The organism is Planococcus donghaensis (assembly GCF_001687665.2).
Lineage (GTDB): Bacteria > Bacillota > Bacilli > Bacillales_A > Planococcaceae > Planococcus > Planococcus donghaensis.
Genome location: NZ_CP016543.2, coordinates 1,210,573 through 1,268,243 on the forward strand (window position 1 = coordinate 1,210,573; position 57,671 = coordinate 1,268,243).

Here is a 57,671-nt window from a genome sequence, read left to right on the forward strand (position 1 = left end):
CGGCTAGCTTTTTTGACAATATCAATATAGCGTTGATCATGCGCTAATAATAATTCTTCATCCGTTGCAATCCGTGCAGGGACTATAGCATCACTTGAAAGCGCGTTCATTTTTTTTAATAAATCAATCGTTAAAACAAGTCTTTTCTGGTTGAAAGGATGCGTTTCAGAAAATTTATACCCCAGTTGATCTTCTGAAAAGATAAATACAGCGTGCTTCATTCGTTCACTTGTGGCGTACTTGGCCATAATACATCAAAATTTTCTTTTCGTAGTTCATTGATGATGGCTAAAGGGTTCATCGTTTGAACACGAAAAACTAAAATTTTACTCGCCTTATTTTCTCTATCGGGGTATACAAGAACACTCAACACATTCACATTTTGGTGCTGAAAAACTTTTGAAACTTCATACAACACACCCGAACGATCTTGGACGCGTACTTCAATTTGAGAGCCTGGTTGGTGTGCCCCTGTTAATTCGATAAAAGTATATAGAAGGTCAGTTTCTGTTAGAAAGCCAACAAGTTGTTGATTGCTTACAACAGGAATGCAGCCAATTTTATGCTCATAGAAAATCATCGCAACTTCTTCGACAAAGTCAAGCGGGTGAGCAATAACAGGATTAGCCGTCATAATTTCAGCGACTTTCTTTTTATATGGCTCACCTTTAGGTGCTACGGTAAACCGTGAAGGAACTGCTTCTTTTAAGTCTCGATCTGTCACGATGCCGACTACTTTCCCATCGTCGACAACTGGTGCATGGCGAACTCGTTTATCTTTAAACAAATCCATCACATCTTGAACCGTTTGGTCCGAACTTAATATGTGCACATCGGTTTTCATAATTTCTTCAACTAACATAAAAGCACCCCTTTAAAAGTAAATCAATACATATAGCGATTCATAAACCGGAGTCGATCAAATTGTTGAATGGATTCATTATCGACTCGGCTGCCAATTTTGGCCATCAAGCAATTCGCTGGATGTGAGCTGATTTCAGGGTCGTCGGTGGCATAATATTCTAATCCGCCGGCCTGCATCATTTTTTCCATGACTTTTCGGTATTCCCATACATTTAATCCAGTTCCTTTTAAATCCCAATGCCAATAATACTCGGTTGTAATAACGATGAAATCTTCAAAAGCATCATCCAACATCGAAACTTTCAGTAAGGCTTTGCCGACACCGTTGCCTCTGTATTTTGGAATGATCTCAATTGCCCCAAGTTCGATTAAGTTGTCCATATTTCCTTCCGACCAACGTTCTAAAGGGTCTGGATAAAGGAAAGTGACATAGCCGACAATCATCTTGTCAGCCCGAACGATGAGAATACGTCCTTCTGGCAAATCCGCAATTTCGATAATGGCTTTATGCTGCTGAGCGGGAGGCCTAAAAGCCACTAAATCTTCGTGAAATTCAAGCTCACTTAGTTCTTTTCCCGCAATCGGACCTTCGATCATGATTGAGCCATGTTCAGTTTCTAATTCCATAGAGTTATAGGTTTTCTTGTGTTCCATCAATTCACCGCCTGTCAGATGCAATTAGGTTTATTATACATGAACAATAAATGTTTTGGAAAAAAGCCGACAGAATTAGCTGTTTTTTCTAAACAATTAAAATAGTTCGCATTCAATTGTGACATTGTTGTAGAATGTAAGTAATCAATACGAAAGGGTGAATGGAATGAAAGTAGAAGCATTACAAGCAAAACCAGGAGTACATCAATTACATAATTACGAAGAAATAGCAGCTAACTTCGATTGGACAGAAGTCGAGAAAGAATTTAGTTGGTACCAAAGCGGTAAAGTAAATATGGCTCACGAAGCCATTGACCGCCATGCAGATTCTGACCGGAAAAACAAAGTCGCTCTTTATTATAAAGATCAAAACCGAAATGAATCATACACGTTTTATGAAATGAAACGCATGACCAATCGTGCAGCGAATTTGTTGAAAGCGAATTCAAACCTAGAAAAAGGAGATCGTATTTTTATTTTCATGCCACGTTCTCCAGAATTGTATTTCTTAATGTTTGGCGCATTGAAAATGGGACTTATTGTTGGACCGTTATTTGAAGCGTTTATGGAAGGTGCTATTTACGACCGACTTGATGACAGCGAAGCCAAATCGATTATTACAACACCAGAATTATTAGAGCGTGTTCCGTATGATCGCTTGCCAAACTTAGAAACGATTTTCCTTGTTGGGGATGACGTCGAAGAAAAGGATGGCTATATTGATGTCATGAAACATTTATCAGTGAGCTCCGATAAATTTGAAGTTGAATGGTTAGATAAAGAAGATGGATTGGTACTTCATTATACTTCTGGATCTACTGGTAAGCCTAAAGGTGTACTGCATGCCCAATATGCAATGGTGCAGCAATACCAAACAGGTAAATGGGTGTTGGATTTCAACGAAACGGATATATACTGGTGTACAGCTGACCCAGGGTGGGTAACTGGTACTGCTTATGGTGTGTTTTCTCCTTGGTTAAACGGGGTTACTACGGTTATTCTTGGCGGAAGATTTTCACCAGAAGGTTGGTATAAGGCGATTGAAGACTTTGGTGTGACGGTTTGGTATAGTGCGCCTACGGCATTCCGTATGTTAATGGGAGCAGGAGATGCATTGGTAAAAGAATATGATTTATCTACACTTCGACACGTGTTGTCGGTAGGTGAACCGTTAAACCCAGAAGTGGTGAGATGGGGAGCACAAGTATTTGATAAACGCATTCATGATACATGGTGGATGACAGAAACAGGAGCGCAAACAATCTGTAACTTCCCGTCAATGGCCATTAAACCAGGATCTATGGGGAAACCCATTCCTGGACTCAATGTTGCTATTGTCGACGACCAAGGAAATGAATTGCCACCAAACCAAATGGGGAACTTGGCGATTGAAAAAGGGTGGCCATCAATGATGCGCCAAATTTGGAACAATCCTGCAAAATACGATTCGTATTTCTTGAAGGATAAATGGTATGTGTCGGGAGACTCGGCTTATATGGACGAAGAAGGCTATTTCTGGTTCCAAGGACGTGTAGATGATGTCATAATGACTTCAGGAGAACGCGTTGGACCGTTCGAAGTAGAAAGTAAATTGCTTGAACATCCAGCCGTTGCTGAAGCTGGCGTCATTGGTAAACCCGATCCGGTTCGTGGAGAAATCATCAAAGCATTCGTAGCGTTAGTTGATGGATACGAACCATCAGAAGAATTAGTACAAGAAATTCAACAGTTTGTTAAAAAAGGATTAGCTGCACACGCAGCACCGCGCGAAATCGAGTTTAAAGACAAACTGCCGAAAACACGTAGCGGGAAAATTATGCGCCGTGTCTTAAAAGCATGGGAATTGGATTTGCCAGCAGGTGACTTGTCTACAATGGAAGATTGATCATTCAAAGCAGCGGACAGTAATTTCTGTCCGCTGCTTTTTGAATTAAAAAAACCCGATTCGCTAGAAAAGCGAATCGGGTTCATGTTGTTAGGTTGCGTCACCTTCGGCTGGTTTATCGGGTTTAGAATCTGGTTTTTCTGGTTTTTCCGGTTTATCTGGTTTAGGATCTGGCTTTGGCTCAGGATCTGGCTTTGGCTCAGGATCCGGTTTTGGCTCAGGATCCGGTTTTGGCTCAGGATCCGGTTTTGGTTCAGGATCTGGTTTTGGTTCAGGATCTGGCTTTGGTTCAGGATCTGGTTTTGGTTCAGGATCTGGCTTCGGCTCAGGATCTGGTTTTGGTTCAGGATCCGGTTTTGGTTCTGGCTTCGGCTCCGGTTTTGGTGCGGCAATTGTGACACTGTTTGAAGCCGCTGATTGTTTACCTGTAATATCTACCGCTACAACTGTATAGCTTCCAGGAGAACTCGCCGTATAGGAATTGCTTTGAGCTTCTGAAATTGAAGCTATACGCGAACCACCTTTGTAAACTCTGTAACCCACAACATCATTTGATCCAGAGTTGGACCATGTAATGGTTTTCCCATTAATTGCTGCTTGAACACTACCAGGAGCAGCATCATCCGCTTTAAACTCAGCGCTTGCAACAATCGAAGAGAATTTTGAGTTGCCTGGGAATAGTTTGCTCGCATCTCCTCCAAACGGAGCCATCATGCGATCGATGTATTTTTGTGAAACACCAATTCCACCGCCTGAGATAAAGTCGCTTGGTGTATTAGACAACACGGCAAAACGTTTGCCATCAATTGTTGTGTACGAACCACTTGTAAAACTATCGTCTTTTTCTGTAGGCAACATAGCTTTAGCATTAAATAAATCTGAACGAACAAGTCCTGCGTTTTTGCAGGCCTCATCTGGAGCTAGTCCAGAAATACCGCAGAACGATTTAGTAACAACCCCATCAGGCTGTTTGAATTTCTCTGCAGTGCCAACAAGTTTTGGTTTTGCATCATAACTAGCGTTCATTAAGCGAGCCCATACTTGATTGACGCGCAATGAAGCGGGCAAATCACGGTTTTCAAATTTCGATAACTTGATTTTTTCTGTGTCGTAGCCAAGCCATAGTCCCATCGTTACGTTCGGGTTATAACCGACTAACCATACATCTGTAGTACTTTGAGTCGTACCAGTTTTACCTGCGAAATCAGCATCGAATTTCAACAAACGATTTGCGCGATTTGCAGTACCACGATCTGTTTTAAAAACATCGCGTAGCATATCTGTTAACACATAAGACGTAGCAGGGGTAAATATTTCTTTTGTTTCTGTTTTATGTTCGTAAATAACGTTGCCATCAGCGTCTTCGATTTTATCAATCATGGTTGGCGCTACATATTGACCGTTATTCGCAATCATTGCATAACCACTGGCAATTTCTTCAACAGAGGCTTCAATTCCGCCGCCTAAAGCAGAAGATGGATTATTATTCTCCGATTCTTCAACGCGTGTAAAGCCCGCATTCATCATATATTGAATCGGCAGTTGTTGTTGAATTTGAGCAAACAAGCGAATTGTCGGTAAGTTTTGAGATTGCGCTAACGCATCTCGTGCAGGCATAATTCCTTGCTCACTAGATGAAATAAAGTTGCTAGGACTCCATATGTCATTGCCATCCATATATTCGAATTTTACATCGACAAGAGGAGAACCTGCACCAATTTGACCCAATTCAATAGCAGGGCCATAAACCAATAAAGGTTTTACGGTAGATCCCATTGAACGATAAGCTGAAGTCGCATGGTTTAACTTTTCGATTTCATGGTTTCGGCCACCAACAAAACTGAGGATGCGTCCGGTGCCATTTTCAATCATAATACTACCAAGTTGAACAGGATACTCTTTGTCTATTACTTCTCCAACTTCGTTATAGCCTTTACCTAACGCAGTTGTACCAAAAGATTCATACGACTTTTGAGCTTCTTCTTGAGCTAGATAAATGTCTTTATCGATCGTCGAGTGAATTCGATAACCATTAGATCTAACAGCTCGATCCGCTAAAATTGCGTATTCCTCATAAAGTTTGTTGTTTTCTTTTAAGGTAACAGGATCGATACCATCTCGCTCTGCTAGTACATCCATAATAATACGAGACGCCCGTTTTTCGATTTCAACTGTGACATACGGGAACTCGGAGTATGAGCGTTTTTCACCTGTACGGAAATCCGCAACAATATCATATGCCATTGCTTCATCGTATTCTTTTTGTGTAATGTATTCCGTTTCTTTCATACGGAAAAGAACGGTTTTCATTCGATCCAAAGCTGGAGCTAATGCTTCTTCTTCTTTTACAACTCCGCCTTCAGCATAGGGCGTATAAGTGTAAGGAGCTTTTGGAATGCCGGCGATAAATGCCGACTGTGGCAAGTTTAAATCTTTAGCCGATACATTGAATATTCCTTTAGCGGCTGTTTCAATGCCGGCAATATGTGCACCTGAGGAAATTCGGCCATACGGAATGATATTCAAATAGGCTTCCATGATTTCGTCTTTATCCATAAATTTCTCTAAACGCATAGCAAGAAGAATTTCTTTTGCTTTTCGCTCGTAAGAAACTTCGTTGGTTAGTATTTGGTTTTTTATCAATTGTTGCGTCAAAGTAGAACCACCTGTTTGGGTGTCTGCATTTGACACATCTTGCATCAAACCACGGAAAATCGCTTTTGGAACGATTCCTTCGTGTTCATGGAAATATTCATCTTCTGTTGCTAGAACAGCGTTTATTGCATAATCTGATACATTGTCTAATGAAGTAACTCTTCGTTCTAAATCTGTTTGAAGTTTTCCGAGATAGACATCATTGTCGAAATACATTTCGGAAGTTTCTTCAAAACTATAAATTTCTTTGAGCATTTCTTCTTTAGGACGAAGTTTTTCCTCGTCTACCAGTGAAGCAAAATAACCTGCTCCAACAGAAGCGGCAAAAACTCCGACTGTAACTAGAACAATCGCCAGAATCAATGCTAAGTTCCAAATCACTCCTGTTGTTATGCTCATTCGCTTGAACCATTTTGTTGAAGTCAATCTATCGGTTGTTTCTTCTGCTTTACCTAGCCAATACTTAAATTTATCACGCACATTATCGCCCTCCTAAAATCTTTTATAGTATATCATATTCTTATAATTGCATCTAAGCATATTGACAAGTTGCAATAATAAAGTAAAATACTAGTATATTTCATATTTAAACAGTGAAGAATCCGAAGTAGATTGTGCAATTTTGTATAGAGAGCTGGTGGGTGGTGCAAACCGGTCAAAATGCATGAATCGAATTACAGGTTTGGAGTTTACGGAAGTGCCCCGTTCGGCACATGATGAGAGGGAGACAAAGTTCTCCAAGCTGGGTGGTACCGCGCAAATGCGTCCCTGCATGAACAATTCATGCAGGGACTTTTTTATGGGGATTTTTAACGCTCTCATCGATCAACCATTTAGAGGAGGAACAACAATGACGAACGAATTAATTCAAGATTTACAATGGCGCGGTTTGTTGTACCAACAAACCGATGAAGAAGGCATGGAGAAATTATTAAACGAACAGAAAATTTCATTATACTGCGGAGTCGATCCTACAGCAGACAGTATGCACATTGGACATATTGTTCCGTTACTCACATTACGTCGTTTTCAAATGCATGGTCATCAGCCAATTTTACTAGTGGGTGGAGCGACAGGAATGATTGGAGACCCTTCAGGACGCAATGAAGAACGTCAATTGCAAACGACTGAACAAATTGACCGCAACGTTGAAGGAATTAAAGTTCAAATGGAACAAATTTTTGATTTTAAATCTGAAAATGGGGCGAAAATGGTCAACAACCGTGATTGGATAGGAGCAATGAGTGTCATCGAGTTTTTACGTGATTACGGTAAATTGATTTCCGTAAATTACATGTTAGCCAAAGATTCGGTTGCTTCACGTCTTGAAACAGGAATTTCGTTTACTGAGTTTTCGTACACATTAATCCAAGCGATTGACTTTAATCACCTGTATAACGAACACAACTGCCGTATTCAAATCGGTGGATCTGATCAATGGGGCAATATTACTTCAGGCCTTGAAATGATTCGCAAAACACATGATGAAGAATCAAAAGCATTTGGTATTACCATTCCACTTGTGACAAAGGCAGATGGCACCAAATTCGGAAAATCAGCCGGTGGGGCTGTCTGGTTAGATCCGAAAAAGACTTCTCCATACGAGTTTTACCAGTTTTGGATTAACGCTGCAGATGCAGATGTGATCAAGTACTTGAAGATTTTCACGTTTATTGGCCGTGAAGACATCGAAACGTTAGAAAAAGCAGTAGAAACAGAACCGCACTTGCGCCAAGCACAAAAAACATTGGCTGAAGAAATGACCAAACTTATTCACGGAGAAGCAGCATTAGCTGACGCTCAGCGCATTACTAAAGCGTTGTTTAGTGGAGATTTGAAAGCTTTGTCATCTTCGGAGATGAAAGCTGCATTTAAAGATGTTCCTTCTATAGAAATGTCTAAAGAAGACAAGTCGATTGTAGATTTAATCGTAGAAGCAGGCATTTCTTCTTCAAAACGCCAAGCCCGCGAAGATGTTACAAATGGTGCAATTTCAGTAAATGGTGAAAAAGTAATGGATGTAGAATACATGGTTGACGAAAAAGATCGCTTAGATGATGCATTTGCCATTATTCGTCGCGGTAAAAAGAAATACCATATGGTTCAATTTCAATAATAATGATAAAAGGACGACCGAAATTTTCGGTCGTCCTTTTTAAGTTATAGTTGTTTTTCTTTGATAAAGCGAGGCAACTCCATGTCTTTAAATTCCTCAGGATGAATTAGTTTACCTAAACGGATTGCGCCTTCAATTAATCGTGGAGAAGGACGACAATACAACTCTTCTTCCATCACATGAATGTGATCGATAGCTTTCATATCCTTCCAGCCAGGCCGTTTTTTAATTAATTCTGGTTTTACTTTTGATGTTAATACACCAACCCAAGCAAGTAAAATGTAGTCGGGTTGACGTTCTAATACATCCGCCCAATCGGTTTGAATATTGGCAGATTCGGTGTCATCAAAAAGGTTGCGAGCACCGGTCATGCGGCTAATTTCAGTTAGCCAGTTGATGTTGCCAGGAGTGAACACAGGCTTTGGCCACCATTCCCAGTATAACGAAGGCCGGTTACTTGCTCGGTTTCCGCGCGACTTAATGTCTTCGATAACAGCCAAATATTCAGAGTGGATAGCCGTTGCATCAATCCCGCATGCATCAGCTACTTGCAATAAGTCTTGTCCGATTTCGTCAAGTGATTGCGGATCGAGGACAAGGTGTGGAATATTTCGTTTTACTAATTCATCCACGTTTTTTTCCATTCCTGGAACACTTAACGAAGCCAAAACTATATCAGGTTTTAATGCCTCGAGCTCATCCATACGAATGGATAAATCAGGTCCGAGTCGAGGCAAAGTCGTAATTTCTTTAGGCCAATCAGAATAATCATCAATCCCGACTAACAAATGTTCAGCGTTTAAAAATGCTAAAAGTTCCGTGTTACTTGGACATATTGAAATAATTCGCATCTAACTCCACCTCCATTTTTTCCAGTTTACCATGACTAACCAAAAAGTTTCTTCCTATTTGAAGAAACTGTGAAAACAAAGTATTATAAGGAAGAAAGAACACAAGTTGTAAAATACAGGAACACTTTTTTACATACTTCAACTATCTCTGAAAAAAGAGCTCTGGTTTAATTAGCTGAGTTTTGGGTAGATATACAGGTGTAGATAAAAACAGATTTAATAAAGTTTACTAAACAATTGATGTGAAATTAATAGCGAGAGCGGGGTGAAGCTATTGCCGAATCGATGCAAGTTTGAACATGTGTATGGACAATCGATTTGAAGCAATAGCTGTTAAATGTTGAAAGATCAAGACTTATATGAACACTTAAGCGCACGGACTTCAAAAATGACAGAGGACTGGTATAGTTCTTTAGACAAAAGTAAGGCTGGTGTTTACGGTTCGACGGATCCTGATAAAATAGCATTGCTTAAAAAACAGAATCACGAATTTCATCTACGCTTTTGCACCATGTTTCAAAAAGAAAACACGGATTTTGTAGAAAATTTTCAAGGATGGATCGAATCTATCGTAAAAGATGAAGCTCATCTTGAAACACCCATTGTAGAGGTGATTGGTGAGTTTTTCCGTACTCAAGAACAATATTTATGCGAACTTGCAAAGTATGCATTAGATCATAAAGAACAAGTTAGTCATGAGCAATTGATGGAGTGGACACAAGCAGTTGTCCGCATCATTAGCAAAGTCATTGTCGAATTTACGGACCAAAATTCGAAGGCTGCTGAAAAACGTATGAATTCACAGCAGCAGATGATTGTGGAAATGAGTGCACCGGTCATTTTATTAGCGAACAAAATTGGAATGCTGCCGCTAGTTGGCGAAATTACACCACACAGAGCTGAAATTATCTTTGAAAAAACATTAGCTCAAAGTTCTAAACACGATTTAGAAAAATTGTTTATTGATTTATCAGGTGTGCCCATGATCGATACGATGGTTGCACAACAAGTATTTCAGCTAATCAAAGGTTTGGAAATTATCGGCGTGAAGGTGGCGTTATCTGGTATTAGTCCAGTGATCGCTCAAACAGCTGTGCAGTTAGGTATTAAGTTTGTAGATATTGAAGTGTACAATACACTAGCCCAAGCACTAAAACAAAATAAAGTTGATTCGTTTTGATGTGAAAATCCCTAGAACCGTTACTGGTTCTAGGGATTTTTTGTGATTTATAATGAGGAACGCTGGTTTTGTTTGCGGGATGGAGTGTTTTGTTTGCGGATACGAGCTGTTTGTTTGCGCGATACCCAAGTTTGTTTGCGAAAGTCGCAAATATAAAGAAAAAACCTCCCAAAACCTTAAAAGGTTTTGAGAGGTTTTCGAAATCAAGTTGGAATTAACGTGAGTAGTACTCAACGATCAACTGTTCGTTGATTTCAGCAGACAATTCGCTACGCTCTGGAAGGCGTACGAAAGTTCCTGTTTTGCTATCAGTATCGATAGTAACGTATTCAGGAACAAAGTTGTTTACTTCGATTGCTTCGTTTACTACATCAAGGTTGCTTGATTTTTCACGGAAAGCAATTGTTTGTCCTGGTTTCACGCTGAATGACGGGATGTCAACGCGTTTGCCATCAACAAGGATGTGGCCGTGGTTTACGATTTGGCGAGCTTGGCGACGAGTGCGCGCAAGACCTAAACGGTAAACAACGTTATCAAGGCGAGCTTCAAGAAGGATCATGAAGTTTTCACCGTGCTTACCAGGCATTTTACCAGCTTTGTTGAACAAAGTTTTGAACTGACGTTCGTTAACTCCGTACATGAAGCGTAGTTTTTGTTTTTCTTGTAATTGCAAACCATATTCAGAAACTTTTCTGCGTTGGTTAGCACCGTGTTGACCTGGTGCGTAAGGGCGTTTTTCTAATTCTTTACCTGTGCCTGTAAGGGAAATTCCTAAGCGGCGTGACAGTTTCCATGATGGACCTGTATAACGAGACATATAAGTCTCCTCCTCTGTTTTTGGTTTTTAGAGTAAAATAAAAACCAGATGCATTCATGCTGCAAGCCATTTTATATTCTTGTACCTTCGCTCAGCAGCCAAAGAGTTACACGATACACCTGCTATGAGGAATAAAATGGACGAACACGCACATACAACTGCTGCGATTATTTTACACAAAGAATAGTATAACTGATTTTGTGAGCTCAAGTCAACAGCAAGCCGTAGAATAGTTGGAAGCACTAGCTTTCTTTTTTTTATTAGACGAGTTAGAATGGAAATGAGTATCAATGTAAGCGCTTTCTAAAAAGACTAAGGGGTGTATAGTTAATGAAAGAAAAAGCAATGAATATTGAAACGGCGGTTATCCATAAAGGCTATGACAGCACTAAGCATCATGATAGTTTGGTGACACCGCTTTATCAAACCTCGACCTACTCGTTTGCAAATGCAGAACAAGGGGAAGATCGCTTTGCAGGAAATTGCGAGGGGAATATTTATTCGCGCCTTGGCAATCCGACAGTAAGTGTACTCGAAGAGCGTATGGCGGAAATCGAAGGGGGTCAAGGTGCATTAGCTTTCGGGTCGGGGATGGCCTCGGTTAGTGCGATTTTGATTTATTTGACTAAAGCGGGAGATCACGTTCTTTGCTCAAGAGGCATTTATGGCTGTACGTTTGGGTTATTAGAAATCATGGAAGAAAAATATGGCATTACGCATAGCTTGGTTTCAATGACCACAGAAGCGGAAGTTGAAAAAGCGATTCGTCCAGAAACGGTTTGCATTTATGTCGAAACACCAATCAATCCAACAATGGAAATTGTGAATTTAGAAGCTGTAGTAGCGGTTGCAAAAAAACACAATATTCGTGTTGTAGTAGACAATACGTTCTGCTCTCCTTACTTGCAAAATCCGCTACGAATGGGTGCAGACTTTGTTTTGCATAGCGCAACAAAATACTTGAATGGCCATGGGGATGTGGTCGGCGGAGTATTAGTTGGTAGCGATGCAGATGAAATGCAACATATTCGAATGACAGTACAAAAAGACGTGGGTGGCATTATGTCTCCATTTGATGCATGGTTATTGCTTAGAGGGCTAAAAACCCTTCACGTTAGAATGGATCGCCATGTTAGCAATACAAAAGTTGTATTAAATTTCTTAAAACAACAAGAAATTGTGAAAAGTATCTATTATCCATTTGATGACAGTCATCCGCAAGTGGATATTGCGAAAAGGCAAATGCGAGAAGGTGGCGGATTGATTTCATTTGAAATCCAAGGTGGTAAAAAAGAAGCGCAAGCCTTCATAAATGCACTGTCACTTATCAAAATTGCAGTTAGTTTAGGCGATGCTGAAACTTTAATTCAACACCCGGCAACAATGACACATGCAGTAGTACCTCCTGAAAGCAGACAAGCAATGGGCATTAGCGATTCGTTGCTGCGTATATCGGTTGGACTTGAGCATACGGACGACTTGATAAACGATTTGAACAAAGCATTTGAGCAAGTAAAACCTAAACTTCAAGAAATTTAAAAAATACCCGAAACTCAGTAAATGAGTTTCGGGTATTTTCTTCTATTATAAATGCTTCATTAACACGTTAACGAATATTTCTAAGCCTTGTTGATCTTCTTTTGTGAAGCGATCTAGTTCAGGGCTATCGATGTCTAAAACGCCGATGACTTGATCTTCTTTCATTAAAGGAATAACGATTTCAGAACGCGAAGCTGCGTCACAGGCGATATGTCCAGGGAACGCCTGCACATCTTCAACTAACATGGTTTTTTTGTCAGCAACGGCTGTACCGCAAACGCCTTTTCCAACTGGAATTCGAACGCAAGCTGGAAGACCTTGGAAAGGACCGAGAACAAGCTCTCCTTCTTCCATTAAGTAAAACCCAACCCAGTTGATGCGCTCAAGAAATTGATTGAGTAAAGCAGAGGCGTTGCTCAAGTTGGCGATGCTGTTTTTCTCACCATCTAACAAAGCATCTAATTGCTTTGTTAGCATAGTGTATTGTTCGATACTGCTGCCGCTATAATTTGTTTGTGAAAACATAAAGAATTCCCTCATTTCAATTAGTGGTAGATTATATTGTGAATTAAATCTCGTTAACTTAAGTAAGTATAAATTTTCTCGTAGTGCTTATGCAAGCCATTGACACTGTGAGCGTCTGACCCAAAGACTAACGGTATGCCAAGTGTTTTAGCAAATTCAATATAAGAGAGCGGGGGGTATGCTTCCAAACAATCTGGTTTCGAGTAGCCTGCACCGTTCACATCTAGTTCAAATCCTGTTTTTTTCATAAGCTGAAGAATGCGTCGAATTTGCTTGTCATCATCAATTTTTTTACCATGGGCATTTTGGAATTTGTGAATCAGCGTAGGATGTCCAATTCGATTTGGTTTGAATTGGCCAAGATCTGCATTTATCGACTTTTCAAGTGTGTCATAGTAAAGCTGGTAAGCAGCTTCTACAGATCCACAAGCTGCTGCGAGCTCTGCAAATACTTCTTTACTGAAATCAGCACAAAAATACTGGTCGTTTACTTGCAGAAAATGAACCGATAAAATGGCATCGTCTAGAACAGGTCCAATATCATTTAAAAAGCGAGCTGTTTCTTTTTCAAAGCCTTGAATGTAATCAACTTCCAAACCTAAACGAATGCGAATGTCTTTTTCATATACGTGCTTAAGATGGGTAATTTCATCTATGTAGGCAGTTAGCTGATTTACACGCATGCCGCTGTCTTGTTCGGGTGTTGGATCGGTAAAATTGACCGGAAGCGGTGCATGTTCTGTAAATGATATATCCGTAAACCCGGACTTTATCGCTTTTTCAATATACAATTCGGTTGAGTCTTTTGTCCCGTGTGGACAAAAACGGGTATGAATGTGACCATCTCGTTTCATAAAGGCATCCTCTTTTCTACTTATTAAAAAATATAATCGCTTTTCTTCTAATTTGGCAAACAAAAGAGTAGAATACATGTTAAAATAGAAGAATCATGAATACATTTACGTATAACTGGTAATGTGATTTTGGAACAGGGGGCTATGTGACTTATGATGGAGTATATCATCATTGCGGTCATCATTCTATTAGCGGTAACAATCATTGGTTTTATGTTTCGCAAAAAACATTTAGCTGAAATTGAACGCTTGGAACAGTTAAAACTGCAAATACAAAATAAACCAATTCTTGAAGAACTAACTAAAGTGAAACAATTAAACATGAACGGCCAGACGGAAGAAATGTTCGAACGCTGGCGCAACGTATGGACTGAAATTATGGATGTACATATTCCGAAAATCGATGCTTCTTTATATGACGCTGAAGAAGCAATCAATCGCTTTAGATTTAACAAAGCGTCAAAACTAGAGCAAGAAACAGAAATGAAAATCGATAGTGTCGACCAGCAGATGAATAGCATTTTGGTCGAGTTGGAAGAATTGATTGGTAGCGAAGAGAAAAATCGTAGCGAAATCGATCTTCTACAAGAAAAATACCGCCGTGCACGTAAAAATTTATTGGCGCACCAACAATCTTACGGAGCTGCAGGCGAGCCACTTGAGAGAAAACTTGAATCATTTATTCCGCTATTTGACGAATACGAAAAATTAACAGCTGAAGGCAATTACTTAAAAGCTCGTGAAATTGTTATTGGATTGTCTGCGGAAGGCGAAGAAGCATTTTTACTAGTAGATGATATTCCATCTCTATTGGCTGATATTCAAACGAAAATTCCTTCTTATATCGCTGAATTGCGTCAAGGTAAGAGTGAAATGGAAGAAAACTCTTACTACCTTGGACATTTAGAGTTAACCCTTCAACTCGATGAAATCGAAGAAGAGTTGGAAGTGTTGAAAGAAAACATTGCCAATTTAGAAATGACACAAACAAAAATTGCTGTTGAGAAAATAAAAGACCGCATTGATTCGTTTTATGAAATGTTGGAAAAAGAAGTTGAAGCGAAAATGTATGTGGACGAACATCGTGTGGATACAGAACGTCATTTAGAAGTTGTGGCGCGCGACACAAAAGAAATGGAAGAGGAAAGCCGATACGTGCAGCATAGCTACAAAATTAGCGAAAGCGAAGCGGCTATTCCAAAATCGTGTATGGATAAAATGGAGCAATTGGCTAAACGTTTTGAATTGCTAATGACTCGTTTAGAAGAAGATCAATCAGCGTACTCAAGTCTTCAAGAAGAACTAGTTCACATTCGCGAAGATCTATCGATTGTCGATTCGACTCAAATAGACTTTATGACTTCGTTAAAGAGCTTGCGTATTGAAGAAAACAAGGCTCGTGAAAAAGTAGCGCTTTTAAAACGCAAATTACAAGAAACCGATCGATTGTTACACAAAGCCAATATTCCTGGAATTCCGGAAGACATGGATGTGCGACTAGAAGAAGCTGAAGAACATCTTTTTGTGACGATGCAAACTTTACGTGAAGTTCCATTGAACATTAAGCTTGTGCATAGTTACTTAGAACAGGCTGAACAAAGTATTGAAGATGGTCATGCGAAAGCAGTTGAAATGGTTGAAAATGTCTTATTGATTGAGCGCATTATTCAATATGGAAACCGTTACCGCAAATCCAATCTTCAATTGGATGCGAAACTCGAAGAAGCAGAAGAATCATTCAGACAGCTTCGCTATACAAAAGCATTAGAAGAAGCTGCAACTGCAGTGGAAAATTTTGAACCAGGTTCGATGAAACGAATTGAAGTATTGGTCAAAGAAGATGCCTGGAACATTTAAACAAAACAAAATGTAAAGCCACCAGCTACTCTTGCTGGTGGTTTTCTTTTCGGAGGTGGAAAGATGATTTACTTGGATAATAGTGCCACGACTAAGCCAAGAAAAGAAGTGCTTGATACGTTTGTGAAAGTGAACGAGCAATTTTATGCCAATCCAGCTTCCCTACATGAACTAGGCAATCAAGCGGAAGATTTGTTAGAAACGGCACGGGGGCAATTAAAAGAGTTGCTGCATATGGAGAAGATTATCTTTACATCTGGCGGTACAGAAGCAAATAACTTAGCGTTAATTGGCACGGCCAGAAACTATCAACACCGTGGAAAGCATATTATAACTGCAGAAACAGAACATCCTTCTGTGTTGAAAAGTGTGACTGCATTAGAAAGCGAAGGATTTGAAATTACGCGCTTACCCGTTGGCAATTTTGGAGAAATCAACATTGACAAGTTGAAAAATTCTTTGCGAAACGATACGATTTTGGTATCACTCATGCATGTGAATAATGAAATTGGAGCGGTTCATCCAATTGCAGAGATTGCACATCTTTTGAAAAAACGGCGAATTTTTTTTCATGTGGATGCTGTACAAAGTATAGGGAAACTCCTATTTGACCCAACTGCAATGCCAAATTTATTGTCTATATCAGGACATAAAATACATGGCTTAAAGGGCACTGGGATATTAGCGTATACTGGAGTAGATATGCAAGCTATTCAGTATGGTGGCGGGCAAGAATCCGGAATGCGAAGCGGTACCGTTTCTGTGCCAAATGCAGTAGCTTTAGCAAAAGCCTTGAGATTGGCTGAGCCAAATCCTCTGTATCCCCAGTGGAATCAAGAATTACGTCAGTTTTTCTCGGAATTTGCGGATGTCAAAATTGTAAGTCCAGAAAATGGGGCGTCGCATATTTTGTCAGTAGCGATAAAAGGATTGAAAGGCGAAATTTTAGTATCCGGTTTACAAAAAGAATCGGTAATCGTCTCTACTTCAAGTGCATGCTCATCAAAAAATAGCCAAGCAAGTCCGGTGATTCGAGCGATCGGCTTGCCGCGTGAGTTTAAGGACGGTGTGATTCGAATCAGCTTTGGCGAATTTACAACAGAACAAGATATTCACGCGCTAAAAAAAGCGTTTCAGCGGGTATACCGCATGATTAAAGGAGTTTAAACAGTTATGAAAACCAATCAAATTCTTGTACGATATGGAGAACTATCAACTAAAGGGAAGAATCGTAGCTCATTTATCGGAAGACTGCGTGACAATGTCAGACAAACATTTTCTGACTTAGAACAAATTCACATAAAGGCTGAACGTGATCGCATGTTTATTACTTCAGACGACGAACAAGAACTAGCGCAAGTAATTGAGCGTTTGCCGTATGTATTTGGCATTCAATCGTTTAGTCCAGTAACAGCCTGTGAATTAAACATCGAAGCGATGAAAAAAACGGCAGAAGCAGTGATTGCTAAAATCGGAGATACCGAAAAAAGTTTTAAAGTATCGGTAAAACGACCATTTAAAGAATTTCCTTATGAAAAACCAGAAATTATGAAAGAACTAAGCTCGCATGTATTAAGAGCTTTTCCGGATTTGAAAGTACAAATGAAAGACCCTGAAATTGATTTGAAAGTAGAAGTTCGCAAAGAAGCTGTTTATATGATGGCGGAAGTGATTCAAGGAGCAGGTGGCTTGCCAGTAGGAGCGGGTGGTAAAGCGTTACTCATGCTATCGGGCGGGTTAGACAGTCCAGTTGCAGGATATCATATGTTAAAGCGGGGCGTTCGTTTAGACTTAATCCATTTTTTCAGTCCGCCGTTTACAAATGACCGCGCTAAAGAAAAGGTTTTTGATTTAGCTGAGCGATTGTCGCAATTTGGTTCTTCTGTCAAGCTGCATGTTATTCCTTTTACGAAACTTCAACAAGAAGTGCATAAGCAAGTGCCAGATAATATCACGATGACTTCTACGCGCCGTATGATGATGCGTGTAGCAGATTTAGTTTTAGCTGAGACCAATTGCCGAGCAATTGTCACGGGAGAAAGCTTAGGACAAGTTGCAAGTCAGACTTTAGAAAGTATGCAAGCAATCAATGCAGTGACGCACACGCCGGTATTGCGTCCCCTTATTGCGATGGACAAACTTGAAATCATTGATATTGCACAACAAATAGAGACTTACGATATTTCGATACGTCCGTTTGAAGATTGCTGTACTATTTTCACCCCGGCAAATCCGAAGACAAAGCCAAAACTTGAAAAAGTTGAGTACTACGAAAACTTTGTGTCTTTTGATGAGTTAATCGAAGAAGCTGTAGCCGAGCGTGAAATTATCAAATTCCCACGCCCTAAAGTTAACCAATTTGAAGATTTGTTATAAATATGAAGCCTCCTTAAAGGGGGCTTTTTATATTGCATAAAATAGAAGGCGTGATAAAAAACAAGATTAAAGAGAAAAAATGTTTCGGTATAATTTATCTTTCTAGTAGTCTAATTATATGAAATTATATGAATACTTAAAATTCTATTGTATAATAATAATGAGTTAACCATTACATCCAGAGCGGGAGGAATTAGGTTGAATAGACAAGATTTGTTAGCACCAGAATCGTATAATTTGGTTGAAGAAATTGAGCGATACGCGACAGGAGAAGACAAGCTTGCGATTCTTTGGGAAAACGATAAAGGTGAAAAACACCAACTTACATATGATGAATTGATCAAACGAGCGAATCGTGCAGCGAACAGCTTTGAAAAAGCAGGTTTAGTTAAAGGGGATGTTGTGCTCGTTATGGTACCTCGCCTTATTGAAGCGTATGTGGCCTACTTAGGCGCATTAAAAGCGGGCTTAGCCGTTATTCCGAGTTCTGAGATGTTGCGTGCGAAAGACATTGCATACCGGTTAAATCATAGTGATGCAAAAGCAGTTATTGCATATGAACCATTTATGGATCAATTTGAAGGTGTCAAAGAAATGGATGATGTGGTGAAGTTTGTTATCGGTCATTCAGATCAATCGTGGATTTCGCTGTTAGATGAAATGGAAATTGCTTCTGAAGAATATAATGCAGCCCCAACGAAAAAAGACGATATGGCGTTTTTGTCCTATACATCAGGCACTACTGGAAATCCGAAAGGCGCAGTTCATAGTCACGGCTGGGCATATGCACATCTTCGTACGTCAGCAGAGCATTGGCTTGGAGCGAAAAAAGGCGATGTTGTATGGGCAACTGCAAGTCCGGGTTGGCAAAAATGGATTTGGAGTCCGTTTTTAGCAACATTGGGCAGTGGAGCTACCGGTTTTGTGTACAACGGAAAATTTGACCCTGCAGTATATTTAGAGCTTTTGGAGACACGTAAGATTAATGTTCTTTGTTGTACACCAACAGAATACCGATTAATGGCCAAGCAAAAAGATTTAGCGAAATATGACTTGTCAGCGTTACATAGCGCAGTATCAGCAGGTGAACCACTAAATGCTGAAGTGATTAATGTGTTTAAAGAACATTTTTCGCTGGAAGTAAGAGATGGTTATGGCCAAACAGAGAATACCTTACTGGTTGGAGTTATGAAAGGCATGAAGTCTCGCCTAGGTTCTATGGGCAAACCGACACCGGGTAACCGTGTCGAAATTATTGGTGATTCGGGAGTTCCTTGTGCTGTTGGCGAAGTGGGAGATATTGCAGTTCATGTAGAAACGCCTGCGTTGTTTAAAGAGTATTTTAAAGATCCTGAACGCACGAGCATGCAGTTTCGCGGAGATTATTATGTCACTGGCGATAAAGCATCTAAAGATGAGGATGGTTATTTCTGGTTTGAAGGTCGCGGAGACGACATCATCATTTCTTCTGGCTACACAATCGGGCCGTTTGAAGTCGAAGATGCATTAGTCAAGCACCCAGCAGTTCAGGAATGTGCAGTAATCGGTGCACCAGATGAAGTACGTGGCACTATCGTTAAAGCTTTTGTCGTTTTAGTAGAAGGCCAAATTGCATCAGACGACTTAGTAAAAGAACTGCAAAATCATGTAAAAAAACTAACGGCACCGTATAAGTATCCGCGTGCCATTGATTTCCGAACAGAATTGCCCAAAACAGCATCAGGAAAAATTCGACGCGTAGAATTGCGACAACAAGAAAGTGTGAAAAATTAAGTACAGCCGGAAAAAGAAACGCTTCTCATTTAGTAGAGAGGTGTTTCAACTACCGGCTGTTTTTCTATGGCTGAATATTAATGCAGCTGCATTTACTTTCTGCTTGTTAGCAGCCTATAATGAGACTGTTATTTCGAAATACAAAATATTATAAGAATGGTGCGCGATGTCGAATGATAGATTCTAAAAAAGGTGTTTTGGTCATTATTTTAACTTATACATTATGGGGGTTCATGCCGATCTTTTGGAAGCAACTCGCACATGTTCCTGCAGATGAAGTGTTAGCAGCCAGAATTATTTGGTCTTTTGTATTAACTCTTGGGTTTATTGTGTTAATTAATGGTGGTCGTCAATTATGGCTAGACTTAAAAAGTTTATGGGCATCTAAGAAGAAATTTTTCTTATTAATGTTAGCGTCCTTTTTAATCTCCGCCAATTGGTTTTTTTATGTATATGCCGTTTCGCATGACCGGATTGTTGAAACGAGCCTTGGTTATTATATCAATCCATTGATTTCGATGTTATTAGGTGCCATCTTTTTAAAAGAAAAATTATCTCCAGCAGTTAAAGTTGCCTTTTTATTAGCTGCAACAGGTGTTTTGATTTTAACATTTTCTTTTGGCTCGTTGCCTTGGTTAGCTCTTGGCATGGCGTTTAGCTTTGCTTTTTATGGATTGATTAAAAAAACAATTCGACTCGATGCTCTTCGAGGACTAGCCATTGAGACTTTATTTGTTTTCCCATTTGCAATCGCTTATTATGTTTATTTGTTTTCTATTAATCGAGTCTCGTTTTTACAATTGGGAGTGCCAACAGATAGCTTATTGTTAGCTAGTGGATTGATTACAGCATTTCCGTTATTGTTGTTTGCCATCGGAGCTCCATTAATCCCGATGTATATGATTGGCTTTCTTCAATACATTGCTCCATCATTGATGCTTTTAATTGGCGTATTTATATATGGAGAATCGTTTGATGTAGTCAAAATCATTTCGTTTTCGTTAATATGGAGTGCGTTAATTTTGTTTACGTCCTCAAAATTTTTAGAAGCTAGAGGAATTCGACGGGCAAATCGAAAAGTTTCAGTTTAAGCGTTTTTGATGAAACATTATTGAATGGTTCACGTATAGTAAGTAGTAGAAACTATGGAGGGAATGGTAAAAATGAATACGAAACGTTGGATTGCTTTAGTCGTAGCTGCCGCCGTATTGGGAATTTCGCTGGTTATCAACTCAGCCTTCGCATTTCTTCAAGGTGGATTTAGTGAAAGCGTAGAAGAACTAATAGGGACTACGCAAACAGGGTTGTCGGAAACAGTAGTGGAAGATGGCGATTTTAATAGTCGCGTAGCTGTTTTAAATGTAGACGGTGTTATTCAAGACACAGGTGATGCAGCTTCGTTTTTCGGAACAACTGGCTATAATCACTCGTTCTTTATGGAACAATTAGAGAATATTAAAGAAGATGGATCGGTTAAAGCAGTTGTACTTGCTGTAAATTCTCCGGGAGGCGGCGTTGTAGAGTCTGCTGAGATTTACGACAAAATCACAGAAATCCAAGAAGAAACCGGAATACCATTTTATGTGTCGATGGGAGCAATTGCAGCTTCTGGTGGCTATTATATTGCAGCACCGGCAGAAAAGATTTTCGTGAATGAAGAAACATTAACAGGTTCGATTGGTGTGATTATGCAAAGCGTCAATTATGGGGAACTCGCAGAACGTTACGGTGTGGATTTCGTAACGATCAAGTCGGGTCCTTATAAAGATATCATGAGTCCTACGCGTGATATGACCGAAGATGAACGTGCATTGCTTCAAGAAATGCTCGATGATTCATACGAATCTTTTGTAGATGTTATTGAAGAAGGTCGCGGTATGACAGAAGAAGAAGTAAAAGCTGTAGCAGATGGTCGCATTATGAATGGCCGTCAAGCTGTAGAAGCGAATTTAGCAGATGGTTTTGGTTATGAAGAAGACGTCATTGAACAAATAAAAACAGATTTTGATTTAGGCAACGCACAAGTATTCCAATATGGAAACGACCAAGGCTGGGGGTCGTTACTCTCGATGAAAGTTAATTCTTTCTTTGGGAACGATCTAGAGACGCAAATGATTTCAAAATTACTTACTGAATTCAGTTCTCCGCGTATGATGTATTTATACGGTGACAAATAAGGAGGGACCATCATGACAGATCATGAAATAGAGAAATCAGCAGAACTGCAAGGTGAAAAGGAACTTCCAAAAACACCGAGTTATGAAGAAGTTCTTTTTTACGAACGGAAACCAGCTGGATTTTGGGTGCGCTTCTGGGCTTATTTAATCGATTTGCTGGTTGTTGCGGCTCTTACTTCTATTTTAGTTAAACCAGTATTTGCCTTATCCGGATTGGAAACCACGAATATGCCTTGGTACGGACCCTATGCTATTGTGTCGGCTGTGATTTTCTATGGTTATTTTGTTGTAATGACAAAGTTTTTTAGCCAAACAGTGGGCAAGATGATTATGGGCATTCGTGTTGTGTCGTTGAAATCGGATAAACTTTCGATTATGACGCTTTTGTTCCGTGAATGGATTGGTCGTTTTATTTCGGTGACAATTTTGCCGCTTTATTGGATTGTTGGCTTTACACCATTAAAACAAGGAGTCCACGATTATATTGCGGATACAACAGTCGTTCATGAAGATTCATTTAGAAAAAACAAAATGGTCCAGAAGAAAAAGTTAGAGGGGTCTGAGTTGCAAGAGACCGGAACGTTTTAGTATGATGAAGATATTATGAAAAGGGAGGCGTATTGATTGGCACAAATCACATTCAAGAATAACCCGGTTACTTTACCTAACACAGAAGTAAAAGTAGGGGATCAAGCTCCTGAATTTACGGTTTTATCAAATGGTTTAGAACCAGTATCATTAAAAGATACATCTGGAAAAGTTCGTTTAGTGAGTGTAGTTCCATCACTAGACACGGGCGTATGCTCAGACCAAACAAAACGTTTCAGTGAAGAAGCTACTTCTTTAGGAGACAATGTTGAAGTCTTAACAATCTCAGCTGATTTACCATTTGCGCAAAAACGTTGGACAGAAATTAACAAAGTAGATGCTATCACAACTTTGTCAGATCATCGTGATTTGTCATTCGGAGAAGCTTACGGGTTAACGATGCAAGAGCTTCGCTTGTTGGCTCGTTCGGTTTTTGTACTTGATGAAAATGATAAGGTTACATACGTAGAGTATGTTTCTGAAGGAACCGATCATCCCGATTATGAAAAAGCGCTAAATGCAGTTAAAGAATTAACAAAATAATACAAGAAACCCACTCGAGAGAGTGGGTTTCCTTATTGAGGACGGCGAATAGATGAATTCAGCAATGGAAAAAACCTTTAATTTTATTGATAATCACACAACAAAAATCCAGCAAGAACAAGACAATGCTTATTTAGAGAGCTTATTGACCACTACTGAAAAATGGTTAGATGGCTTGATCAAGCCAGAAGAAGGTGCGAGCAAAGAAGATATTCGCAAAGCACTACAATTAGCGGTTTTAAAGGGCATGAAAGAACATATTCAACCCCATCACCAAATGACGCCTGATGCTCTTGGTTTGTTAGTTGGGTATTTAGTTGAGTTGTTTGTGAAAAAAGAACAAGCAGTTATTTTAGATCCGGCTGTTGGAACAGGGAATTTGCTGTTAACTGTCATGAATTACTTAGACGGACGTATGACCGGAGCGGGTGTCGAACTGGATGACCTTCTTGTGCGTCTTGCATCAAATGCTGGTAATTTAGTTGAACAACCCATTACATTTTACTTGCAAGATGCATTGCAACCGTTATTGATTGACCCTGTAGATGTGGTTGTCTCAGATTTACCGGTAGGTTATTACCCAGATGAAGAAACATCGGCTATGTACGAATTAAAAGCAGAAAAAGGCATGTCCTATGCGCATCATTTGTTTATCGAGCAATCGCTAAAACATACTGCCGATGGGGGTTATTTGTTTTTCATCGTGCCAAAAGCTTTGTTTGAATCTGAACATGCAAGTCAATTACATAGCTTTTTGAAAAAACATGCGCATATTCAGTCGGTTATGGAATTACCGGAAAGCTTATTTAAAAACTCAGCACATGCTAAAGGAATTTTGGTGCTACAGAAAAAACAAGAAGGTGTTAAAGCACCGAAAGAAGTTTTGTTAGCGCGCGTTCCGAATATGTCAAAACCGGAATCGATGTCTAAATTCTTTTCACAAGTGACAAGCTGGTTTAAAGAAAATAAAGAATAGTTCAAGCAAAATATGCTATACTGAATCTATCAAAAGCCATATGTACCATTTTGGATGAAAAGAGGGATGCGCAATGACTGAGTCAAACGAAGCGCCGAAAAAAGTTAGTCTTCAAGAAGCTATCAAACGTCAACTAGAAGCAAAGAAAAACCAAGCTGCAGATAAACAAAGTGGCGGGAATGCTTCACTTTCAACTAAAAAAATGAAGAGCCAACAATCGAAAAAAGTAAGCAATAATCGTCGTAAAATGGGTACATGATCATTTTTAGGTGAATGAAAAGACAAGGAGTATTCACTTCTTGTCTTTTTTCAATACTAATCATATTTCTTCCTAAAAAGTATTGACTTGTCTGAGAGACGTGATAAAGTTATTTCATTATACTTTTTAAAATCATATATAAAAGTATAATGATTTGAAATGTTTCGGACTAAGCAATAAAAACATAGTTTATAAATAAGTCGATCGATAATTTAGTAGGCAATTTGTGTGCAGCAATAAGAGACTGAATGGTAGCTGGAAATTCAGGCAGCAAATTGGATGAAATACGTTATCAGTTTTGATCGGTTCGAAATCAAGTGGATGTTTTGGTGAGTCAGAACATCAAATTGGGTGGTAACGCGGAGAAAACCTTCGTCCCTTTATTGGGATGAGAGGTTTTTTCTTTTTTTTTAGAAAAGGAGAGATTAGCATGTACAATATTAAGTCAGTCATCGCGCCAAAATTCTCAGAAGCCTTAGTACTTACCATTACTATATTTCTGCTGATTAGCGTTAGTATTATTAAGTTTGGATCGGTTCCTCATATTCCAATCTTAGTATCAATTTTATTACTGTTTGGTTATGGATTAGTAAAAGGTGTATCTTACCAAAAACTTGAAAAAGGTTTAGTAGAAGGTGCTGGTGCAGGCATGAGTGCTGTATTTCTCTTTTTCTTTATCGGAATGTTGATTAGTAGTTGGATGATAAGCGGGACTATTCCTACATTAATCTTTACCGGATTCATGTTAATTTCAATGACATTTTTCTACGCAATTGTTTTTATCGTGACATCGTTAATTGGATTATCGATTGGTAGTTCATTGACAACAGTCGCCACGATTGGTGTTGCTTTTATCGGAATGGCAACAGCGATGGACTTGTCGTTAGCTATTACGGCAGGCGCTATTGTCTCTGGGGCATTTTTCGGTGATAAAATGTCACCATTATCGGATACGACAAATTTATCTTCTGCAATTGTTGGTGTAGATTTGTTTGAGCATATTCGTAACATGAGTTGGACTACGGTACCCGCTTTTGTGTTAACGCTCTTCTTTTTCGCTTTGCTTTCTCCAGAAGCTACAGGAGGAACTGTGCAAGATGTTATGCAATTTCAAGAAGGACTGCTGGCAACGGGAATGATTCACTGGTATACGGTATTTCCGTTAATTGTTCTCATTGTCTTAACTTTTATGAAAATCCCGGCTTTGATGACATTAGCACTTAGTTCGATTTCAGCTATCGGGGTTTCATTTATCCACCAAATTTCTACAGCTTCAGAGATTTTTAACGTTTTGTTTGGAGGATATGTATCAACGACAGGCATAGTAGAAATCGATAGTTTATTGTCCCGTGGGGGAATGGACAGCATGATGTTTACAGTTGCTTTAGTGTTATTAGCACTCAGTATGGGTGGGTTGCTGTTTACGTTAGGAATTGTTCAGTGTCTTTTAGCTAAAATTGAAAGTTTGTTGAAAAAAGTCTCTTCTGTTATTGCAGCCTCGGCTTTGACTGCGATCGGCATCAATATTTTGATCGGCGAACAATACTTATCTATATTGTTAACAGGTCAAGCATTTAAAGAACCGTACGACAAAGTAGGACTTGCTGGTAAAAATTTAAGTCGAGTGATGGAAGATGCGGGAACAGTGGTTAATCCGCTTGTACCTTGGAGTGTGTGTGGAATCTTCATCACCGGCGTTATCGGTGTGCCCACACTTGAGTACTTGCCGTTTGCTTTCTTTTGTTTGCTTTCTCCGGTATTGACCGTGTTATTTGGATTTACAGGAAAAACACTAACTTTTAAATAAGAAAAAAATAAGAAAACCGGTGATGCTACATATTACCGGTTTTTCTTTATTTAAAGGGATAAAAGATTTAAAGGTCGAATAGTACTATAAAGTGCGTTTTGTTACCAAGCCGCGGAAATTAGTCGAAGGGGTGGAGAAAATGTATAAAAAAATTTTAGTCGCCGTAGATGGTTCCGAAAATTCGAAGCGAGCAGGCAAACACGCTGCAAAGTTAGCCACGTTGAGTAAAGACACAGAAGTAACCGTTGTGTATGTTTCTGATTTTAATGAAGACAGTCAAGAAAAAGTACATGATGGTGGCCAACTTGAATTTGAGTTATCCCGTAAGAAAAAAGTCCAATCAATTAGAGAACAATTGGAATTAAATGAAACGTTTTATAAAATCGAAGTAATGCATGGTCGTCCAGCACCAGTCATTATTGAAATGGCAAACGATGGTGGGTTTGATCTAGTCGTTATTGGAAGCCGGGGATTAAATCCCGTTTCAAAAATATTACTTGGTGGTGTTAGTCAAAAAGTTGTTAACCACGCAAATTGTCCGGTATTGGTTGTTAAATAGTCTACTTGGAATTCTGGTATAATGGATAAAAAGAATGGTCTTATGGTTCATTGATTTACAGATTGGCCGAGTGGAGGAGAACATGGAAACATTACCAAACTGTCCTAAATGTAATTCGGAATACACTTATGAAGACGGGAATATGTTAGTGTGTCCTGAATGTGCGCACGAATGGAGCTTAGTTGCTGAGGCAGAACAAGTGGAAAAAGCAAAAGTTGTGAAAGATGCAAATGGCTCCATTTTAAAAGATGGCGATGCAGTTACGGTTATTAAAGATTTGAAAGTTAAAGGTAGCTCATCAACATTGAAAATGGGTACAAAAGTAAAAAGCATTCGATTAGTTGAAGGCGATCATAATATCGACTGCAAAATTGATGGCTTTGGACCAATGAAACTAAAATCAGAATTTGTGAAAAAAGCATAAGATAAAAAGACCTCGCTCAATTTTTAAGCGAGGTCTTTTTATTAGTCAACATAAACCCGTAATTACACTCCGCGTTTATTGCCCCATACTAAAGTGTGCAATTGTGGCAACACTTTTGCATCGTTCATGATGGGGGATTGTATGTGATAATCGATTAATTGTTCATAGCGCTCGAGTAAGTTTGACACGAGTTTCGCATCATCTGTTGTAACCGTATCGTCATTTCCAGTTTGTAAAAAGAACGGAACATTTGGATAGCGTTGGTGAAGGGTTTCAGCATAAGCAAAATCGTCTTGATCAAAAATTACAACTTTTAAACTGACGTTAGCTGTTTGCAATTTCTCCAAGTACAAATCTAGCTTCGTAAAATCGGTCTTCATGCCAGAACTAGGTGGTTTTGGAGACAAGGTGATGTCGTCGATTGCCGTCATCCACTCTTGCCAAATTGAAGCCTGTGTTTCGACTGCCACTTTCCACCCTTGTTGATGACAAAGTTCGACTAGTTCGCCAATTCCTTTATGAAGAGCAGGGTTGCCTCCTGAAATTGTCACATGCGAAAAATTCTTGCCACCTATGTGGATTAACTCTTGGATAATATCAGCAGGTTGTTTCGAAACGCTAGTCCCAGTGCCGTCCCAAGTAAATTTGGAATCACACCAAGAGCACGAATAATCGCAGCCTGCTGTGCGAACAAACATCGTTTTTTGGCCCATCACCATGCCTTCACCTTGAACAGTTGGACCGAATATTTCCATTACCGGAATTTTCATGATAAATCCTCCTGACGTGGACGATAAACAACGTAACTTGTTGGGGTCTCACGTACAATAACTTGCAGACAGTTTGGTCGATTGATTGTTGCTTGGAGCATTGTTTGAATCGACTGCCATACTTGCTGAGCAAGAAGTTCAGTTGTTGGGAATTTATTTGTAAATTCAGGATGGTCATTTAACACACTATGGTCGTATTTTTTATGGATCAATTCTTTCAATAATTTAAAATCGATAAGAAAACCAATGGAATCGAGCTCGTTACCGCCAATTGTAATATTGAGGTGATAAGTATGCCCGTGCATCACTTTACATTTTCCAGCCTCTTCACTTGGTATAAAATGTGCTGCGGAAAAATGCATGTCTTTATTGAGCTCAAATTGATAGTTGTGAGAAACAGTTGGGTAAAATTGCTGCATCATGTCATTGCACCTGCCGATTTTTTCGCTTGGTAGCGTGCGAGACCCTCATTGCGTAATTGGCAAGCTGGACATTCACCACAGCCAGTGCTCGGAATGCCGTTGTAACATGTTAATGTTTTTTCTTGAACAAAATCAAGCGCTCCAAGTGTATCGGAAAGTTCCCATACATCTGCTTTGTCGAGCCACATCAAAGGGGTGTGAATGATAAATTGTTTATCCATTGCCAAATTTAATGTGACGTTCAATGACCGAATAAACGTATCTCGACAATCAGGATAGCCACTAAAATCTGTTTGACTAACACCTGTGATTAAATGCCGCGAACCGATAGCATCTGCAAAAACAGCTGCAAAAGATAAAAACAAGAGGTTTCGACCAGGCACAAACGTAGATGGAAGTTCGCCTTCTTCAGCTGTTACGTCAATGTCATCTCGAGTTAATGCATTGGCGGACAACTGATTGATCAACGTCATGTCCAATACTTTAAAAAGGACACCAAGTTCATCAGCGATTTTTCGAGCACATTCAATTTCAGCAGAATGGCGTTGGCCATAATCAAAAGTTACTGTTGCAACTTCTTTAAAGTTTTTGATCGCCCAAAATAGGCAAGTGGTACTGTCTTGGCCGCCACTAAAAACGACGACTGCTTTTTCGTTCTTCATCTGATACACTCCTTAGTTTTTTAGAGAGGGAGTTTGCGAACCTCTTTAATGAACAGGATTAATAATAACATATCTACCTATAAAAAGAAGACTGCAAATATCATCTCTATGGAGGTATACAATTTCTTGAAAGAGGGTATATTTATATAACAACGAAAGGGGAGGTCCGAGATGAAAGCAATTGTTATTAATAACTATGGCGGTAGAGAGCAATTAGTTGAGCGAGAAATTGAAAAGCCAGCTATTACGGATGACCAAGTGCTTGTTGAAGTGTATGCTACTTCGGTCAATCAAATTGATTGGAAATTACGTAAAGGTTATTTAAAAGATATGCTACCTTGGGAATTTCCAATTATTTTAGGTTGGGATATGGCTGGGGTAGTGGCTGAAGTTGGAGCAAACGTTAAGCACTTTAAAGTAGGACACCGTGTTTTTGCAAGACCTGCGACAACACGCCAAGGGACCTATGCGGAATTTGTACCAGTAGAAGCGAACTTACTTGCACATATGCCTGAAAGTATGTCATTTGAAGAAGGTGCAGCCATTCCCTTAGCTGGATTAACTGCTTATCAATGTATCGTTGGTTTTGCGAACGTGAAAAAAGGGGAAAAAGTCTTAATTCACGCAGGAGCTGGTGGAGTAGGGACTATGGCTATTCAAATAGCTAATAGTATTGGAGCGTATGTAGCTACGACTGCGAGTGATATCAATGACGAATTGGTTAAATCTTTAGGAGCAAATCGTGTGATCAACTATAGTGAAGAAGATTTTAGTGAATTGCTGGAGAATTTTGATGCCGTTTTAGATACGATGGGCGGGGAAGTTTTAGAGAAAAGTTTCAAAGTACTGAAAAAAGGCGGCAAGCTAATTTCCATTGCAGGAGAACCATCACGTGAACAAGCCGAAGAACATGGAGTACATGCGACGAGTTATTGGCTAGAGCCAAATGGTGCGCAATTGCATCAACTGGCCAACCTTTTTATATCTGGCGAATTAAAACCAACAATTGGTCATGTTTTTGATTTCTCAGAGCAAGGGGTAAGAGATGCTCATGAATTGAGCGAAACTCATCATGCTCGCGGAAAAATTATTATTAAAATAAAATCATAAAATAAAAAAATCCTTTCAAACTAGCGAAAGGATTTTTTTTAGTTTAGAAGTTTTCAGGTTTTCCAGCTTTATCAGCTGAATAATATTCGGTTGGGGCATCGTCTTGCGCTTCTTCTGTCCGGACGACTAATACGTCGCATTTTGCAGAACGAACAATGTGTTCAGATACACTACCAATCAAAAAGCGTTCAACCGCATTTAATCCAGTCGCCCCACAAATAATTAAATCAGCTTCAACTTTTTGAGCTAAATCTCTCGAAATCATTGATTTTGGAGAACCATAATCGACGACAATGTTTACTTTTTCAACTCCACCGGCTAGAGCTTCTTTTTTATACTCTTCCAATAAATCTTCAGCGAACTTTTGTGCCCGATCAGCGATGGATCGATCATAAGCTTCGATTGCAGCAAAAGAGCGTGTATCGATTACGTTGACTAAGTTTAATGTGGCGTTGTTTCGTTCGGCAATACCTACTGATTTTTTAAATGCCCACTCTGCTTCTTTAGAACCGTCTACCGCTACAAGAATTTGACTGTATTTTAAAGTCATCCTACATTCCTCCTTCATCTGTCTATAGGTACTCATTCGCTATAAAAAGAAGAGTTCCTGCTTAATTGAAGTTAATTTGCTGAATTTTTTGTCTATTTAATGAAATATTATTTATATCGTATAAAAGCGGCATCGGAATTTTTCCGAAGCCGCTTTTATGATTAGTTTTTTATAATTTGAAGTTCTTTTGGATATTTTGTTAATACTTCATAGCCGTCAGCTGTTACAGCTACGTCGTCTTCAATGCGAACACCAACTTTACCAGGTACGTAAATGCCTGGCTCTAGTGTGAAGACCATACCTTTTTCTATTTTCATTGTGTTTTCTCCGTGAATTGAAGGGAACTCATGAACATCAATTCCAAGACCATGACCAAGACGGTGAGTGAAATAGTCTCCATACCCCGCATCTGCGATCACTTTACGTGAAATTTGATCAAGTTCAGCTGCCGTAACGCCTGGTTTGACCGCTTCAAGAGCAGCCATTTCAGAACGATAAACAACGTCATAAACTTCTTTTTGCTCTTCATTCGGTTCACCAAGTGCTAATGTACGGGTAATATCTGAGCAATAGCCTTTGTGAACCACACCAAGATCAAACAAAACTAAATCACCTTGTTTAAGCTTGTATTCACCAGTTTTACCATGCGGCGAAGCTGCGCGATCACCAGTTAATACAGTAGTATCAAATGACATATGCGTAACGCCACGTTTTTTTAATGCTAATTCGATTTCAGTCATGACTTCAATCTCAGTAATCCCTTCTTTAATCGTTCGAGCCGCTACTTCAATTGCGTAGTCAGCCAATGCAGCAGCTTCTCTCAATATTTGTAGTTCTGCATCATCTTTTATGACGCGCATGGCATTTAGTTGCTCATCCAATTGTGTGATTGAAAGAGAGCCAAAAAATGACAAGAGTGATTCGTAGCGCTCAACAGTCATATGCGCTTTTTCGACAGCCATTGTTTTTAAGTCAACTCCACGTGCAAGAACCGTTTGATACAAAATCTCCATTGAATTTTGCGTATCTTCGTGGCCAACCACTTCACCAGCCCAGCCTGCATTTTTCGCGTCTGGAATTTCCATTTTCGGACAAATTAGAAACGGTTCAGCTTCAGCAAACACCATTACGCCTAATAAACGTTCATGTGGATTGCTTTTGAAACCACTGACGTAAAAAACATTATAAGGGTCTGTAATAAATGCTGCGTCAATCGATTGTTCCTGTAAATAATTTTGTAATTGTGTAATCTTGTTCATATGTATATTCCTCCTCTTCATGTGTAGCATATCAAAAATCAGGGTATAATACAGCTACGAAAGTTAGGATTAGTTTATTCAAAACTTGGAGGGATAATATGAACGTTTCATATCATGGTCATTCAGTCGTTAAAATTAAAACTGGGAAATTTACAATCTTAATTGATCCATTTATTAGTGGAAACAAACTTACGGACTTGAAGGTAGCAGACGAAAAACCAGATGCTATTTTATTAACACATGCGCATAACGATCATGTCGGGGACACAGTAGAATTGGCAAAAAACAATAATGCACAAGTGATAGCGCCGGTTGAACTAGCTAATTATTTAAGCAGTCAAGGCGTAGATGCTGTCGGTATGAATTTGGGCGGTGCGCATAATTTTGACTTTGGAGTGGTAAAGTTTACAAAAGCTTTCCACAGCTCTTCTTTTACAACGGATGAAGGAGAAGTTGTTTATGGTGGTATGCCTGCTGGAATTTTGTTCAAAGCAGAAGGCAAAACTATCTATCATGCGGGCGATACAGAAGTGTTTGGCGACATGAAAATGTTGGGTGAACGAAATGATATTGATGTAGCATTTCTCCCAATTGGTGATTATTTCACGATGGGACCAGAAGACGCAGCCTATGCCGTCGAATTATTAAAACCGAAAATGGTTGTGCCCATTCATTACAATACATTTCCACCTATTGAGCAAGATCCTGAGCATTTCAAATCATTAGTAAAAGATGTTCAAGTAAACATTTTACAACCGGGAGAAAATGTGGATTTAGAATCTATTTCTACGAACCGCTAATAAAATTGGGTTGTTTAGATGATTGATTTTGTACAAGATAGAACCACGAAAAGCTCCGGCTTCTCGTGGTTCTTCTTGTGTTCTATTATGCCTGTCGAGACGAAACGGTTCTCTCAACTTTTCTTTATGTCTAGTTTCGAGGACCAGTCTCTCGGGACATAAGTCACCCCAGCTGTGTGGCAAAGAACGCCACTTCGCCGGTGCGTCTTCTGCCTGTCGAGAACTAAACGGCCCTCTCAACTTTTCGTAAGTTATGCTACACTAGAGGATATAGGAACGTAGAAAGAATGGGTGAAATCATGGCGACTAAACATGAACAAATATTAGCGTATATTGAGACTTTAGCCGTAGGTGAGAAAATTTCAGTGCGGCGCATTGCAAAAGATTTGCAAGTAAGCGAAGGAACAGCTTACCGAGCGATTAAAGAAGCAGAAACAAAGCGATTGGTATCGACGATAGAACGTGTTGGGACCATTCGAATTGAACGCAAAAAGAAAGAAAATATTGAGCGACTTACATATGCTGAAATTGTTAATATTGTCGATGGACAAGTGCTAGGCGGTAGAGCAGGATTGCACAAATCATTGAACAAATTCGTAATTGGTGCAATGCAGTTAGAAGACATGATGCGATATACAGAAGCAGGTAATTTACTGATTGTCGGTAACCGGTATAAAGCACATGAATATGCACTTCGTGCCGGCGCAGCCGTACTTGTAACTGGAGGTTTTGAAGCTGCCGATCAAGTGAAAAAATTAGCGGATGAATTTGAACTACCTGTTATCTCAACGAGCTATGATACGTTTACAGTAGCAACTATGATCAACCGTGCGATTTACGATCAATTGATTAAAAAAGAAATTTTATTAATTGAAGATATATTAATCCCGTTAGAAGGCACCGCACATTTACATCATAAAGAGACCATCAGTCGATACCATGAGCTAAATGAAGAAACAACTCATGGTGGGTTTCCAGTAGTTGATCATACGAACAAGCTAGTTGGGATTATTACGTCACGTGACGTCATTGGTCATTCTGCTACAGAATTAGTGGAAAAAGTAATGACTAAAGATCCGTTAACTGTTTCCATGCAAACAAGTGTGGCAGCTGCAGGACACCGAATGATTTGGGAAGGCATTGATTTAATGCCGGTCGCAGATGATTACGGCAAGTTAAAAGGGGTTATCAGTCGACAAGATGTATTAAAAGCGATTCAAACCGCTCAACGTCAACCTCAGCAAGGCGAAACCATTGATGACATCATCAAGAGTCAACTTCATCAACAAATAAGTGATAAATTGATTTTGGAGTTTCGTGTGACACCTCAAATGACCAATGCCTATGGTTCAATTTCTCACGCTGCATATACGATGATTTTGACAGAAGCCGCGTCGGCGATTCTGAAAACAAAAAATCGGAAAGACAGTGTACTTGAAAACGCATCTATTTACTTTTTAAAACCAGTTCAGTTAGATGCGCTCGTCTTGGTCCGACCTCAAATTTTGGACATTAGTCGAAAGTCAGCCAAAGTGGATGTTGAAGTAGCGTTAGAAAACGAAATTGTTGGAAAAGCGATGTTGACATTCCAATTATTAGACCGTTAATACAATGTAACTAATGAAAAAAGCAGCAGACACACTCAGTAATTGAGTGTGTCTGCTGCTTGGAAATCTAAAAAGTTTTATGGGTTTAAATCTGCTTCTTCTTCAAGAAATGCATGGTAATGTTTTGATGCTTTGTAATTGTAATAAACTAAAGCCAATCCTAATACGATGAAAATGCTTGAAATGATATACGTGAGTGTTGACTGAAAAACAAATAGCTGATTGATGCCGAAAAAGGTAACAAAACTACCTAAGGCCATTGAAGCGCGCGCAGCATACCATTTCTTGCGAATAGGTAAAACGGTACGTGTACGAAATTGTTTTGTTTTGTTATAAAAATAAATGACAAATGATACAATAATTAAAATTACAAAAATTAACATAAGGACCTCCTGAATTCCGAAACTCATACCTCATTGTACTGAGAATTGAGTGAAATTGCGAATGGATTTCCTTATAAATGGAGGAACTTAAACATGTACAGTCAAATCATCGACACAATTAAGCAATATGATACCATCATTATTCATCGTCATGTTCGACCAGATCCAGATGCATATGGATCTCAGCTTGGTTTAAAATATTTATTAGAGCAAAACTATCCAGACAAGCGTATTTTAGCTGCAGGGACGCATGAATACACAATGGATTTTCTGGATTTTCCAGATGTTGTTGAAGATCGAGAGTTTGAAGGGGCTTTAATCATCGTAACTGACACTGCGAATACGGACCGTGTAGATGACCAACGTTATAAAACGGGTGCCAAGCTGATTAAAATTGACCATCACCCAAATGACGATGCCTATGGCGACATTGTTCACGTCGACACGACAGCTAGCTCTGCTTCTGAAATCATTTACGAACTTTATGAATATGGCCACAAACATGAAAATTGGACGATGAATGCAAAAGCTGCGCGCTTGTTATACGCAGGGATTATTGGGGACACGGGCCGATTTTTATTTCCGAGCACAACTCAAAAAACTTTTGCTGTTGCAGGAGAGTTGATCAAGTATGATTTTGATCGCAATGCGTTACATAATGGCATGTACGAGATGGATCGGAAATTATTGCATTTACAAGGTTATATGTACCAAAACTTTAAAATGGACGAAAACGGTGCAGCGCACGTAAAAATCACAAAAGACATTTTAAAAGAATTTAATGTTACGGCTTCGGACACGTCTTTATTAGTGGGCTCACTTGGCAACGTAAAAGGAATGAAAGCTTGGGTTATCTTTATTGAAGAAGAAAAAGAAATTCGTGTGCGTTTGCGCTCAAAAGGACCGGTCATTAACACATTAGCGAAAGAATTTGGTGGCGGCGGACATCCAATGGCTTCTGGTGCCACTGCGTATTCATGGGAAGAAGCTGATCGCGTAATCGAACGCCTGGCAGAAATTTGTGCAGCCGCAAACTAAGGAGGAGAGTCTAGTGTCAATGGTTTATCCGCATATAAGCACATCTGCTGATTTGCTGAAGAGCACGGTGCGCCTTGACGAACTTTTCCCGTTTTTAAAGGAGCAAGGAACGACTTCAGCTGCAATCGTCAATACAAAATTATATGGCATGCTCCCATTTTGGGAAGCGTGTCGCCGTGCCGGCATCCATGGGGTTGTCGGCCTTTCGGCTTTTATCGAATATGAAGAACAACATTATCCGGTCGTGTTATATGCCCAGTCCAACAACGGCTATGACAATTTGCTGAAAATCTCGAGCGCATTATCTACTCGCGACAAAAAAGCGATTCCTGAACAATGGTTAAAGGCGTATAAAGAAGGATTAATTTGTGTGATTCCGAACAAAGCTGAATGGCTCATGACCGATCGGAGTTTAGCGATTGGCTATATTAAAAGTTTATTTGGCCAATCAGCGTTTGGGAGCATTGAACGTCCAGGTGGGGTAGTCTCTGCATACGAATCAGACTTTATTGAGCTGTGTGCCCAACTCGAACTACCCATTATGGCCACCCATGAAGTTCATTATTTACATCAACAAGATGCCTTTGCTTATGAAGTAGCCTCCGCAATTGGTCAAGGTCTAAAAATGAATGATCCAGCAAGACAAACGCCAGAACATACGAACGCTTACGTACCAAACCAACAAGAATTTTTGACTTGGTTTGCAGACCGAAACGAATGGGTGCAACAAACTGCAGATATGTTAAAAAGCTGTCGAGTGACTATCCCAATGAACCAACAATTGTTGCCAGTTTATCCGTTATCAGAACAAGTCGATAAAGCAACTTACATTGCACAATTATGCAAGACAGGGCTTGAAGAGCGAGTACCAAGATTTCCGGAAAACTATCAAGAGCGGTTAAATTACGAGTTATCGATTATCGCAAAAATGGGCTTTATCGATTATTTTTTAATTGTTGCGGATTTTATGAAATACGCCAAGGATCAAGACATTATGACAGGTCCTGGTCGTGGATCGTCAGCGAGCTCACTCGTTGCTTATTCATTAAAAATTACAGATGTCGACCCAATTAAACATGGTTTGTTGTTTGAACGGTTTTTAAATCCAGAACGGGTGACGCTTCCAGATATCGATATTGATTTTGCTGATCATAGACGTCATGAAGTTGTGGACTATGTAGCCAAAAAATACGGAGCTGTTCGAACTGCGCAAATTATTACCTTTGGTACATTGTCTGCAAAAGCAGTAGCTCGAGATACTGCCCGCGTATTTGGTTTTGAAGCAGAAGAGCTTGAAGCTATTTCAAAACTGATATCAAATCGTCCCGGAACAACTTTGCGTTCGGCCTTAAAAGAATCTTCAAAGTTTAATGACTGGATTATTGAGCGAGAAGAGCGTAAATCTTGGTTTAAAACTGCGTTAAAATTGGAAGGTCTTCCGAGACATGCCTCTACCCACGCTGCAGGTGTAATTTTAAGTCCCACCCCACTGGTCAATCATGTACCGATTGAAAAAGGGCACGAAGGCATTTATTTGACGCAATGGCCAATGCAAGAACTCGAAGCAATTGGCTTATTAAAGATGGATTTTCTGGGACTTCGTAATTTAACCATTTTAGAACAAATTCGCAACTTGGTTTATTGGGACACAAAACAAAGAATCAACTACAGTGGCATTCCTTCAGATGATGAAAAAACCTTTAAATTATTGGCATCAGGAGATACAACGGGTGTCTTTCAGCTTGAATCTGATGGCATGCGCCAGGCGCTTCAGCAGATCCAACCGACAGCTTTTGGCGATATTGTTGCAGTAAATGCGTTATACCGTCCAGGTCCGATGGAGTTTATCCCGTTGTATGCTCGGCGAAAACATGGTCAAGAAATAGTGAAATATGTTCATCCGATTTTAGAACCAATTTTAAGTGAAACTTACGGTGTTATCGTTTATCAAGAACAAATTATGCATATTGCGTCGAAAATGGCTGGATTTTCTCTTGGTGAAGCTGACTTATTACGCCGTGCAGTCAGCAAGAAAAAACGAGAGATTTTAGATGAAGAACGCGAGCATTTTGTGCTAGGGGCAAAAGCAAAAGGTTTTACTGAAGCGGAAGCAGCGGAAGTATATGATTTAATCGTTCGTTTTGCCGATTATGGTTTTCCAAAAAGTCATGCGGTAGCCTACAGCATGATTTCCTATCAATTGAGTTATATGAAAACCCATTATCCGGTTTATTTTTATACCAGTTTATTGTCCAATAGTGCTGGCAATGCCGAAAAAACAAAACAGTTGTTGCAGGAAATCAAAGAAAAGAAAATTCCGTTACTTCCTCCGTCTGTCCAAAAAAGTCGCCATACCTTTTCGGTAGAAGACGGTCAAATCCGATTTGGTTTAAATGCCGTTAAGGGCGTACCAGGTTCAACTATTAAAGCGTTGCTTGCCGCTCGCGAAGAAGCTCCGTTTAGTAGCTTATTTAATATCGCTGAACGAATCTCAGCTTTGCATTTTAACAGAAAATCGTTTGAACCACTTATTAAAGCAGGGGCTCTTGACGATTTCGGACAAGACCGTGGCGTGGTTTTAGCATCACTAGATAGCGCTATTAAACACGCAGAGCTTGTAAAACCAAACGATGAACCTGGCTTGTTTGATGAGATGGGCGCGAGTTTTATGAAACCCAAATACACGAAAGCTTCAGAGATGCCCGAAAGTTTGAAGCTTGAATTTGAAAAAGAAGTGCTCGGCTTTTATTTGTCTAAACATCCGATTGAACGAGAAAAAGAAAATCGACAAAAGTCGTATGATGCGCTTAAATCATTAAAGTCGAAGCGTGACCGGGAACCGGTGAAAGTATTGGGTGTCATAGAAGAGATTAAACGGATTCGTACTAAAAAAGGAGACGCTATGGCATTTTTAACATTAATGGATGAAACGGGTCCTGCTTCTGTTACGTTGTTTCCAGTAGAATACGCGAAATTCAACTTGCTTTTAGAACCTCATGCCACTCTTGAAATTCAAGGATTAGTTGAAAACAGAAATCACAAAACGGCGATTATTTGCAAAAACATAGAAACCTGACTGCTTTTCGAAAAGAAAAGCAGTTTTTTCTTTACGTGGGATTGTTTTTTTTGTATTGTAGAGAATATGAGTGGTCAGACCACTTTCAAAAAAATGGGAACTGAGGAACCTTCATGAATCAATCTAAACGATATTTAGATATAGTACGGGACATTCGTGATATGATCCGGCAAGAAAAAATCAAACCGGGGGACCGTATTCCATCTGAAAGGGAATTGGCTGAAAAGATGCAAGTAGGTCGCTCTACTTTACGCGAAGCGCTCCGCAGTCTTGAATTATTAGGATTGATCGAAACGCGCCGAGGTGAAGGAACCTTTTTGTCTGATCATAGAAACCATAAATTGGTTGAAGTCTTATCTACGTTTATCTTGCAGGACAATCGTTCACATGAAGATGTGTGGGAAACCCGGTTGCTTCATGAAATTGCAGCTATTCAAGCGATATGCAAAAGTGAGACGGAAAGCCAAATGAAAGTTTGGGACAGCTTTCGCTTACGTTTAAAAGACGAAAGTTTTCAACGCGAAGATTTTGTTCGAGAATTGATGGTCCTATCTGGGAATCGATTGTCTTTAAAAATCTGGTTTTTATTAACACAATATAGCGGGAATCCATACGCTGGAACCGTTTCTTCTAAGGAAATTGACTTCATGAATAACACCTTATTGGCAATTGAGCAACAAGATGCGGATACAGCCATTCAAGAGTTTCAGGCTTGGAGTGAATGGTTAAAAAAGGAGAGAATAAGCAATGGCAATAATACGTGATATTTTTAAACGCAATAAAGATAGCAAGGAAGCAACCATGCCTTCAAAATCTGCAAAAGATGTCCCAGAAGGATTGATGACAAAGTGTCCTTCTTGTAAAGAAATTACGTTAACAAAAGATTTAGAGAAAAATAAAAAAGTTTGTCCGAAATGCGATCATCACTTTAAAATGACGGCTTATGAACGCATAAATACATTATTGGATGCTGGAAGTTTTGAGTCGATGGACGATCATTTGAAATCGGAAAATCCACTTGGCTTTCCAGGGTATTCGGAAAAAGTTCAAGCAGATAGTGAGAAAACTGGCTTGAACGAAGCTGTATTGACTGGTGCTGGTAAATTACAAGGTCAGGATATTGTGCTCGCTGTGATGGATTCACATTTCCGAATGGGTTCTATGGGATCTGTAGTAGGCGAAAAAATCACTCGCGCAATCGAAGCTGCAACAGACCGCAAATTGCCATTTATCATTTTCACAGCAAGTGGCGGAGCTCGTATGCAAGAAGGCGTATTGTCGTTAATGCAAATGGCGAAAACAAGTGTCGCATTAAAACGTCACAGCAATGAAGGGTTATTATTTGTTTCTGTTTTAACGCATCCGACGACGGGCGGCGTGTCTGCAAGTTTTGCTTCAGTTGGCGATATTAATATTGCGGAACCAAAGGCCTTAATCGGTTTTGCGGGGCGTCGTGTTATTGAGCAAACCGTACGCGAAAAACTACCTGAAGATTTTCAAACAGCTGAGTTTTTATTGGCACATGGGCAATTAGATGCGGTCGTTCACCGTGATTCGATGCAACAAACCTTGGCGACCATTGTGCGCCTTCACACGAAAGGAGCAATCGCAAATGGTTAAGAAAAACGGAAAAAAAACCTTAGCATTTGAAGAGCCGCTTATTCAGTTGCGAGCGAAAATTTCAGAGCTAAAAGAATATACGACAACAGCCGACGTGGACTTGAGTTCGGAAATAAAATCTTTAGAAGATCGATTCTCGAAACTAGAAGAAGAGATTTATGAAAATATGAAGCCTTGGGATCGCGTACAAGTGGCTCGACACCCAGAACGTCCAACAACTTTGGACTACATACCCATGATCTTTGATGATTTTATTGAATTACACGGAGATCGTCTATACGGAGACGATGAAGCAATCGTTAGTGGTATTGCGTCTTTTAACGGTCAGCCGGTTACAATTATCGGACATCAGCGCGGCAAAGATACAAAAGAAAACGTTCGACGGAATTTTGGTATGCCTCATCCTGAAGGATACCGGAAGGCGTTGCGTTTAATGAAACAAGCTGAAAAATTCAAGCGTCCAATTATTTGTTTGATCGATACAAAAGGTGCATATCCAGGGAAAGCAGCAGAAGAGCGTGGTCAAAGTGAAGCCATTGCACGCAACTTGGTTGAAATGGCTGGACTTGAAGTACCTGTTCTATCTATTGTGATTGGTGAAGGTGGAAGTGGAGGAGCATTAGCATTAGGTGTTGGCAATCAAATTTTAATGCTAGAAAACTCCACGTTCTCAGTAATTTCTCCAGAAGGAGCTGCTTCAATTCTCTGGAAAGATTCCGCTCTTGCTCAAACTGCAGCGGAAGCGATGAAAATTACGGCACCCGATTTGTTAGAAATGAACATTATTGAACATATGATACCGGAAGTACGCGGGGGAGCTCACCACGATCCGCAAAAACAAGCAGCTATTATGTCAGAAGCCATTAGACGCTCATTAGAAGAATTGAATGGTTTGTCGGCCGAAGAATTGATCGAACAGCGCTACAAAAAATTCAAATCAATTGGTGTCTTTAGCGAATGATAGAAAACCGCCTCGGCGGTTTTTTTGATTAGATAAGTTATTATGACGTTAACAATATCTTAAAGAGAATATAAAAAAGATCTAAAATCTTAACATGCAAGAAGCGATTCAAGACTGACAGCAAGGCTCTGGCATGGTAAGGTTAGGAGAGTAAATGGACTGCAGGAGGATAATGATTATGAAAAAAATTGGAGTATTAACAAGTGGAGGAGACTCACCGGGGATGAACGCAGCTGTCCGTGCGGTTGTTCGTAAAGCAATTTATCACGGTGTTGAAGTTGCAGGCGTATATTCAGGTTACCAAGGTTTAATCGAAGGCAATATTAAAAACTTAGAAGCCGGTGATGTGGGCGATATCATTCAACGTGGGGGAACTAAATTGTACTCAGCACGTTGTGAAGAGTTTCGTACGGAAGCTGGTCAACTAAAAGCGATTGAACAAATGAAAAAAGAAGGCCTTGAAGGACTAGTAGTTATTGGTGGAGATGGTTCATATCGAGGAGCAATGGCTTTGACTAAAAGAGGATTTCCTTGTGTTGGAGTTCCAGGAACAATCGATAACGACATTCCAGGAACAGACTACACGATCGGATTTGATACAGCTTTAAATACGGTTATTGAAGCAATCGATAAAATTCGGGACACAGCAACAAGTCACGAACGGACATTTATTGTAGAAGTAATGGGACGCGATGCAGGAGACTTGGCATTATGGGCAGGTCTTGCCGGGGGAGCAGAAACAATTCTGATTCCGGAAGAAAGCTATGACATTGATGACATGATTGATCGTTTACAAAAAGGACGTAAACGCGGCAAGCGCCACAGTATTATTATCGTAGCAGAAGGCGTAATGGGTGGTAACGAACTAAAAGCGCGCATTAAAGAAAAAGCAGATATCGAAACACGCGTTTCCGTACTTGGCCATATTCAACGCGGCGGTTCTCCGACAGCACGAGATCGTGTGTTAGGAAGTTTGTTTGGTGCGCGTGCAGTGGAAGTTCTTCTGGAAGGTGTCGGGGGACGAGCTATTGGCATGAAGAATCACCAGGTGGTAGACTATGATATGACAGAAGCATTTACTGCAGAGCATAATGCTGATATGAGTTTATATACATTGTCCAAAGAGTTAGCAATTTAAAACAACATAAATGGAGTGAGTTTATTGAGAAAAACAAAAATAGTTTGTACCATTGGCCCGGCAAGTGAATCACCTGAAATGCTGGAACGATTAATTGAAGCAGGTATGAACGTAGCCCGCTTGAACTTTTCGCATGGTAATCATGAAGAACATGCTATACGCATCCAGCGGATTCGTGAAGCTGCTGACAAAGCAGATAAAATTGTTGGGATTTTGTTAGACACAAAAGGTCCGGAAATCCGTACTCATCAAATGGAGAACGATTCCATCGAACTCGAAACAGGTCAAAAGATCGAAGTTTCAATGACAGAAGTACTTGGTACTGCTGAGCGTTTTTCAATTACTTACGAACAATTGATTGAAGATGTTCATGTTGGTTCAATCATTTTATTAGATGATGGTTTGATTGAATTACGTGTTGAAAGCTTAGATACTGAAAATGGAATCATCCATACGATTGTTGAAAATGCTGGAACATTGAAAAGCAAAAAAGGCGTAAACGTTCCAGGTGTATCGGTTCAATTGCCAGGAATTACAGAAAAAGATGCACAAGACATTTTGTTCGGTATCGAGCAAAACGTTGATTTTATTGCTGCTTCATTTGTGAGAAGAAGTTCAGATGTAATGGAAATTCGTGGGTTGCTTGAGAAAAATGATGGCTCACATATTCAAATCATTCCAAAAATCGAAAACCGTGAAGGTGTCGATAATATTGATGAAATCATCATGGTTTCTGATGGGTTAATGGTTGCTCGTGGCGATTTAGGTGTAGAAATTCCTGCAGAAGAAGTGCCATTGGTTCAAAAATCTTTAATCGATAAATGCAATAGTGCAGGTAAACCGGTTATTACAGCAACACAAATGCTAGATTCTATGCAACGTAACCCGCGTCCAACGCGCGCTGAGGCAAGTGATGTTGCCAATGCAATTTTTGATGGTACAGATGCAATTATGCTTTCTGGTGAGACGGCAGCAGGGATTTATCCAGTTGAATCTGTTGAAACGATGGACCGTATCGCAGCAACAACTGAAGCTGCATTAAATTATAAGCAAATTGTTTCAAACAGAAGAAAAGAAAAAGAATCGAATATGACCGAAGCTATTGGTCAAGCTGTTGCCTACACTGCTTTAAACTTAAAAGTACAAGCGATTATTGCACCAACTGAGAGCGGCACAACAGCTAAAATGATTTCTAAATATCGTCCAGGAGCACCAATTATTGCCGTAACGTCTTCAGATCGTCCAGCTCGTAAATTATCGTTAGTCTGGGGAGTTCAGCCAATTATTGGTCCATCAGTAGAATCTACAGATGAATTGTTAGAAACAGCTGTGGATGAGAGCTTGAAACACGGTTATGTAAAACATGGCGATCTTGTTGTGATTACTGCAGGTGTTCCGGTAGGACATGCAGGAACAACGAACTTGATGAAGGTTCATGTAATTGGCGATATCTTGGCAAAAGGTCAAGGAATTGGCAAAACAGTCGCGTTCGCTGAAACTGTCGTTGTTCGCAATGCAGAAGAAGCATTAGCGGTAGACACAGAAGGCAAAATCATTGTTACTATTGGAACAGATCGTGACATGATGCCGGCGATCAACAAATGCGCAGGTATTATTACTGAAGAAGGTGGCTTAACGAGCCATGCAGCAGTTGTGGGCTTGAGTCTTGGAATCCCAGTAATTGTTGGTGTTAAAGAAGCCACTTCACTTATCAAGAATAATTATGATATAACAATGGATTCAGAATCAGGCATAGTTTATCACGGCCATGCGAGCGTTCTGTAATTCATAATAAGGAGGCAGGTCAGCATGATGAAATGGATTTTCCTAGCCTTGATTATTGTACCGTCTCTTGAATTAGCTTTGCTAATTTGGGCAGGAAGCAAGCTTGGATTAGTTGCGACGATGGCAATTATCGTGGCAACTGGTTTGCTGGGTGCTTTTCTTGCCAAAAAACAAGGAATTAAAGCAATAAAAGATATACAAGCAGGAATGAATAGTTTTCAAGCTCCTGGGGATCAATTGTTGAATGCGGCATTTATTTTAGTTGGAGGTGTCCTATTGTTAACGCCTGGGTTTATCTCAGATGCCATAGGATTCACGATGCTTTTTAGTCCAACTCAAAAAATATATAAACCGTTTATTTATCGAATGATTCATAAAAAAATGAAAAACACTCGAGTTATCGTTGGATAACTCCGAGTGTTTCCCTCATTTTTTTTAGTTATTTTAAATTCTATAAGCGTTTTCATTCACAAACTGTACAAAGTTGATTATAATAGCTTAGTAAGGTTAAAATAGAAGTTCATAAAAGCAGATGAGCCATCATTCTGCATTTTTTTTTGGAATGATGAACTATATTGAAGAAGGAGCGATTTAAATGACATCGTCAAAAGGTTTAGAAGGTGTAGTAGCAACACAATCCGCGATCAGTTCGATCATTGATGACACACTTACATATGTCGGCTATGATATCGATGATTTAGCCGTAAATGCCAGCTTTGAAGAAGTAATTTACCTGTTATGGCACCAGCGCTTGCCAAAAGCAGCTGAATTGGCGGAACTCAAGCAACAATTGGCGGACAACATGGCCGTTCCACAAGCTGTGCTGGATCACTTTAAAACATACGACATTCAAAACGTGCACCCAATGGCGGCACTTCGTACAGCTGTTTCAATGCTTGGCTTGTTCGATGAAGAAGCGGAAGTAATGGAACCAGAAGCAAATTACCGCAAAGCGGTGAAAATCCAAGCAAAAATTTCAACACTCGTAACGGCTTTTGGACGCATTCGCAGCGGCAAAGAACCGGTAGCACCGAAAACAGATTTAAGCTTTGCAGCTAACTTCTTGTACATGTTATCTGGAGAATTGCCAGAAGCAATCGAAGAAGAAGCGTTCAACAAAGCGCTTGTGCTCCATGCAGATCACGAATTAAACGCTTCAACGTTTACTGCGCGCGTTGCTGTCGCGACGTTGTCGGATGTCTACTCAGGTGTTACTGCAGCGATTGGTGCATTAAAAGGACCCCTTCACGGTGGTGCAAACGAACAAGTGATGAAGATGTTAACGGAAATCGGTTCAGTCGAAAACGTTGACAACGTCATCCACGAAAAATTAGCCAACAAAGAAAAAATCATGGGCTTTGGTCACCGCGTATACCGCAATGGCGACCCACGCGCGAAACATTTGCGTGAAATGTCTCAGAAATTGACGAAAATCCGTGGCGAAGAAAAATGGTACGACATGTCTGTAAAAATTAACGACATCGTGACAGGCGAGAAAAACCTGCCACCAAACGTCGATTTCTATTCAGCATCTGTTTACCACAGCCTGAACATTGACCATGATTTGTTTACACCGATTTTCGCGGTTTCGCGTACATCGGGCTGGTTAGCGCATATTTTGGAGCAATACTCAAACAACCGTTTGATCCGCCCACGTGCGGAATACATCGGACCGGGTATGCAAACTTACGTGCCAGTTGAAGAAAGATAAGAAATTTTCATCTATTTGTACGATAAAAAAATACAACTTATAGGGCTTGCACTCCGTGCAGCCCTATGACTTTGACTACAGGAGGAAATTTAACATGACTAACGGCGAAAAAATTTCAGTAGAAAACGGTGTTTTGAACGTACCTAACAATGCAGTAATTCCATACATTATTGGTGATGGAACTGGACCGGATATTTGGAACGCAGCATCACGCGTTTTAGAAGAAGCAGTAACAAAAGCTTATAACGGCGAAAAATCGATTGTTTGGAAAGAAGTTTTAGCAGGACAAAAAGCATTCGACGAAACTGGCGAATGGCTTCCTGAAGAAACTCTTGAAGTAATCCGTGAATACTTGATCGCAATCAAAGGTCCTTTAACAACACCAATCGGTGGCGGTATTCGTTCATTGAACGTAGCTTTACGTCAAGAATTAGACTTGTACACTTGCTTACGTCCAGTTCGCTACTTTGAAGGTGTACCTTCACCAGTTAAGCGCCCTGAAGATACTGATATGGTTATTTTCCGTGAAAACACTGAAGATATCTACGCAGGTATTGAGTACGCTAACGGTTCAGATGAAGTGAAAAAATTGATCGCCTTCTTACAAGACGAAATGGGCGTTAAAAACATCCGTTTCCCTGAATCTTCAGGTATTGGTATCAAACCAATTTCAGAAGAAGGAACAAAACGTTTAGTTCGTGCTGCAATCAACTATGCAATTACTGAAGGCCGCGAATCATTAACACTTGTTCATAAAGGGAACATCATGAAGTTCACTGAAGGAGCTTTCAAAAACTGGGGCTATGAAGTGGCTGAACAAGAATTCGGCGATAAAGTATTTACATGGAACGAATATGATGCAATTAAAGACGAAAAAGGTACAGACGCTGCGAACAAAGCACAAGAAGAAGCTCTTGCTTCAGGTAAGATTCTTGTTAAAGATTCAATCGCTGATATCTTCTTACAACAAATTCTTACACGTCCAAGCGAGTTCGATGTTGTTGCAACAATGAACTTAAACGGAGACTATGTTTCTGATGCTTTAGCTGCTCAAGTAGGCGGAATTGGTATCGCTCCTGGAGCGAACATCAACTACGATACTGGACATGCGATTTTCGAAGCGACTCACGGAACAGCTCCTAAATACGCTGGTCTTGACAAAGTAAACCCGTCATCTGTTATTCTTTCAGGTGTATTAATGCTTGAACATTTAGGATGGGCTGAAGCTGCTAAATTGATCACTAACTCTATGGAGAAAACAATTGCTTCTAAAGTTGTAACTTATGACTTTGCACGTCTAATGGACGGCGCAACAGAAGTGAAATGTTCTGAGTTTGCTGACGAATTAATCAAAAACCTATAAGAGTTAAAGAGAGAGGGGAATTTTCCCCTCTCTTTTTTTTACCTAAAAGCAAGTTAAATTTAATTTTTAAGGGTATAAATACTGAGAACGAAAAATTCGCTTAAGACAGAGTTTTTTATGTAGTGAATAGAGCGATGCAGAAGTTGGTGTCTTCACCGCGTCCCTAAAATCGATCAACTACTAGTTAGAAACTAGAATTCCAAAGCTAATTCTAGAATGTGACCGGGGGATACTGAAATATTCAGGTAAAACTAATAAAGTGAAAATACGTTAAAAGGAGAGATGGTTCATGACATTCAAACGCACGAAAATTTCTGTGATTGGTTCTGGTTTTACTGGGGCGACAGCAGCTTTCTTGCTGGCTCAAAAAGAATTAGGTGATGTCGTGTTAGTGGATATTCCGAATATGGAAGACCCAGCGAAAGGCAAAGCTTTAGATATGGCAGAAGCTGGTCCAGTACTGGGCTTTGATGCCCGCATAAAAGGTACGGCGAATTACGAAGATACAAAAGGCTCAGATTTAGTAATTATTACTGCTGGAATTGCACGTAAGCCAGGTATGAGCCGGGATGATTTGGTTCAAACCAACCAAAAAGTAATGAAGTCTGTAACGGCAGAAATTGTGAAATACTCTCCTGAAACAACAATCATCGTTTTGACAAATCCGGTCGACGCAATGACTTATACCGTATTCAAAGCATCCGGCTTGCCAAAAGAACGTGTAATTGGGCAGTCTGGAGTATTAGACACAGCACGTTTTAGAACTTTTGTGGCCGACGAGCTGGATGTCTCGGTTAAAGATGTTACAGGGTTCGTCCTAGGGGGGCATGGCGATGATATGGTTCCGCTAGTGCGTTATTCTTATGCGGGAGGTGTGCCGTTAGAAGCGTTAATCGCTAAAGATCGTTTAGATGAAATTGTGGCTAGAACGCGTAAAGGTGGTGCTGAAATCGTGAATTTATTAGGAAGTGGTTCGGCTTACTATGCACCAGCCGCTTCGCTTGTAGAAATGGCTGAAGCCATAATAAAAGATCAGCGTCGTATTATGCCTTCTATAGCTTATTTAGAAGGTGAATATGGTATGAATGGTATTTATCTAGGCGTACCAACAATTTTAGGTGCTGGTGGCATTGAAAAAATTATTGAAATCGAGTTGAATAAAGAAGAACAAACCTTGTTAAATCAATCAGCTGAGTCGGTTAAAGCAGTTATGAAAGTATTAACATAAATAAAAAGAAAAGCGGGCAGGAAGTTTTCGTGCCCCCTTTTTATGTGGTTTTCTTCAATTAAGTAGAGAAGCTCTAATTTGCCTACTACCTTAGGCGCTTGCACTTTCATTGGCTAAATTGATACTATAAGGATATCAAGAAAATGGAGGGATGTTGTTTGTTGCTTGGGAAAAAGCGGAAATTAGGTCGACGTGTGGAAGACATCAAAATTGGTGAGAACTTAAAGCTGACTGAAAAAGTTGAAGACAAGGATCTTCTTCTTTATCTTGGTTTAACGAATGATAGTAATCCGTTATATATTCAACATGATTACGCGTCTCAGACAGCTTTTGAAAAGCCTGTCGTACCGAATATTATGTTGACGGGTATTTTAACATCTGCGATCTCAAAATATATACCAGGGCCTGGGTCGTACATTACTAGCCAACAGTTGAATTTTTTGAAACCTGTCTATCATTACGCGACAATCGACTTTACATTGGAAGTTGTCGAAGTGGATATCGTGCACAATAGAGTGAACGTCCAAGTTGAAGGAATCGATGAACAAGGTGAGATTGTAGTGCAAGGACAAATTACTGCTAATCCGCCCCGGACAATTGAATAATTGACGCCTCAAGCAACAAATGATTTCTAACGCGGTTTGAGATGGGGGTTTCAAACTGAGTGTGGAGGATGTAAAATGCTGAAAAAAATATTGATTATCGAAGATGAACATTCAATTGCGACATTACTATCTTATAATTTGGTGCAAGCTGGATTTGAAACAATTATTGCTAATGATGGCAAGCAAGGTTATGAACTGGCACTGAGTGAAAATCCAGCGTTGATTGTGTTGGATTTAATGTTGCCATCTATGGATGGTGTAGAAGTTTGTAAATCGTTGCGTCAACAAAAAGTCAATACACCGATCATTATGCTGACAGCTAAAGGTGATGAATTTGATAAAGTATTGGGACTAGAGCTTGGTGCTGATGATTATATGACAAAACCATTTAGTCCACGAGAAGTTGTGGCTCGCATAAAAGCAGTGTTAAGAAGAGCGAGCAATGTGCCAATTCCACAGCAAGATTCTTCTCAACCTATCTCTCTTGGCAAATTGGATGTCTATCCGGATCGTTTTGAAGTATTCCTAAACAAAGAGCAGTTAGAATTTACGCCAAAAGAATTTGAGTTGCTCGTTTATTTGATGGAAAACAAAAATCGCGTACTAACACGTGACCAGCTACTGAGTGCAGTGTGGAAATACGATTTTGCGGGAGATACGCGTATTGTCGATGTTCATATTAGTCATTTGCGTGAGAAAATAGAAGAAAATAGTCGGAAACCAACGTTTATTAAAACAATTCGAGGACTTGGTTATAAATTTGAGGAACCAAAGGGCGTATGAGTTTTTTACGCCATCGTTTGTTAACCACGTTATTAGTCTGGATAACCATGATGCTAACCGGTTTGTTTATCGTAGTATTGCAGCTACTGCCAATTTACGAAAATGCTGAAAATAAATCCGATATATGGATGCTATTGTTTTTTTCATTTATTGTGGCGCTGGTGTTATCTGCAATTGTGGGTAGCCGAGTTATTGGGGTGGCGATAAAACCAATTGAAAATGCTACAGAAACGGCGATGGAGCTTGCTAAAGGCAATTATGTGGCCCGTGCCTCTGAATCCAATGCCTATAATAGTATTGAATTGAGCCGAACCATCAATGTTTTGGCACGAAATTTGCAAGAAATCACTGCGATTCGTGTCATGGAACAAGAGCGATTAAAAACACTCATTGAGAATATGGGTAGTGCATTGATCATGATAGACAAGCAAGGGACCGTGTCTCTTGTTAATAAGCCTTTTTCAGAAGAATTTGGATTATCATCGGAAGTTGTCCTTGGAAAATTTTATAAAGAAATTCAAGTTCCGATAGAAGTTGAAAATTTCATTGAAAGTGTATTTATGACGGAAACGCATTCGCGCGTGCAAATCGAATTTTTATCAGGGTTCAAAATCAAAAACTTTAATGTGTACGGGGCACCGGTAATTGGAGAACACGAGCGTTGGTTAGGCATCGTTATTGTTTTTCAAGATATTACCGAGCTTAAAAAGTTGGAACAGATACGCAAAGATTTTGTGGCCAATGTGTCTCACGAACTTCGTACGCCCGTAACTTCTATTAAAGGGTTTACTGAAACCTTGTTAGATGGTGCTTATAAAGATACGGAAACTTTATTGTCATTTTTGGAAATTGTTCATACCGAGAGCAATCGATTAGAGATGCTTATTAATGACTTACTTGATTTATCGAAAGTGGAACAAAGTGGTTTTCGAGTAAATGCGCAACCTACGAATATGGAAGCCGTCATTAAACGAGCAAGAGAAATGATCCAACCAAAAATCGCTGAAAAATCCATTCAGTTGAAGTTGGAGATTCAACCGATAACCGTTTTAGGGGATGCCAATCGATTAATCCAGGTAATGATGAATCTGCTGATCAATGCTGTTACATATTCAAGCAATAACACAGAAATTACCATCCGGCTCTTTAGAAAAAACAATCGAGCCGTTATACAAGTAGAAGACCAAGGCATCGGCATCGAGCGCTCTGAGATTGGCCGGTTATTCGAACGTTTTTACCGAGTTGATCGTGCCCGAAGCCGTAATTCAGGCGGCACCGGACTTGGACTATCTATTGTTAAACACTTAATCGAGGCTCATGATGGAAAAGTGGAAGTCGACAGTACAGTCGGAGTAGGCACCACTTTTACAATTTATTTGCCTTTGGCTATTTAATCTAGGAGGAAAGCATGGAAACTAAACACCCATTTTTACCGATTATCGTCGGCACAGATATGAATGCATACAACATGGCCATTTCATTTCACGAAGCATATGGCATTAAGCCGATTTTGGTCGGGAAAGAACCTTTATCATTTACATCATTAAGTACTATTACTGAAACGATTGAATTGCGTTCTGGTTTAGCAGATGATGCTCAATTTGCGAATATTTTAATGGATATTGCAGATAAATACAGAGCACCTGGAAAAACTCTTTTACTCATCGGTACGAACGATCTGTATGTTCGATTAATTATTGAAAACGCAAAAGTTTTGCGTGAGCATTATGTGTTTAATTATATTAACGAAGATTTGATGAATCAGCTGCAAGTTAAAGCTAATTTTTACGAGCTTTGTAAAGTTCATGGCATTGATACACCGACCACCTTCTTTTATGACTGCAATTCAAAAGAACCGTTTGAAGAAGAAATGATGTTCCCTGTGATCATCAAGCCGAGTAATGGCATTGAATATAGCCGAAACAAATTTGAAGGTCAGCAAAAAGTGTATAAAGTGGAAAGTCCGAAAGAGTTGCATGAAGTCATCCAACAAATCAAAGCAGGCGGCTACCGCGATGAGTTAATTATCCAAGATTACATTCCTGGAGACGACACATTTATGTGGGATTCGGTTATTTATGCCAATTCTAAAGGGAAAACGCAATTAGTTACTTTTGCCCAAGTTGTATTGCAAGAACATACGGTAACAGCAATCGGAAACTACACAGCATTGATTACACGTTTTGACAAAGACATGATGGTCAAATTGCAAAATTTCCTTGAAGCGGTTGGCTATCAAGGGTTTGCAAACTTCGATTTGAAATACGATGCGCGGGATAAGAAATTCAAAGTGTTTGAAGTAAACATTCGCCAAGGTCGTTCAAGTTATTACGTTACAGCTCTTGGTCACAACATGGCGGAGTATTTTGTAGATGATTTAATTTATCAAACAGAAAAGCCGGTCACGTATTTGAATGAAGATTTCTTATTCACAGTTGTTCCAAAAGCCGTATTGCGTAACTTTGTTCATAATAAAGCCGTACTCAAAGACATTAAACGTCTTATTAAAAAAGGCCAATATGGCAATCCGCTATTTTATAAGAAAGATAAGCATTTAAAACGTAAACTGTACTTATTAGCGCGTCAGTTTAACTATTATAAGAAGTATAAAAACAATCAGTGGTGATTTTACAGAAGCTTAACACTAGCTTCACACTTGGGTGTTAAAGTTAACTAGAACCCCCATTCAACCGCATGATTTGAAAAGAGTCCCTTCCCCGGGACTCTTTTTCTTATTTTATGAAACTATTTCACTATTATTCCGTATTACAGCTAACAACAAAAAGGGGGACCCATCATGACAACGAAAAAATTGCTGGCAGTGATTGGTTTATCTATTGCAGGAATACTGCTGCTCGTTGCAGTATTTACTTCTTGGTATACCGTAGATGAATCTGAACAAGCGGTCATTATCACGTTTGGTGTAGCGAATGAAACAATTACTGAAGCAGGCTTACATTTTAAGATGCCGTGGCCAATTCAAAAAGCAGAAATTTTATCAAAAGAAACGTATAGTCTGCAATTCGGCTATAACCAAAACGCAGAAGGTGAAATTGTCGCATTCGACAAAGAAACAAAAATGATTACCGGAGACGAGAATATCGTCTTGACGGATCTCGTCGTTCAATGGAAAATTACAGATCCTAAAAAATACTTATTCAACGCAGAAGCGCCGCAAGACATTTTGCACGATGCCACTTCAGCGTCGATTCGTTCGATTATCGGGAACTCATTAATCGATGACGCATTAACGTCTGGTAAAGCTGAAATTGAAGCTGAGACACGGGATTTACTAGCTTCATTAATTGAAAAATACGATATCGGCATTACGGTTTTAGCGGTAAAATTACAAGACGTTGAGCTGCCAAACGAAGAAGTACGCGCAGCGTTTACGAACGTTACAGATGCTCGTGAGACGATGAACACAAAAATTAACGAAGCCAAAAAATACGAAAACCAAAAACGCAACGAAGCGTTAGGTGAAAAAGCAGCCATCAATTCCAGAGCTGAAGGACAGAAAGTGACACGAGTTCAGCAGGCAACGGGAGATGTCGCGTTATTTGATAAACTGTACAAAGAATATGAAAGCAATCCAGAAGTTACAAAACAGCGAATTATTATGGAAACCTTAGAATCCGTCTTACCAAACGCGAAATTGTATATTATGAACGATGAAGGTGGCACGATGAAGTATTTACCACTAGAAGGCTTACAGACAACGATTCCACCAGCTGAGGAAAGCACAGAAGGGAGTGGCAACTAATGGAACCCAACAAACCTTTAGGTGAAGTGAAAAAGTTTAATCCTTACCAACGGCCAAAAAAGACTAGAGAGCCGAGAGATCCAATTGATTTTAAGAAATATTGGAAATTGATTGTTGGTTTAGTTGTTGCATTTGTTCTTTTGCTAATCTTGCTGACAAATGTGTATGTTGTGAAAGAAAGCGAGTACCGGGTGGTTCGTCAATTTGGGGAAGTCGTGAAAATTCAAGATGAGCCAGGCCTTCAAATGAAAATTCCATTTATTCAAAGTGTCACGACATTACCGAAATATCAAATGACCTATGATGTCTCTGAAGCTGAAATCAATACAAAAGATAAAAAACGGATCATTATTGATAATTACGCTGTTTGGCATGTCGTCGACCCACTTGAATTGATTTCAAATGCGGGGACTATTGTTAATGCAGAATCTCGAATGGAAGAATTTATCTATTCGGTTGTTCGAACAGAGCTTGGACAGTTAGATTACGATGAAATTATCAATGATGAAAACTCATCTCGCGGTAGCTTAAACGATGCAGTTACAGCGAAAGTGAACGAGCTGCTCGACAAAGATAAATACGGCATTCAAGTTATGGATGTTCGCATTAAACGAACGGATTTACCAGAGGAAAACGAACAGTCTGTTTATACACGAATGATTTCAGAACGTGAGTCTACAGCTCAAGAATATTTGTCTCAAGGAGACGCGAAAAAACGGGAAATGGAAGCACAAGCAGACCGAGAAGCGCAAGAAGTTATTGCAACTGCACGCAAAGAAGCTGCATTGATTCAAGCGGAAGGCGAATCGCAAGCTGCTAAAATTTACAACGAATCTTTTTCAAAAGACCCAGAGTTTTACGAATTGTACCGTTCGCTAGAATCGTATAAGAAAACGATTGGGGATGACACAGTTATTATTCTGCCGTCAGATTCACCATACGCAGATATCTTGTCTGGTAATTTTAATTAAGGCCGAGGCCGTCATTTCTCTTCTATTTGCCCGCGTGGTAAAATAAAGGGAATGACGGCTTTTTTATGGAAGGGGTAATTTTTGTGGCAAAGAAAATACTTTTATTAGATGGGAATAGTTTGGCGTATCGCGCGTTTTTTGCTTTACCGCTATTAACCAATGAACATGGCATTCATACGAATGCCGTATACGGATTTACCATGATGCTCCAAAAAATACTCGATGAAGAACAACCTACGCATATGATTGTGGCTTTTGATGCGGGAAAAACAACATTCCGTCACAAAACATTTAGCGAATACAAAGGTGGAAGACAAAAAACGCCGCCTGAGTTATCGGAGCAATTTCCTTACCTTCGCAAATTAATCGATGCTTACAGAATCAAACGCTACGAATTGGAAAATTATGAGGCAGATGACATTATCGGTACTTTAAGTTTAGAAGCTGAGCGGAAAGGTGACGAAGTAGTCGTTATTTCCGGCGATAAAGATTTAACTCAATTAGCGTCTCCTACGACGACTGTTTATATTACGCGCAAGGGCATTACCGATATCGAAAAATATACAGTGGAACATATTAAAGAAAAGTATGGCTTAACGCCTCTTCAAATTATTGATATGAAAGGCCTAATGGGCGATGCATCTGATAATATCCCAGGGGTACCAGGTGTTGGAGAGAAAACGGCGTTAAAATTACTAGCGGCACACGGTTCGGTGGAAGGTGTATATGAAGCCATTGAGCAACAAAAAGGCAAGATGAAGGAAAAACTAATCGCCAATGAAGACCTAGCTTATATTAGTAAGCAATTAGCAACCATTGAACGACAAGCACCGATTAATATTCAAATTGATGAATTGAGTTATGCTGGACCAGATCAAGATGAGTTAGTGAAAGTATGGAAAGAACTTGCGTTTAAATCTTTGTTAGAAAAAATGGAGTACACGGCAGAGGAAACAGTAAAAGAAGAATTGAAATTTGAAGTGCTGACAACGCTTGATCCATCTATATTAAAAGATGAAATGGCTGTACATCTTGAATTATACGATGAACATTATCATAGCTGCGATTTACTAGGTGTGTCACTCGCGACTGAAACGGATACGTACGTTATTCCGATGGATGTTGTGGAGCAGTCTGCAGAGTTTCATACTTGGTGTAAAGATTCGACTAAGAAAAAATTCATGTCAGACTCTAAAGCAGCGACGGCCGCATTTTTACGTTTCGGCGTTGAGCTAAGGGGCGTTGATTTCGACTTAATGCTAGGAGCTTATATTGTCAATCCTTCGTTAACTTATACGGATATGGCAAGCATTGTTCAAGAATATGGTCATAATGAGGTGTCGACAAATGAACAAATTTACGGCAAAGGTGCTAAAAAGAAAATTCCAGAAAGCAGCGTTTTACATGAACATATTGCGAGAAAAGCACGCACGATTTGGAAAGTCCGCCCACTCATTATGGAAAAGCTTGAAGAAAACGAGCAATTCGATTTATACGATAAATTAGAATTGCCACTCGCAACAGTTTTAGGGCAAATGGAATCTCTTGGTGTAATGGTAAACCGTGACCAATTAGTCGAGATGGGTAAAGAGTTGTCTCATAAATTAGAGAAAATCGAGTCTGATATTCACGGGCTAGCGGGGCAAGAATTTAATATAAATTCACCAAAACAATTAGGAGTTATTTTATTTGAAAAATTAGGGTTGCCACCTTTAAAGAAAACAAAGACTGGCTATTCGACAGCAGCGGATGTTTTAGAAAAATTAGAAGGTCAACACGAAATTATTTCTCATATTTTAATGTATCGTCAATTAGGTAAACTATTGTCTACTTATATTGAAGGTTTGTTAAAAGAAATTCATGAAGATGGCAAAATTCATACCCGCTTTCAACAAGCGCTCACGACAACTGGGCGATTAAGTTCGATTAACCCAAACTTACAAAACATTCCGGTTCGTCTAGAAGAAGGACGCAAAATCCGTAAAGCTTTTGTACCCTCAGAACCAGGATGGGTCATGGTAGCAGCCGATTATTCTCAAATTGAATTGCGCGTACTTGCTGATATGTCAGAAGATGAACGACTCGTACAAGCCTTTAAAGACGACCGAGACATTCACACGACCACTGCGAGCGATGTTTTCCATGTAGCTGAAGAAGAAGTAACGAGCGATATGCGCCGAGCAGCTAAAGCGGTTAACTTTGGAATTGTTTATGGGATTAGTGATTATGGCTTGTCTCAAAACTTAAATATTCCGCGTAAAGAAGCGGCGGCTTTTATTGAGCGTTATTTTGCTAGCTTCCCAGGCGTGAAAAGTTATATGACGAACATCGTGGCAGATGCAAAACGTGATGGCTTTGTCACAACTTTGATGAATCGTCGCCGGTATTTAGCAGATATCACAAGCTCAAATTTCAACTTGCGTAGCTTTGCAGAACGGACGGCGATGAATACGCCGATTCAAGGCAGTGCAGCGGATATTATTAAAAAAGCCATGATTGATATGGATGCAGCGATAGAACGTGAAGGATTACAAGCACGCATGCTTTTACAAGTTCACGATGAATTGATTTTTGAAGCACCCCCTGAAGAATTAGATCAACTGATGAAATTAGTACCTGAAGTTATGGAAAATGCTGTGAAGTTAAGTGTTCCATTAAAAGTGGACATTGCTCACGGTTCCACTTGGTACGATACTAAATGATAGGAGGGCATCGATATGCCTGAACTTCCAGAAGTCGAAGGAGTCGTTCGGCAAATCCGCCCCGTTTCGATTGGAAAGAAAATTG

The 57,671-nt window shown here is 39.7% G+C and carries 53 protein-coding genes, 1 riboswitch and 1 other annotated feature (2 of these 55 only partly in view); of the genes, 39 read left to right on the forward strand and 14 right to left on the reverse strand.

Features of this window, described 5'->3' with window-relative positions; translation table 11 throughout:
- The 3 genes in view from BCM40_RS06085 to BCM40_RS06095 are tightly spaced (at most 23 nt apart) and all read right to left on the reverse strand, a layout consistent with a single transcriptional unit that may run on beyond the window.
- Window positions 1-221, reverse strand: the 5' portion of a protein-coding gene (locus BCM40_RS06085; protein ID WP_065526719.1) for an acetoin utilization protein AcuC. The gene continues 931 nt to the left of window position 1, outside the view; only the first 221 of its 1,152 coding nucleotides appear in the window; it begins with the start codon at window positions 219-221; its stop codon lies off the left edge, out of view.
- Window positions 218-862 carry an acetoin utilization AcuB family protein gene (locus BCM40_RS06090; protein WP_065526718.1) on the reverse strand — a complete coding sequence of 215 codons (645 nt, stop codon included), beginning with the start codon at window positions 860-862 and terminating at the stop codon, window positions 218-220. Before BCM40_RS06090 ends, BCM40_RS06085 begins: the two co-directional genes overlap by 4 nt.
- Before the next feature lie 23 nt (window positions 863-885).
- Window positions 886-1,518, reverse strand: coding sequence for a GNAT family N-acetyltransferase (locus BCM40_RS06095; RefSeq protein ID WP_065526717.1), 633 nt, complete (start codon window positions 1,516-1,518; stop codon window positions 886-888).
- Between the two features lie 166 nt (window positions 1,519-1,684).
- Between BCM40_RS06095 and acsA the strand changes: the two genes are divergently transcribed.
- Window positions 1,685-3,403: an acetate--CoA ligase gene (gene acsA, locus BCM40_RS06100; RefSeq protein ID WP_065526716.1), complete on the forward strand. Its 1,719-nt coding sequence runs from the start codon at window positions 1,685-1,687 to the stop codon at window positions 3,401-3,403.
- A gap of 90 nt (window positions 3,404-3,493) precedes the next feature.
- On the opposite strand, the gene BCM40_RS06105 is transcribed toward acsA, so the two are convergent.
- Window positions 3,494-6,538 carry a transglycosylase domain-containing protein gene (locus BCM40_RS06105; RefSeq protein ID WP_065526715.1) on the reverse strand — a complete coding sequence of 1,015 codons (3,045 nt, stop codon included), beginning with the start codon at window positions 6,536-6,538 and terminating at the stop codon, window positions 3,494-3,496.
- Between the two features lie 104 nt (window positions 6,539-6,642).
- Window positions 6,643-6,831, forward strand: a binding site (T-box leader).
- Window positions 6,832-6,908: 77 nt separating this feature from the next.
- On the opposite strand from BCM40_RS06105, the gene tyrS reads away from it, so the two are divergent.
- A complete protein-coding gene (gene tyrS, locus BCM40_RS06110) occupies window positions 6,909-8,174 on the forward strand; it encodes a tyrosine--tRNA ligase (protein WP_065526714.1) in 1,266 nt (421 codons plus the stop codon).
- Window positions 8,175-8,218: 44 nt separating this feature from the next.
- Here tyrS and BCM40_RS06115 read toward each other — a convergent pair whose 3' ends face one another.
- The gene (locus BCM40_RS06115; RefSeq protein WP_065526713.1) at window positions 8,219-9,025 is read right to left on the reverse strand and encodes a cobalamin-binding protein; all 807 of its coding nucleotides are present in this window, start codon (window positions 9,023-9,025) and stop codon (window positions 8,219-8,221) included.
- A 337-nt stretch (window positions 9,026-9,362) separates the two neighbouring features.
- Between BCM40_RS06115 and BCM40_RS06120 the strand changes: the two genes are divergently transcribed.
- Window positions 9,363-10,205, forward strand: a complete 843-nt coding sequence (locus BCM40_RS06120; protein ID WP_065526712.1) for an STAS domain-containing protein — start codon at window positions 9,363-9,365, stop codon at window positions 10,203-10,205.
- 214 nt (window positions 10,206-10,419) lie between these two features.
- Here BCM40_RS06120 and rpsD read toward each other — a convergent pair whose 3' ends face one another.
- Window positions 10,420-11,022: a 30S ribosomal protein S4 gene (gene rpsD / locus BCM40_RS06125; protein ID WP_008429073.1), complete on the reverse strand. Its 603-nt coding sequence runs from the start codon at window positions 11,020-11,022 to the stop codon at window positions 10,420-10,422.
- Between the two features lie 330 nt (window positions 11,023-11,352).
- Between rpsD and megL the strand changes: the two genes are divergently transcribed.
- A complete protein-coding gene (megL, locus tag BCM40_RS06130) occupies window positions 11,353-12,561 on the forward strand; it encodes a methionine gamma-lyase (RefSeq protein WP_065526711.1) in 1,209 nt (402 codons plus the stop codon).
- A gap of 45 nt (window positions 12,562-12,606) precedes the next feature.
- Here megL and BCM40_RS06135 read toward each other — a convergent pair whose 3' ends face one another.
- Window positions 12,607-13,086: a GAF domain-containing protein gene (locus BCM40_RS06135; RefSeq protein ID WP_065526710.1), complete on the reverse strand. Its 480-nt coding sequence runs from the start codon at window positions 13,084-13,086 to the stop codon at window positions 12,607-12,609.
- A gap of 53 nt (window positions 13,087-13,139) precedes the next feature.
- The gene (hisJ, locus tag BCM40_RS06140; RefSeq protein WP_065526709.1) at window positions 13,140-13,940 is read right to left on the reverse strand and encodes a histidinol-phosphatase HisJ; all 801 of its coding nucleotides are present in this window, start codon (window positions 13,938-13,940) and stop codon (window positions 13,140-13,142) included.
- A gap of 153 nt (window positions 13,941-14,093) precedes the next feature.
- Between hisJ and ezrA the strand changes: the two genes are divergently transcribed.
- The 13 genes from ezrA to BCM40_RS06205 all read left to right on the forward strand — a co-directional run bounded on the left by ezrA (window position 14,094) and on the right by BCM40_RS06205 (window position 27,279).
- Window positions 14,094-15,797 (forward strand): septation ring formation regulator EzrA, encoded by a 1,704-nt coding sequence (gene ezrA / locus BCM40_RS06145; RefSeq protein WP_065526708.1) that lies wholly within the window; start codon window positions 14,094-14,096, stop codon window positions 15,795-15,797.
- A 63-nt stretch (window positions 15,798-15,860) separates the two neighbouring features.
- Window positions 15,861-16,964, forward strand: coding sequence for a cysteine desulfurase family protein (locus tag BCM40_RS06150; protein WP_065526707.1), 1,104 nt, complete (start codon window positions 15,861-15,863; stop codon window positions 16,962-16,964).
- Window positions 16,965-16,970: 6 nt separating this feature from the next.
- Window positions 16,971-18,173 (forward strand): tRNA uracil 4-sulfurtransferase ThiI, encoded by a 1,203-nt coding sequence (gene thiI / locus BCM40_RS06155; protein WP_065526706.1) that lies wholly within the window; start codon window positions 16,971-16,973, stop codon window positions 18,171-18,173.
- A gap of 198 nt (window positions 18,174-18,371) precedes the next feature.
- Entirely contained in the window at window positions 18,372-19,946 is a 1,575-nt protein-coding gene (mbcS, locus tag BCM40_RS06160; protein WP_065526705.1) for an acyl-CoA synthetase MbcS, read from the forward strand.
- Window positions 19,947-20,119: 173 nt separating this feature from the next.
- The gene (gene rarD, locus BCM40_RS06165; protein ID WP_065526704.1) at window positions 20,120-21,037 is read left to right on the forward strand and encodes an EamA family transporter RarD; all 918 of its coding nucleotides are present in this window, start codon (window positions 20,120-20,122) and stop codon (window positions 21,035-21,037) included.
- Between the two features lie 72 nt (window positions 21,038-21,109).
- Window positions 21,110-22,123 carry a signal peptide peptidase SppA gene (gene sppA / locus BCM40_RS06170; protein ID WP_065526703.1) on the forward strand — a complete coding sequence of 338 codons (1,014 nt, stop codon included), beginning with the start codon at window positions 21,110-21,112 and terminating at the stop codon, window positions 22,121-22,123.
- A 12-nt stretch (window positions 22,124-22,135) separates the two neighbouring features.
- On the forward strand, window positions 22,136-22,711 hold the full coding sequence (locus BCM40_RS06175; RefSeq protein ID WP_065526702.1) for an RDD family protein: 576 nt from the start codon (window positions 22,136-22,138) through the stop codon (window positions 22,709-22,711).
- 36 nt (window positions 22,712-22,747) lie between these two features.
- The gene (gene tpx / locus BCM40_RS06180; protein WP_065526701.1) at window positions 22,748-23,254 is read left to right on the forward strand and encodes a thiol peroxidase; all 507 of its coding nucleotides are present in this window, start codon (window positions 22,748-22,750) and stop codon (window positions 23,252-23,254) included.
- Between the two features lie 52 nt (window positions 23,255-23,306).
- On the forward strand, window positions 23,307-24,230 hold the full coding sequence (locus tag BCM40_RS06185) for a class I SAM-dependent methyltransferase (protein WP_065526700.1): 924 nt from the start codon (window positions 23,307-23,309) through the stop codon (window positions 24,228-24,230).
- A 73-nt stretch (window positions 24,231-24,303) separates the two neighbouring features.
- Window positions 24,304-24,489, forward strand: coding sequence for a hypothetical protein (locus tag BCM40_RS06190; protein ID WP_065526699.1), 186 nt, complete (start codon window positions 24,304-24,306; stop codon window positions 24,487-24,489).
- A 430-nt stretch (window positions 24,490-24,919) separates the two neighbouring features.
- Window positions 24,920-26,296, forward strand: coding sequence for a Na+/H+ antiporter NhaC (nhaC, locus tag BCM40_RS06195; RefSeq protein ID WP_065526698.1), 1,377 nt, complete (start codon window positions 24,920-24,922; stop codon window positions 26,294-26,296).
- A gap of 139 nt (window positions 26,297-26,435) precedes the next feature.
- Window positions 26,436-26,855: a universal stress protein gene (locus BCM40_RS06200; protein WP_065526697.1), complete on the forward strand. Its 420-nt coding sequence runs from the start codon at window positions 26,436-26,438 to the stop codon at window positions 26,853-26,855.
- Window positions 26,856-26,937: 82 nt separating this feature from the next.
- The gene (locus BCM40_RS06205; protein ID WP_065526696.1) at window positions 26,938-27,279 is read left to right on the forward strand and encodes a zinc ribbon domain-containing protein YjdM; all 342 of its coding nucleotides are present in this window, start codon (window positions 26,938-26,940) and stop codon (window positions 27,277-27,279) included.
- A gap of 62 nt (window positions 27,280-27,341) precedes the next feature.
- Here BCM40_RS06205 and queE read toward each other — a convergent pair whose 3' ends face one another.
- From queE to queC, 3 genes are read right to left on the reverse strand one after another with little or no spacing between them, the layout of a single operon-like run.
- Entirely contained in the window at window positions 27,342-28,052 is a 711-nt protein-coding gene (gene queE, locus BCM40_RS06210) for a 7-carboxy-7-deazaguanine synthase QueE (RefSeq protein ID WP_197681416.1), read from the reverse strand.
- Window positions 28,046-28,471: a 6-carboxytetrahydropterin synthase QueD gene (queD, locus tag BCM40_RS06215; protein WP_065526694.1), complete on the reverse strand. Its 426-nt coding sequence runs from the start codon at window positions 28,469-28,471 to the stop codon at window positions 28,046-28,048. The genes queE and queD overlap by 7 nt, the downstream gene beginning before the upstream one ends.
- A complete protein-coding gene (gene queC, locus BCM40_RS06220; protein ID WP_065526693.1) occupies window positions 28,468-29,133 on the reverse strand; it encodes a 7-cyano-7-deazaguanine synthase QueC in 666 nt (221 codons plus the stop codon). The genes queD and queC overlap by 4 nt, the downstream gene beginning before the upstream one ends.
- Before the next feature lie 6 nt (window positions 29,134-29,139).
- A riboswitch (PreQ1 riboswitch) is annotated at window positions 29,140-29,183 on the reverse strand.
- 121 nt (window positions 29,184-29,304) lie between these two features.
- On the opposite strand from queC, the gene BCM40_RS06225 reads away from it, so the two are divergent.
- Window positions 29,305-30,243 (forward strand): NADP-dependent oxidoreductase, encoded by a 939-nt coding sequence (locus BCM40_RS06225; protein ID WP_065526692.1) that lies wholly within the window; start codon window positions 29,305-29,307, stop codon window positions 30,241-30,243.
- A gap of 43 nt (window positions 30,244-30,286) precedes the next feature.
- On the opposite strand, the gene BCM40_RS06230 is transcribed toward BCM40_RS06225, so the two are convergent.
- Together BCM40_RS06230 and BCM40_RS06235 are read right to left on the reverse strand one after the other, a co-directional pair.
- Window positions 30,287-30,793 carry a universal stress protein gene (locus BCM40_RS06230; RefSeq protein WP_065526691.1) on the reverse strand — a complete coding sequence of 169 codons (507 nt, stop codon included), beginning with the start codon at window positions 30,791-30,793 and terminating at the stop codon, window positions 30,287-30,289.
- 161 nt (window positions 30,794-30,954) lie between these two features.
- The gene (locus BCM40_RS06235; RefSeq protein WP_065526690.1) at window positions 30,955-32,052 is read right to left on the reverse strand and encodes a M24 family metallopeptidase; all 1,098 of its coding nucleotides are present in this window, start codon (window positions 32,050-32,052) and stop codon (window positions 30,955-30,957) included.
- Between the two features lie 98 nt (window positions 32,053-32,150).
- Here BCM40_RS06235 and BCM40_RS06240 point away from each other — a divergent pair, with 98 nt between their 5' ends.
- Both BCM40_RS06240 and BCM40_RS06245 read left to right on the forward strand, forming a co-directional pair.
- The gene (locus BCM40_RS06240) at window positions 32,151-32,852 is read left to right on the forward strand and encodes a metal-dependent hydrolase (RefSeq protein ID WP_065526689.1); all 702 of its coding nucleotides are present in this window, start codon (window positions 32,151-32,153) and stop codon (window positions 32,850-32,852) included.
- Between the two features lie 299 nt (window positions 32,853-33,151).
- A complete protein-coding gene (locus BCM40_RS06245) occupies window positions 33,152-34,459 on the forward strand; it encodes a DRTGG domain-containing protein (RefSeq protein ID WP_065527731.1) in 1,308 nt (435 codons plus the stop codon).
- A 77-nt stretch (window positions 34,460-34,536) separates the two neighbouring features.
- Here the strand turns inward: BCM40_RS06245 and BCM40_RS06250 are convergent, their stop codons facing one another.
- The gene (locus tag BCM40_RS06250; RefSeq protein WP_065526688.1) at window positions 34,537-34,842 is read right to left on the reverse strand and encodes a YtpI family protein; all 306 of its coding nucleotides are present in this window, start codon (window positions 34,840-34,842) and stop codon (window positions 34,537-34,539) included.
- A gap of 93 nt (window positions 34,843-34,935) precedes the next feature.
- Here BCM40_RS06250 and BCM40_RS06255 point away from each other — a divergent pair, with 93 nt between their 5' ends.
- From BCM40_RS06255 to mutM, 19 genes are all read left to right on the forward strand, one after another.
- A complete protein-coding gene (locus BCM40_RS06255; RefSeq protein WP_065526687.1) occupies window positions 34,936-35,880 on the forward strand; it encodes a DHH family phosphoesterase in 945 nt (314 codons plus the stop codon).
- Between the two features lie 13 nt (window positions 35,881-35,893).
- Window positions 35,894-38,956: a DNA polymerase III subunit alpha gene (gene dnaE / locus BCM40_RS06260; protein WP_065526686.1), complete on the forward strand. Its 3,063-nt coding sequence runs from the start codon at window positions 35,894-35,896 to the stop codon at window positions 38,954-38,956.
- A gap of 113 nt (window positions 38,957-39,069) precedes the next feature.
- Entirely contained in the window at window positions 39,070-39,720 is a 651-nt protein-coding gene (locus BCM40_RS06265) for a FadR/GntR family transcriptional regulator (RefSeq protein WP_065526685.1), read from the forward strand.
- Window positions 39,704-40,576 carry an acetyl-CoA carboxylase, carboxyltransferase subunit beta gene (accD, locus tag BCM40_RS06270; protein WP_065526684.1) on the forward strand — a complete coding sequence of 291 codons (873 nt, stop codon included), beginning with the start codon at window positions 39,704-39,706 and terminating at the stop codon, window positions 40,574-40,576. Before BCM40_RS06265 ends, accD begins: the two co-directional genes overlap by 17 nt.
- Window positions 40,569-41,537, forward strand: coding sequence for an acetyl-CoA carboxylase carboxyl transferase subunit alpha (gene accA, locus BCM40_RS06275; protein WP_065526683.1), 969 nt, complete (start codon window positions 40,569-40,571; stop codon window positions 41,535-41,537). Before accD ends, accA begins: the two co-directional genes overlap by 8 nt.
- Before the next feature lie 178 nt (window positions 41,538-41,715).
- Window positions 41,716-42,675, forward strand: a complete 960-nt coding sequence (pfkA, locus tag BCM40_RS06280) for a 6-phosphofructokinase (RefSeq protein ID WP_065526682.1) — start codon at window positions 41,716-41,718, stop codon at window positions 42,673-42,675.
- A gap of 24 nt (window positions 42,676-42,699) precedes the next feature.
- Window positions 42,700-44,460, forward strand: coding sequence for a pyruvate kinase (gene pyk / locus BCM40_RS06285; RefSeq protein WP_065526681.1), 1,761 nt, complete (start codon window positions 42,700-42,702; stop codon window positions 44,458-44,460).
- A gap of 24 nt (window positions 44,461-44,484) precedes the next feature.
- On the forward strand, window positions 44,485-44,871 hold the full coding sequence (locus tag BCM40_RS06290) for an FxsA family protein (RefSeq protein ID WP_065526680.1): 387 nt from the start codon (window positions 44,485-44,487) through the stop codon (window positions 44,869-44,871).
- Window positions 44,872-45,055: 184 nt separating this feature from the next.
- The gene (gene citZ / locus BCM40_RS06295; protein WP_065526679.1) at window positions 45,056-46,171 is read left to right on the forward strand and encodes a citrate synthase; all 1,116 of its coding nucleotides are present in this window, start codon (window positions 45,056-45,058) and stop codon (window positions 46,169-46,171) included.
- Window positions 46,172-46,265: 94 nt separating this feature from the next.
- Window positions 46,266-47,534, forward strand: a complete 1,269-nt coding sequence (gene icd, locus BCM40_RS06300; protein WP_065526678.1) for an NADP-dependent isocitrate dehydrogenase — start codon at window positions 46,266-46,268, stop codon at window positions 47,532-47,534.
- A 289-nt stretch (window positions 47,535-47,823) separates the two neighbouring features.
- The gene (gene mdh / locus BCM40_RS06305) at window positions 47,824-48,762 is read left to right on the forward strand and encodes a malate dehydrogenase (protein ID WP_065526677.1); all 939 of its coding nucleotides are present in this window, start codon (window positions 47,824-47,826) and stop codon (window positions 48,760-48,762) included.
- A gap of 158 nt (window positions 48,763-48,920) precedes the next feature.
- Complete coding sequence (locus BCM40_RS06310) at window positions 48,921-49,367, forward strand: MaoC/PaaZ C-terminal domain-containing protein (RefSeq protein ID WP_065526676.1); 447 nt, start codon at window positions 48,921-48,923, stop codon at window positions 49,365-49,367.
- 75 nt (window positions 49,368-49,442) lie between these two features.
- Complete coding sequence (locus BCM40_RS06315) at window positions 49,443-50,150, forward strand: response regulator transcription factor (RefSeq protein WP_065526675.1); 708 nt, start codon at window positions 49,443-49,445, stop codon at window positions 50,148-50,150.
- Window positions 50,147-51,544, forward strand: coding sequence for a two-component system histidine kinase PnpS (pnpS, locus tag BCM40_RS06320; RefSeq protein WP_065526674.1), 1,398 nt, complete (start codon window positions 50,147-50,149; stop codon window positions 51,542-51,544). The genes BCM40_RS06315 and pnpS overlap by 4 nt, the downstream gene beginning before the upstream one ends.
- Before the next feature lie 14 nt (window positions 51,545-51,558).
- Window positions 51,559-52,776 (forward strand): carboxylate--amine ligase, encoded by a 1,218-nt coding sequence (locus BCM40_RS06325; protein ID WP_065526673.1) that lies wholly within the window; start codon window positions 51,559-51,561, stop codon window positions 52,774-52,776.
- Window positions 52,777-52,947: 171 nt separating this feature from the next.
- Window positions 52,948-53,913: an FtsH protease activity modulator HflK gene (hflK, locus tag BCM40_RS06330; protein WP_197681400.1), complete on the forward strand. Its 966-nt coding sequence runs from the start codon at window positions 52,948-52,950 to the stop codon at window positions 53,911-53,913.
- Window positions 53,913-54,884 carry a protease modulator HflC gene (gene hflC, locus BCM40_RS06335; RefSeq protein ID WP_065526671.1) on the forward strand — a complete coding sequence of 324 codons (972 nt, stop codon included), beginning with the start codon at window positions 53,913-53,915 and terminating at the stop codon, window positions 54,882-54,884. Before hflK ends, hflC begins: the two co-directional genes overlap by 1 nt.
- A gap of 65 nt (window positions 54,885-54,949) precedes the next feature.
- Window positions 54,950-57,586: a DNA polymerase I gene (gene polA, locus BCM40_RS06340; protein ID WP_065526670.1), complete on the forward strand. Its 2,637-nt coding sequence runs from the start codon at window positions 54,950-54,952 to the stop codon at window positions 57,584-57,586.
- A 15-nt stretch (window positions 57,587-57,601) separates the two neighbouring features.
- Window positions 57,602-57,671 carry the 5' portion of a bifunctional DNA-formamidopyrimidine glycosylase/DNA-(apurinic or apyrimidinic site) lyase gene (gene mutM / locus BCM40_RS06345; RefSeq protein ID WP_065526669.1) on the forward strand. 800 nt of this gene lie beyond the right edge of the window, so the window shows 70 of its 870 coding nt (coding positions 1-70); the start codon lies at window positions 57,602-57,604; its stop codon lies beyond the right edge, outside the window.

Coding starts and splice junctions, on each gene's coding strand:
- BCM40_RS06090 (WP_065526718.1), bottom strand. CDS start 862: ATGTTAGTTGAAGAAATTATGAAAACCGATGTGCACATATTAAGTTCG.
- BCM40_RS06095 (WP_065526717.1), bottom strand. CDS start 1,518: ATGGAACACAAGAAAACCTATAACTCTATGGAATTAGAAACTGAACAT.
- acsA (WP_065526716.1), top strand. CDS start 1,685: ATGAAAGTAGAAGCATTACAAGCAAAACCAGGAGTACATCAATTACAT.
- tyrS (WP_065526714.1), top strand. CDS start 6,909: ATGACGAACGAATTAATTCAAGATTTACAATGGCGCGGTTTGTTGTAC.
- BCM40_RS06115 (WP_065526713.1), bottom strand. CDS start 9,025: ATGCGAATTATTTCAATATGTCCAAGTAACACGGAACTTTTAGCATTT.
- BCM40_RS06120 (WP_065526712.1), top strand. CDS start 9,363: ATGTTGAAAGATCAAGACTTATATGAACACTTAAGCGCACGGACTTCA.
- rpsD (WP_008429073.1), bottom strand. CDS start 11,022: ATGTCTCGTTATACAGGTCCATCATGGAAACTGTCACGCCGCTTAGGA.
- megL (WP_065526711.1), top strand. CDS start 11,353: ATGAAAGAAAAAGCAATGAATATTGAAACGGCGGTTATCCATAAAGGC.
- BCM40_RS06135 (WP_065526710.1), bottom strand. CDS start 13,086: ATGTTTTCACAAACAAATTATAGCGGCAGCAGTATCGAACAATACACT.
- hisJ (WP_065526709.1), bottom strand. CDS start 13,940: ATGAAACGAGATGGTCACATTCATACCCGTTTTTGTCCACACGGGACA.
- ezrA (WP_065526708.1), top strand. CDS start 14,094: ATGATGGAGTATATCATCATTGCGGTCATCATTCTATTAGCGGTAACA.
- BCM40_RS06150 (WP_065526707.1), top strand. CDS start 15,861: ATGATTTACTTGGATAATAGTGCCACGACTAAGCCAAGAAAAGAAGTG.
- thiI (WP_065526706.1), top strand. CDS start 16,971: ATGAAAACCAATCAAATTCTTGTACGATATGGAGAACTATCAACTAAA.
- rarD (WP_065526704.1), top strand. CDS start 20,120: ATGATAGATTCTAAAAAAGGTGTTTTGGTCATTATTTTAACTTATACA.
- sppA (WP_065526703.1), top strand. CDS start 21,110: ATGAATACGAAACGTTGGATTGCTTTAGTCGTAGCTGCCGCCGTATTG.
- BCM40_RS06175 (WP_065526702.1), top strand. CDS start 22,136: ATGACAGATCATGAAATAGAGAAATCAGCAGAACTGCAAGGTGAAAAG.
- BCM40_RS06185 (WP_065526700.1), top strand. CDS start 23,307: ATGAATTCAGCAATGGAAAAAACCTTTAATTTTATTGATAATCACACA.
- BCM40_RS06190 (WP_065526699.1), top strand. CDS start 24,304: ATGACTGAGTCAAACGAAGCGCCGAAAAAAGTTAGTCTTCAAGAAGCT.
- nhaC (WP_065526698.1), top strand. CDS start 24,920: ATGTACAATATTAAGTCAGTCATCGCGCCAAAATTCTCAGAAGCCTTA.
- BCM40_RS06200 (WP_065526697.1), top strand. CDS start 26,436: ATGTATAAAAAAATTTTAGTCGCCGTAGATGGTTCCGAAAATTCGAAG.
- BCM40_RS06205 (WP_065526696.1), top strand. CDS start 26,938: ATGGAAACATTACCAAACTGTCCTAAATGTAATTCGGAATACACTTAT.
- queD (WP_065526694.1), bottom strand. CDS start 28,471: ATGATGCAGCAATTTTACCCAACTGTTTCTCACAACTATCAATTTGAG.
- queC (WP_065526693.1), bottom strand. CDS start 29,133: ATGAAGAACGAAAAAGCAGTCGTCGTTTTTAGTGGCGGCCAAGACAGT.
- BCM40_RS06225 (WP_065526692.1), top strand. CDS start 29,305: ATGAAAGCAATTGTTATTAATAACTATGGCGGTAGAGAGCAATTAGTT.
- BCM40_RS06230 (WP_065526691.1), bottom strand. CDS start 30,793: ATGACTTTAAAATACAGTCAAATTCTTGTAGCGGTAGACGGTTCTAAA.
- BCM40_RS06235 (WP_065526690.1), bottom strand. CDS start 32,052: ATGAACAAGATTACACAATTACAAAATTATTTACAGGAACAATCGATT.
- BCM40_RS06240 (WP_065526689.1), top strand. CDS start 32,151: ATGAACGTTTCATATCATGGTCATTCAGTCGTTAAAATTAAAACTGGG.
- BCM40_RS06245 (WP_065527731.1), top strand. CDS start 33,152: ATGGCGACTAAACATGAACAAATATTAGCGTATATTGAGACTTTAGCC.
- BCM40_RS06250 (WP_065526688.1), bottom strand. CDS start 34,842: ATGTTAATTTTTGTAATTTTAATTATTGTATCATTTGTCATTTATTTT.
- BCM40_RS06255 (WP_065526687.1), top strand. CDS start 34,936: ATGTACAGTCAAATCATCGACACAATTAAGCAATATGATACCATCATT.
- BCM40_RS06265 (WP_065526685.1), top strand. CDS start 39,070: ATGAATCAATCTAAACGATATTTAGATATAGTACGGGACATTCGTGAT.
- accD (WP_065526684.1), top strand. CDS start 39,704: ATGGCAATAATACGTGATATTTTTAAACGCAATAAAGATAGCAAGGAA.
- accA (WP_065526683.1), top strand. CDS start 40,569: ATGGTTAAGAAAAACGGAAAAAAAACCTTAGCATTTGAAGAGCCGCTT.
- pfkA (WP_065526682.1), top strand. CDS start 41,716: ATGAAAAAAATTGGAGTATTAACAAGTGGAGGAGACTCACCGGGGATG.
- BCM40_RS06290 (WP_065526680.1), top strand. CDS start 44,485: ATGATGAAATGGATTTTCCTAGCCTTGATTATTGTACCGTCTCTTGAA.
- citZ (WP_065526679.1), top strand. CDS start 45,056: ATGACATCGTCAAAAGGTTTAGAAGGTGTAGTAGCAACACAATCCGCG.
- icd (WP_065526678.1), top strand. CDS start 46,266: ATGACTAACGGCGAAAAAATTTCAGTAGAAAACGGTGTTTTGAACGTA.
- mdh (WP_065526677.1), top strand. CDS start 47,824: ATGACATTCAAACGCACGAAAATTTCTGTGATTGGTTCTGGTTTTACT.
- BCM40_RS06315 (WP_065526675.1), top strand. CDS start 49,443: ATGCTGAAAAAAATATTGATTATCGAAGATGAACATTCAATTGCGACA.
- pnpS (WP_065526674.1), top strand. CDS start 50,147: ATGAGTTTTTTACGCCATCGTTTGTTAACCACGTTATTAGTCTGGATA.
- BCM40_RS06325 (WP_065526673.1), top strand. CDS start 51,559: ATGGAAACTAAACACCCATTTTTACCGATTATCGTCGGCACAGATATG.
- hflK (WP_197681400.1), top strand. CDS start 52,948: ATGACAACGAAAAAATTGCTGGCAGTGATTGGTTTATCTATTGCAGGA.
- hflC (WP_065526671.1), top strand. CDS start 53,913: ATGGAACCCAACAAACCTTTAGGTGAAGTGAAAAAGTTTAATCCTTAC.
- polA (WP_065526670.1), top strand. CDS start 54,950: ATGGAAGGGGTAATTTTTGTGGCAAAGAAAATACTTTTATTAGATGGG.